General features: G+C 65.3%; 39 protein-coding genes (1 of these 39 running past the window's edge). 6 read left to right on the plus strand and 33 right to left on the minus strand.

The genetic code is table 11. The features are described 5' to 3' along the window. The 14 genes from gltB to ACPDIX_RS07455 form a co-directional block, all read right to left on the minus strand. On the minus strand, positions 1 to 3,284 hold the 5' portion of the coding sequence (gene gltB, locus ACPDIX_RS07390) for a glutamate synthase large subunit (protein ID WP_423431179.1). 1,342 nt of this gene lie to the left of the window's left edge; 3,284 of the gene's 4,626 nt are visible here — the first part of the coding sequence; it begins with the start codon at positions 3,282 to 3,284; its stop codon lies off the left edge, out of view. A 345-nt stretch (positions 3,285 to 3,629) separates the two neighbouring features. Continuing rightward, on the minus strand, positions 3,630 to 4,556 hold the full coding sequence (locus ACPDIX_RS07395; RefSeq protein ID WP_423431140.1) for a hypothetical protein: 927 nt from the start codon (positions 4,554 to 4,556) through the stop codon (positions 3,630 to 3,632). Positions 4,557 to 4,756: 200 nt separating this feature from the next. After that, a complete protein-coding gene (locus ACPDIX_RS07400; protein WP_423431141.1) occupies positions 4,757 to 5,257 on the minus strand; it encodes a hypothetical protein in 501 nt (166 codons plus the stop codon). A 47-nt stretch (positions 5,258 to 5,304) separates the two neighbouring features. After that, positions 5,305 to 6,204: an LpxI family protein gene (locus ACPDIX_RS07405; RefSeq protein WP_423431142.1), complete on the minus strand. Its 900-nt coding sequence runs from the start codon at positions 6,202 to 6,204 to the stop codon at positions 5,305 to 5,307. Between the two features lie 51 nt (positions 6,205 to 6,255). Continuing rightward, a complete protein-coding gene (gene upp / locus ACPDIX_RS07410) occupies positions 6,256 to 6,879 on the minus strand; it encodes a uracil phosphoribosyltransferase (protein WP_423431143.1) in 624 nt (207 codons plus the stop codon). 14 nt (positions 6,880 to 6,893) lie between these two features. Next, on the minus strand, positions 6,894 to 7,970 hold the full coding sequence (gene sppA / locus ACPDIX_RS07415; protein WP_423431144.1) for a signal peptide peptidase SppA: 1,077 nt from the start codon (positions 7,968 to 7,970) through the stop codon (positions 6,894 to 6,896). Positions 7,971 to 9,142: 1,172 nt separating this feature from the next. Then, on the minus strand, positions 9,143 to 9,682 hold the full coding sequence (locus tag ACPDIX_RS07420; RefSeq protein ID WP_423431145.1) for a hypothetical protein: 540 nt from the start codon (positions 9,680 to 9,682) through the stop codon (positions 9,143 to 9,145). After that, positions 9,669 to 10,325, minus strand: a complete 657-nt coding sequence (locus ACPDIX_RS07425) for a hypothetical protein (protein ID WP_423431146.1) — start codon at positions 10,323 to 10,325, stop codon at positions 9,669 to 9,671. The genes ACPDIX_RS07420 and ACPDIX_RS07425 overlap by 14 nt, the downstream gene beginning before the upstream one ends. A gap of 28 nt (positions 10,326 to 10,353) precedes the next feature. Further along, positions 10,354 to 12,723 carry a molybdopterin-dependent oxidoreductase gene (locus ACPDIX_RS07430; RefSeq protein ID WP_423431147.1) on the minus strand — a complete coding sequence of 790 codons (2,370 nt, stop codon included), beginning with the start codon at positions 12,721 to 12,723 and terminating at the stop codon, positions 10,354 to 10,356. Next, on the minus strand, positions 12,720 to 12,983 hold the full coding sequence (locus ACPDIX_RS07435) for a chaperone NapD (RefSeq protein ID WP_423431148.1): 264 nt from the start codon (positions 12,981 to 12,983) through the stop codon (positions 12,720 to 12,722). The genes ACPDIX_RS07430 and ACPDIX_RS07435 overlap by 4 nt, the downstream gene beginning before the upstream one ends. 13 nt (positions 12,984 to 12,996) lie before the next feature. Further along, positions 12,997 to 14,439: a multiheme c-type cytochrome gene (locus ACPDIX_RS07440; protein ID WP_423431149.1), complete on the minus strand. Its 1,443-nt coding sequence runs from the start codon at positions 14,437 to 14,439 to the stop codon at positions 12,997 to 12,999. Beyond that, positions 14,436 to 15,707 carry a sulfate reduction electron transfer complex DsrMKJOP subunit DsrP gene (dsrP, locus tag ACPDIX_RS07445; RefSeq protein WP_423431150.1) on the minus strand — a complete coding sequence of 424 codons (1,272 nt, stop codon included), beginning with the start codon at positions 15,705 to 15,707 and terminating at the stop codon, positions 14,436 to 14,438. Before dsrP ends, ACPDIX_RS07440 begins: the two co-directional genes overlap by 4 nt. Further along, positions 15,704 to 16,678, minus strand: coding sequence for a 4Fe-4S dicluster domain-containing protein (locus ACPDIX_RS07450; protein ID WP_423431151.1), 975 nt, complete (start codon positions 16,676 to 16,678; stop codon positions 15,704 to 15,706). Before ACPDIX_RS07450 ends, dsrP begins: the two co-directional genes overlap by 4 nt. Continuing rightward, positions 16,675 to 17,433, minus strand: coding sequence for a hypothetical protein (locus ACPDIX_RS07455; protein ID WP_423431152.1), 759 nt, complete (start codon positions 17,431 to 17,433; stop codon positions 16,675 to 16,677). Before ACPDIX_RS07455 ends, ACPDIX_RS07450 begins: the two co-directional genes overlap by 4 nt. Positions 17,434 to 17,640: 207 nt before the next feature. Here ACPDIX_RS07455 and ACPDIX_RS07460 point away from each other — a divergent pair, with 207 nt between their 5' ends. After that, positions 17,641 to 18,045 carry a DUF4870 domain-containing protein gene (locus tag ACPDIX_RS07460; RefSeq protein ID WP_423431153.1) on the plus strand — a complete coding sequence of 135 codons (405 nt, stop codon included), beginning with the start codon at positions 17,641 to 17,643 and terminating at the stop codon, positions 18,043 to 18,045. A 153-nt stretch (positions 18,046 to 18,198) separates the two neighbouring features. On the opposite strand, the gene ACPDIX_RS07465 is transcribed toward ACPDIX_RS07460, so the two are convergent. The 11 genes from ACPDIX_RS07465 to ACPDIX_RS07515 all read right to left on the minus strand — a co-directional run bounded on the left by ACPDIX_RS07465 (position 18,199) and on the right by ACPDIX_RS07515 (position 32,216). Continuing rightward, positions 18,199 to 19,170 (minus strand): ABC transporter permease, encoded by a 972-nt coding sequence (locus tag ACPDIX_RS07465; RefSeq protein ID WP_423431154.1) that lies wholly within the window; start codon positions 19,168 to 19,170, stop codon positions 18,199 to 18,201. A 94-nt stretch (positions 19,171 to 19,264) separates the two neighbouring features. After that, positions 19,265 to 20,854, minus strand: a complete 1,590-nt coding sequence (locus tag ACPDIX_RS07470; RefSeq protein WP_423431155.1) for a sugar ABC transporter ATP-binding protein — start codon at positions 20,852 to 20,854, stop codon at positions 19,265 to 19,267. Then, positions 20,851 to 21,522 carry a DUF2291 family protein gene (locus ACPDIX_RS07475; protein ID WP_423431156.1) on the minus strand — a complete coding sequence of 224 codons (672 nt, stop codon included), beginning with the start codon at positions 21,520 to 21,522 and terminating at the stop codon, positions 20,851 to 20,853. The genes ACPDIX_RS07470 and ACPDIX_RS07475 overlap by 4 nt, the downstream gene beginning before the upstream one ends. Positions 21,523 to 21,644: 122 nt before the next feature. Beyond that, positions 21,645 to 22,625 carry a D-ribose ABC transporter substrate-binding protein gene (locus ACPDIX_RS07480; protein WP_423431157.1) on the minus strand — a complete coding sequence of 327 codons (981 nt, stop codon included), beginning with the start codon at positions 22,623 to 22,625 and terminating at the stop codon, positions 21,645 to 21,647. Between the two features lie 119 nt (positions 22,626 to 22,744). Further along, the gene (locus ACPDIX_RS07485) at positions 22,745 to 24,226 is read right to left on the minus strand and encodes an FGGY family carbohydrate kinase (RefSeq protein WP_423431158.1); all 1,482 of its coding nucleotides are present in this window, start codon (positions 24,224 to 24,226) and stop codon (positions 22,745 to 22,747) included. Between the two features lie 13 nt (positions 24,227 to 24,239). After that, entirely contained in the window at positions 24,240 to 25,268 is a 1,029-nt protein-coding gene (locus ACPDIX_RS07490) for a transketolase family protein (protein ID WP_423431159.1), read from the minus strand. Positions 25,269 to 25,299: 31 nt separating this feature from the next. Continuing rightward, positions 25,300 to 26,139: a transketolase gene (locus ACPDIX_RS07495; protein WP_423431160.1), complete on the minus strand. Its 840-nt coding sequence runs from the start codon at positions 26,137 to 26,139 to the stop codon at positions 25,300 to 25,302. A gap of 100 nt (positions 26,140 to 26,239) precedes the next feature. Then, positions 26,240 to 27,619, minus strand: a complete 1,380-nt coding sequence (locus ACPDIX_RS07500) for a pectate lyase (protein ID WP_423431161.1) — start codon at positions 27,617 to 27,619, stop codon at positions 26,240 to 26,242. A gap of 61 nt (positions 27,620 to 27,680) precedes the next feature. Then, positions 27,681 to 29,114: an L-fucose/L-arabinose isomerase family protein gene (locus tag ACPDIX_RS07505; protein WP_423431162.1), complete on the minus strand. Its 1,434-nt coding sequence runs from the start codon at positions 29,112 to 29,114 to the stop codon at positions 27,681 to 27,683. Positions 29,115 to 29,187: 73 nt separating this feature from the next. Beyond that, positions 29,188 to 30,594 carry a nucleoside hydrolase-like domain-containing protein gene (locus ACPDIX_RS07510; RefSeq protein WP_423431180.1) on the minus strand — a complete coding sequence of 469 codons (1,407 nt, stop codon included), beginning with the start codon at positions 30,592 to 30,594 and terminating at the stop codon, positions 29,188 to 29,190. Positions 30,595 to 30,620: 26 nt separating this feature from the next. After that, positions 30,621 to 32,216 carry a nucleoside hydrolase-like domain-containing protein gene (locus ACPDIX_RS07515; protein WP_423431163.1) on the minus strand — a complete coding sequence of 532 codons (1,596 nt, stop codon included), beginning with the start codon at positions 32,214 to 32,216 and terminating at the stop codon, positions 30,621 to 30,623. Positions 32,217 to 32,335: 119 nt separating this feature from the next. Between ACPDIX_RS07515 and ACPDIX_RS07520 the strand changes: the two genes are divergently transcribed. Further along, the gene (locus ACPDIX_RS07520; protein WP_423431164.1) at positions 32,336 to 33,253 is read left to right on the plus strand and encodes a helix-turn-helix domain-containing protein; all 918 of its coding nucleotides are present in this window, start codon (positions 32,336 to 32,338) and stop codon (positions 33,251 to 33,253) included. A gap of 79 nt (positions 33,254 to 33,332) precedes the next feature. Here the strand turns inward: ACPDIX_RS07520 and ACPDIX_RS07525 are convergent, their stop codons facing one another. The 6 genes from ACPDIX_RS07525 to ACPDIX_RS07550 form a co-directional block, all read right to left on the minus strand. After that, positions 33,333 to 34,595, minus strand: a complete 1,263-nt coding sequence (locus tag ACPDIX_RS07525) for a mannosyltransferase family protein (protein ID WP_423431165.1) — start codon at positions 34,593 to 34,595, stop codon at positions 33,333 to 33,335. Next, positions 34,585 to 35,376 (minus strand): GtrA family protein, encoded by a 792-nt coding sequence (locus tag ACPDIX_RS07530; protein ID WP_423431166.1) that lies wholly within the window; start codon positions 35,374 to 35,376, stop codon positions 34,585 to 34,587. The genes ACPDIX_RS07525 and ACPDIX_RS07530 overlap by 11 nt, the downstream gene beginning before the upstream one ends. Next, positions 35,346 to 36,167, minus strand: a complete 822-nt coding sequence (locus ACPDIX_RS07535) for a prepilin-type N-terminal cleavage/methylation domain-containing protein (protein ID WP_423431167.1) — start codon at positions 36,165 to 36,167, stop codon at positions 35,346 to 35,348. Before ACPDIX_RS07535 ends, ACPDIX_RS07530 begins: the two co-directional genes overlap by 31 nt. Positions 36,168 to 37,194: 1,027 nt before the next feature. Next, the gene (locus ACPDIX_RS07540) at positions 37,195 to 38,025 is read right to left on the minus strand and encodes a glucosamine-6-phosphate deaminase (RefSeq protein ID WP_423431168.1); all 831 of its coding nucleotides are present in this window, start codon (positions 38,023 to 38,025) and stop codon (positions 37,195 to 37,197) included. Positions 38,026 to 39,269: 1,244 nt separating this feature from the next. Next, positions 39,270 to 39,632, minus strand: a complete 363-nt coding sequence (locus ACPDIX_RS07545; RefSeq protein ID WP_423431169.1) for a tetratricopeptide repeat protein — start codon at positions 39,630 to 39,632, stop codon at positions 39,270 to 39,272. Positions 39,633 to 39,642: 10 nt separating this feature from the next. Then, positions 39,643 to 40,419 carry a tetratricopeptide repeat protein gene (locus tag ACPDIX_RS07550; protein WP_423431170.1) on the minus strand — a complete coding sequence of 259 codons (777 nt, stop codon included), beginning with the start codon at positions 40,417 to 40,419 and terminating at the stop codon, positions 39,643 to 39,645. A gap of 1,870 nt (positions 40,420 to 42,289) precedes the next feature. Here ACPDIX_RS07550 and ACPDIX_RS07555 point away from each other — a divergent pair. The 4 genes from ACPDIX_RS07555 (at position 42,290) to ACPDIX_RS07570 (ending at position 47,608) form a co-directional block, all read left to right on the plus strand. Next, on the plus strand, positions 42,290 to 43,948 hold the full coding sequence (locus ACPDIX_RS07555; RefSeq protein ID WP_423431171.1) for a hypothetical protein: 1,659 nt from the start codon (positions 42,290 to 42,292) through the stop codon (positions 43,946 to 43,948). Continuing rightward, on the plus strand, positions 43,945 to 44,379 hold the full coding sequence (locus ACPDIX_RS07560) for a hypothetical protein (RefSeq protein ID WP_423431172.1): 435 nt from the start codon (positions 43,945 to 43,947) through the stop codon (positions 44,377 to 44,379). The genes ACPDIX_RS07555 and ACPDIX_RS07560 overlap by 4 nt, the downstream gene beginning before the upstream one ends. A gap of 336 nt (positions 44,380 to 44,715) precedes the next feature. After that, positions 44,716 to 45,363, plus strand: a complete 648-nt coding sequence (locus ACPDIX_RS07565) for a glycosyltransferase family 2 protein (protein ID WP_423431173.1) — start codon at positions 44,716 to 44,718, stop codon at positions 45,361 to 45,363. Between the two features lie 217 nt (positions 45,364 to 45,580). Then, a complete protein-coding gene (locus ACPDIX_RS07570; protein WP_423431174.1) occupies positions 45,581 to 47,608 on the plus strand; it encodes a hypothetical protein in 2,028 nt (675 codons plus the stop codon). 146 nt (positions 47,609 to 47,754) lie between these two features. Here the strand turns inward: ACPDIX_RS07570 and ribH are convergent, their stop codons facing one another. Together ribH and ACPDIX_RS07580 are read right to left on the minus strand one after the other, a co-directional pair. Next, entirely contained in the window at positions 47,755 to 48,246 is a 492-nt protein-coding gene (ribH, locus tag ACPDIX_RS07575) for a 6,7-dimethyl-8-ribityllumazine synthase (protein WP_423431175.1), read from the minus strand. Positions 48,247 to 48,279: 33 nt separating this feature from the next. After that, positions 48,280 to 49,479 carry a bifunctional 3,4-dihydroxy-2-butanone-4-phosphate synthase/GTP cyclohydrolase II gene (locus tag ACPDIX_RS07580; protein ID WP_423431176.1) on the minus strand — a complete coding sequence of 400 codons (1,200 nt, stop codon included), beginning with the start codon at positions 49,477 to 49,479 and terminating at the stop codon, positions 48,280 to 48,282. Positions 49,480 to 49,599: the final 120 nt, after the last annotated feature.

The raw sequence follows: 49,599 nt of genomic DNA on the forward strand, positions 1-49,599 counted from the left end.
AGAAGCGTTTGATGCGTCTCTGCCAACCCCAGTTCCCACGGGATGCCGGCGTGTTTGATCGAGGTCAGCGGGGAGGCGCCGGTGCCGCCGTCGTGTCCACTGATCAACACCACGTCGGCATGGGCCTTGGCCACGCCGGCCGCGATGGTGCCCACGCCCACCTCGGCCACCAGCTTGACACTGATCCGGGCCTCGTGGTTGGCATTCTTCAGGTCGTGGATGAGCTGCGCCAGGTCCTCGATCGAGTAGATGTCATGGTGCGGGGGTGGCGAGATCAGGCCCACCCCGGGCGTCGAGTGCCGGGTCTTGGCGATCCACGGGTACACCTTGTGACCGGGCAATTGGCCGCCCTCGCCGGGCTTGGCGCCCTGGGCCATCTTGATCTGGATTTCCTGGGCATTGACCAGGTAAAGGCTGGTCACGCCGAACCGGCCTGAGGCGACCTGCTTGATGGCGCTGTTCTTGGAGTCGCCGTTGGGGAGCGGCTTGTAGCGTTCGGGGTCCTCGCCGCCCTCGCCGGTGTTGCTCTTGCCACCGATCCGGTTCATGGCGATGGCCAGGGTTTCGTGCGCCTCCTTGCTGATGGAGCCGTAGCTCATCGCCCCGGACTTGAACCGGCGCATGATGCTCTCGATGGGTTCGACCTCCTCCAGCGGGATCGGCTTGGGCGCGAACTTGAGCTCGAACAGCCCGCGAAGGGTGCAGAGGTTGCGGGCCTGCTCGTCCACCGCGCGTGAGTACTCCTTGAAGGCCTGGTAATCGTTGTTCCGCACGGCCTGTTGGAGTTTGTGGATGGTCGTGGGATTGAAGAGGTGGAACTCGCCATCCGCACGCCACTGATACTGGCCGCCGGAGTCCAGCGCCCGCGAGCCATCCGCACGGTCCACAAAGGCCGCCTGATGACGTTCGATCGTCTCCCGGGCGATCTCCTCCAGACCAACCCCTTCGATCCGCGACGGCGTCCAGGTGAAGTACTTGTCCACGAAGTCGCGTCGCAGACCGATGGCTTCGAAGATCTGGGCTCCCCGGTAGCTCTGCAGGGTGGAGATCCCCATCTTCGAGGCGACCTTGAGGATCCCCTTCACCGCGGCCTTGATGTAATTCTTGCGCGCCTTTTCGCGGTCGACCTGCAGCAGCCCGGCATCGATCAACTTGTCCAGCGTGTCCAGCGCCAGATACGGGTTGATGGCACTGGCCCCGTAACCGACCAGGAGGGCGAAGTGGTGCACCTCGCGGGGTTCGCCCGATTCCAAGACCAGACTGCACAGGGTGCGGCTGCCCTGCCGGATGAGGTGGTGATGGAGGCCGGAGATGGCCAGCAACGCCGGGATGGGCGCCATCTCGGCGCTCAACCCGCGGTCGGACAGGATGAGGATGTTCGCACCGTCCCGGATGGCCTCGTCGGCCTTGCGATACAGTTCCTCCAGAGCCTGTTCCAGTCCGCGGGCGCCTTGGGCCACGGGGAACAGGATGGGAAAGGTGACGGCCTTGAACCCGGGTCGCTGGATGTTCTTGATCTGTGCCAGTTCCTCGTTGGCGATGATGGGCCCTTCCAACTTGATGAACCGGCAGCTCTCGGGCGTGGGCTCCAACAGGTTGCCCTCCCGGCCGAGGGCGGTCTCGGTGGAGGTGACGATGGCCTCCCGCAGATAATCAATCGGCGGGTTGGTCACCTGGGCGAACAACTGCTTGAAATAGTTGTACAGCAGCTGAGGCCGGTTGGACAGGACCGCCAACGGGGTGTCGTTGCCCATGGAACCCACGGGTTCCACCCCATCCGTGGCCATGGGCGCCAGAATCATCCGCTCGTCCTCGAAGGTGTACCCGAAGGCGCGCTGCAGCCGCACCAGTTCCGGCTCGGGCGGGCGCGCGGGTGCGGGGGCCTCCGGGAGGTCGTCCAATTGAAGCACGTAGCGATCCAGCCACTCGCGGTAGGGATGCTCGGTGGCGATGGAGTGCTTCAGTTCCTCGTCGGCCACGATCCGTCCCTGCTCGGTGTCCACCAGCAGCATCCGGCCCGGCTGCAGCCGGCCCTTGTACTCCACGCGATCGGCGGGCACGTCCAGCACACCGACCTCGGAAGCCAGGATGAGCAGGTCGTCCTTGGTGACGTAGTAGCGCGAGGGCCGCAGCCCGTTACGGTCCAGAACGGCTCCGATACGGATGCCGTCGGTGAAGGAGACCGAGGCCGGGCCGTCCCACGGTTCCATGAGGAATCGGTGGAACTCGTAGAACGCCCGCTTCTCCGGGCTCATGAAGGGGTTGTGCTGCCAGGGCTCCGGGATCATCATCATGACCGCGTGCGGCAGGCTGCGGCCGGCCAACACCAACAGCTCGAGGCAGTTGTCGAACATGGCCGAGTCACTTCCGTCCGGAGCAATCACCGGCAGGATCTTGGGCAGGTCGTCTCCAAAGGCCCGTGACCGGAAGAGCGCCTCGCGGGCGTGCAACCAGTTGATATTCCCGCGCAGCGTGTTGATCTCGCCGTTGTGCGCAATGTACCGGTAGGGATGCGCACGGTCCCAGCTCGGGAACGTGTTGGTGCTGAAACGGGAGTGCACCAGTGCGAGCGCGCTGGTCATCAGCGGGTCGCTCAACTCCGGGTAATAGGTCCGAAGCTGCTCGGCCGTGAGCATGCCCTTGTACACCAGCGTCCGGTGGGAAAGCGAGCAGGCGTAAAACCACCGGCCCCACGGTTCACCGCTGTACCGGATCTTTTTCTCGGCCATGCGGCGCACAACGTAAAGCTTGCGCTCGAAGGCCTGGTCGTCCCTCAGGGCGGCGGGCCGGCCGATGAAGGCCTGGCGCATGTAGGGCTCGCAAGAGCGGGCGGTGGCGCCCAGGTTGCCGTTGTTGGTCGGGACATCGCGCCAGCCCAGGAACTCCAGCCCTTCCTCCTCCACCACCCGCACGAAGGCGGCCTCGCACCGCTGGCGGTCCTCCCGGTTGGGGGGCAGGAAGATCAACCCGCAGCCGTATTGTTTCTCCCCCGGCAGACGCAGGCCGATCTCGTCACAGGCCTGTTGCAGGAACTCGTGCGGCATCTGCAGCAAAATGCCCGCACCATCGCCGGTGTTGCTCTCGCATCCGCAGGCACCCCGGTGACGCAGGTTCTCCAAAATGGTCAGCGCGTCCGTGACGATGTTGTGGGATTTCTTGCCCTTGACATGGACGACGAAGCCCACCCCACAGGCCTCGTGCTCGAATCGTGGATCGTAAAGCCCCTGTGCCTGCGGATAGCCCGGTGGGCAAACCGCCTGCGAACCGTTCCGTTCCTGCGACATGTCTTCAGCGCTCATTCGGTACACTTCTCGCCTGTCCCGACACCGTCGTCGGCAGGTCGAGCGTATTTAATATGAAAAGCCCCCCGCTGCAACCGGTTTGTTGCAAAAGGGGCACCGCCGGGCACCGCGTCCGATCCCACACGTGAGGAAGTCAGCCAAACCCTCCGACTGCCCTCGCCGGGGCGCGTCGCGCGGATCGCAGCCCCCAGCTTCCGCGGATGCCCCGTCTGCATCTCCCCGGCGCCCCAAATGACGGGCATCGAGCTCGAGCCGCGGCAGTCACCGGCTCCGATCCGGCATCCGGATGGGAGAGGGAAGAACGCCCGCCCGGGTTTCTCGGCCTTTTCATTGCCCGGCGGGACGCAGCTCCACCTCCACGATCTCCGTGAAAGAAAGGGGTATCTCCTCCACGCCGGCGCCCTTCTGCACCTCGACGTGCATGTCCGTCGCAGTGATCCGTGTGATGCGATTGACGACGTACTGTTGCTTGGCCGTCTTGAGGATTAGCACCTTGCTCTTGTCGCGGCGGACCATGCCGAAAAACGAGCTGAACCGCGTTTCGAAGAACCGCCGGTTGAAAGCGTACTCGCCTTTCTTGAAAACCGTGGGTTCGGCCGGTTTGGCCGCCGCCGGGGCCGGGGTTTCTCGGGCCAGTTGCAACCCGGCGCCAATGGTGGGCGGGGCCGCCGCCGCCGCGGCGGCCTCCGCCCCGGCCCCGACCGGTTCTTCCTGCTTCGGAATCCGCGTCGGCAGGGCCAGGAAGATGATCTGGGGAATCACCGGACAAATGGCCGCCAATCCCATGACCAGGGCCAAAGGCTGTGCCCGATAGATCGCAATTTCGTACGCCGAATAGAGGTTGGCTGCGTACAACGCCAGCAGGATGACCAGTCCCACCGACGACCCCCACAGACCGGCCCAGAAAGCGGGATCTTCCGGCCGCGTAAGCTTGCCTTCCACGGGCCGCGGTTTGGGCAACGGGGGCCGGGCTTGCTCGGGCTCCTCCTCCTCGATGACGAACACCTCCGCGAACTGCGCCATCTTCGGGTCCTTGGCCAATTCCCGCAGTGTTTCTTGATCGAAGCGGTCCCAGGGGATCCGGTTGGAGTATCGCCCGCTGGGCAGGCGGAAGACCACACCTCGTTCGTTCGGTGAAACCGGTTCGCCCTCCACCGTGCTGCCGTCGGTCAACCGGTAAACCGCAGCCGGGAGCGTGGCTGCCCCACCCAGCACCAGCAGCGCCACCAGAATCGTGATCCCTAGCTTTCGCACGGCCTCATCCGATACCCCAAAAACCGACCCTTGCGCAAAGGAAAACCGGCCGGCAACGGTCCCTCCTTCGGCTGCCCGGTCTTTTTTACAGCGGAACCTCGCCCTCCGTCACGCTCCCCGGGCCGAAGCCGGGCTCACCCCGCCCCCACGCCAGGCTCGTCAGGAGCCCCGGGAGTCCACGCCCGCGAGGGGTTCAAGGTTCAGCCACCGACCTGCAGGCGGGCGTCTTCGTTGAGCAACCGGGTCAGGTTCTCCCAGTTCACCTCGTTCATTTCGTTGAATGCGTGGAGGTAAACGGCCACCACCTCGGCGGGATACTTGCCCAGCAGGGTCTCCACGGCGTTGCGGAGTTTGTCATCCTCCACCTTCTCCGGCAGGGTTTCCACCACGCCGTCCTGGTGCGGAATGCCAAGCGCGTCCAGGAAATCAGCGAGCATGGCCTTGTGCTTTTTCAACAGCCAGGCGCGGATCAACGTGGCGGCGGCGGCGTCCAGCGAAGGTCGTGTGAGGGTGTTGAGAATCAGGGGGTCCCGCTGCGCACGCGGTTGCCGCAACAGATAGACCGGCCGGACCCGCCGCGCTTCGGCCACCGCAGCCAGGGCGGCCTTGTAGGTCGGCTTGTCCTCGGCAAAGGCAAAATTCAAGATATCCGCCGCCAACGAGGGCGACATGAACCCGATCAGTTCGTGTGACTTCAGCATGAACCTTCCACCCGCTTGATGATCCGGCCCGGACCTGCGCCGGTGCGTCAGGCCGGGCCGACCGTCAGGAAGCTAATCTTGTGCCGCCGGGCCAGCTCGCCGCAAGTCTCCTCTTCAAGGACCAGACTGCGACCGGCCTCGAAGGCGAAAACGGCAACCCCCGCCCGGGCGCAGGTCTCCAGCGTGGCCGGTCCCACGCACGGGATGTCGAACCGCATGTCGTGTCCTTCCTTGGCCACCTTCACCGCCACGGCCCCGCCATCGGGCCCGGCCAGTTCGCCCCCTCGCAACAGGCAACGGTCGGTCCCCTCGAAGGCCTCCACCGCCAGGACCGTGCCCTGCTTCACCACCACGAGCTGACCAATGTCCAGTCGCGCGATTTCCCGGGCCATCCGGTAGCCGAAAGAGACGTCCTCCCACTGCTCCGGGGTGGGTTCGGGGCCCAACCGGTACCCCGCCCCCTTCATCAGCGGGCGCAACCAAGGGGTGGCCGCCAGGACTTCGATACCCTCCTGGCGCAGTTCCTCGACCACCGCGCCGAAGATCGTGTGAGCATTGCGCTCTTTCAGGCGCATGAGCAGGGCCAGCGCACGGAGGTCCGGGCGCACCTCGTAAAGCCGTTTGGGTGCAATCTGTCCCGCCATCACACAGTGGCGCACCCCCCGTTCGCGCAGCGCGCGGATCAAGCGTTCCAACTGGCCCACCCGGACCCATGCCATCTCGTCCACCCACCGGGCCAGGGCGGGATCGGTCTCCCCTTCGAACCCCACCGCGACGAGTCGCTTCACACCGGCGGCCTTCGCCTGCCGCGCCAGAAGGATCGGCAACGAACGGTTCCCGGCGATCAAACCCAGCGTGTCGAGTCGCGGGGGAGCGTCCTGGTTGGCGGAAACCTGGAGGTCGGGTGCCCGACCCTCCCCACCGTGCTGTGGACCCGGAGGCGACATGCCCGTTGCCACACGTTTCCTGCGGAAAATGCCCATCACCGATCCCCACCCTCAGGTCCCGAACAAGCGGTCGCCGGCATCCCCCAGTCCGGGCAGGATGAACCCGCGGTCATTCAGTTCCCGATCAATCGCCGCCGTGAACACCGGGACCCGTGGATGCCGCGCGCGCACGGCCCGTATGCCCTCCGGCGCCGCCACCAAATGGATCATCCGCAACCGCCGGGCCCCGGCAGAGGTCAAACGGTCCAAGGCCTTCAACGCACTCCCGCCCGTGGCCAGCATGGGATCCATGACCAGCACCTCGAACCGGTGCAACCCTTCGGGGAGACTCTCGTGATAAAAGGCGGCTTCCAAGGTGGACTCCTCCCGGCGCAACCCAAGGAAGCCCACCCGCGCATGGGGAATGAGCCGCAGGATCCCTTCCAACATGCCCAATCCGGCCCGCAACACGGGCACCAACAGCACCTCCCGTTCAAGCTCGCACCCCTCCGTCCGTTCCAGCGGGGTTTCCACCTGGCACCGCCGCACCCGGAGGGATCGAGTGGCCTCGTACACCATCAAACCGGCCACCTCGGCCAGAAGCCTGCGAAACTCCTGGGGCGGCGTCCGCCGGTCCCGCAACCGCGTCAGGTTGTGCCGGATCAGCGGATGACGGATGACGGTCACCCCGGTCAAGCCATCTTCCTCCCTCAGGGAACCAGCGCCGGTGGCAGGAAGTACAGGTGGCCGGTCCGCAGTTTCGGCAGTTCCACCCCCAGGTCCACCCGCACAGGCTCGACCCGCGCCCTGCCGAACAGCGGGAACAGATCGGCGAACGTCAAACGCCGCTGATAACGCACCACGTTGGCGTCCTCGATCCCGGCCAATGCAAGGGCCCGTTCCCTGGCGGTCTCAAAGTTGCCCAGCTCATCCACAAAACCCAGTCGGTAGGCCTCCGCCCCGGAGAACACGCGGCCATCGGCGTAATCTTCCCAGTTCTCCACCAGCCGGCGGCCCTCCGGATCGTTGGCCTCCGCAGCGGCGTTTCGCCCCTCGGCCACCACCTCCTTGAACCGGTCAAACACTTCGTCAATCAGCGCCTGCAACATTTCCCGTTCCTCGGGCGGAATTTCGGAAGGATCCCGCGCCCCGCTGAGCATGTCCTTGAACCGGCCACTCTTGTACGTGTAGGGACGGATGCCCACCTTGTCCATCAACCCCCGGTAGTTCCATGTGGACAGAATCACGCCGATGCTGCCCGTCAATGTCATCTCATTGGCGACAATCCACCGGCTGCCCACCGCAACGTAATACCCGCCCGAGGCCGCCACATTCTCCATCACCGCCACCACCGGCTTGTCATGCTCCTCCTGAAAGCGCCGGATGGCCCGGTAAAGCTCGTCCGATGCAATCACCTCGCCGCCCGGGGAGTTGATCCGCAGGATCACCGCACGGACCCGATGATCCTCACCCGCCCGCTTGAGCTGGGCTCGAATGAGGTCCACCAGATCGTAACCCATCGGATCCATGAAGTCGCTGCTGATGATCCCCTCCAGGTCCACCACGGCGACCTTCCACGCCGCGTCGTGATCCTCCAACAGCACCTCCTCCAATCGCGGACCTCCTCCCCGTGCCGCTGCCATCGACACGCTCTCCAGATGCAGCAGCCCGGAAACAAGCGTCCATGTCGCCCAGAGCCCGAAGCCGACGAACGCCAGCACGATCAACCACACCCAGCCGCGGCGACGGCGGCCGCCGGAGGCCGGAGTACCGGTGGGGCGAATCACGGGCGGAACCCCCGCTCCCGTGGACGCGCCTCCCGCACCCCATCCACCCGACGCAGAAGCCCCAGGTTGGTCGGAAGGGTCGTATGTCATGCCCTGACGCTAGTCAAAGGCCCGCCCGGCTGCAAGAGCCCGACCAAGGTCGTCAACCCGCCCCGTTCGGCCGCGGCGCCGCGCGGCGGCGTTCCGGCGCCCGGTCTCCTTCCGCCCACCCGGCGGCCCCCCCAGCCCCGGCCCTGAACACGACCTGGCCGTTGTCCCCAGAAATGGGGATACCGGAAGCCGTCCGCTTGTGGCACGTTGGCGTCAGCTGGAGCGAGAAAAAGGCAGTTCGAACTACCGTGTGCGATCCAGAAAGTGGGAACTGCCACACTGCGCCAGGCGAGACAATTTCGGTGCTTGGAGTCTCGAGCAAACGGGCCGGACAAACGTCCGGCCCGAATGCTTGAGACGCCCCTAGCCCGGAGACCCGCCGTGACCCAGCCGGCCACGTACGTTTCCTGACCGCACTTCACACCGGACGATTCCGACGGCCCCGCCTCGCATCACCCATCCACCAAGCGACGCACACCCAGGGTGACCAGGAAACCGCCGCACAATCCGAGCACAATTCCTCAGGGTGGCAACTCCCAGGACTTCCACCGGACCGGGGACGTCCCCACCTCCGCGACACCTCCGCCAAAAATCCCCAAACACCGAACAACACCGTCCCGCCAGGAAAGCCGGGCCCCGCATCCCAAAAGATGGCACTCAGACAAAACCAAGGCATATCGTGCAGCTCTGCGCCGCAGACCGGGAAGGTGAAGCATGCTGCCCAGGCCCGGGGCACCCGTCTCCGCAGAGGGGCGTACACATGGTGCCAGAGTGCGTATCGGTACAACGGGTTCCATCCACGCCAGAAGGCGGCAAAAGACGGAGCAAAAAACGGACCGATCAACAACCGCGTCACCGCCGACACCAGTCCGGTTGCCCCCGCGTGACTTCGCCGGAGGAACCGCTCGAACGGGGAGCCCTCAACTTCCGGGACCGCGTGTGCAACATTGATTTCGATCGCGCATCCGGACGGACGGGAACGCCGGTGGCGCAAGCCGACACTCCCGGCCGGACGCTCCCGAATGAGCAGACGCCGGGAAGACCCAAACCCGGCCAGCCACACAACCACTGCCCGACCCCGCTCAGCCTTCGCAGCCACCGGCCCAGCGTGCTTCGGCCCCGCACCAATCGGCCAGCTCGCACAGTCGCTGGTAATACTCCTCCTCCATCAGGCCGAGCAGCGTGGCCCCGTAGAGCAGACAGTGCTCGTCGCGGATGACCGGACCGTAATTGATCACCGGCACCATGTAGGCCACGGCCGCCACCACATCGTGGGGCCGCTGGCGCAGACACGGCCGCACGTAGAGCACGCGTCCCTGACCGGTGGAATCGCGAAAGTCCAACCCCGGCTCGGCAAACTGGTGGGCTGCCATCTCACCGAATTCAAAGACCAACCGGACCGGGTGACGAAGACAATCCGGATCCTGCAGAAACCGCGGTAATTTCTCGAAAGTCAGGGGCGCATACTTCGCGTGAGCCACCACCGCCTGCGCGTGGAGGTGCTCCCGCAGGGCTGCCTGGCCGAGGGCTTCCCACTCTTCAGACGAGAGCCGGCGCAGCCGGGCCGGATCGCGCAGCTCCGGCCCGGCCGGGCAGCAGACTTTTTGTTCACTCTCCTGCATGGTGCACAAACGGTCCCGAGGCCAGCACCGGCCCGGCCGGGGCCTTGCCCGCGTCGGGCACGTGACATTGCAGACACTGTGACCGCCACGGGTGTGCCGTGGCGATTCTCTGCCGGCCGGTCGGCCCGTGACAAGCCAGACAGTTCTCCCTCATGCCGATCGGGTGAGGCACCGTGGGCGGGGCGAACGGGTGCGCCCGGTCACCCTTGCCCCAGCCCTCCAGACCCGTGAACTCGTTGGTGCGAAACACCGGCACGTCCCGCAGGCTGCCATTGACGTGACACTGCTGGCACTGGGTGAACTCCGCATGCGGCACCGGCGCGATGGCCCGCTGCCTTTTTTCGATGCGGTCCTCGCGGGCGTGGCATTCGAGGCAGTAACGGCCGTCCCGGTCCCCGGCAAAGGAATGCGGCATGACCGGCGGGGCCCCCGCGAAGGCGCGCCGGCCGGCGGCACCCGGTCGGGGTTCCAACCACGCAGCGGCATCGCTTGCGGACCTCCCCGCCCCCGCGGCCGGCGGCACATCCCCTGTGGCGGGACCCACCGTTTCATCCTGCGCCAGAGTGCCCGGCCCGGCCGCGCCCCACGCCGCCAGGCCCAGCCCGATCCAGACCGCCCATCGTTTTCGGTTCGTGCATTTCATCGTGGCGCACCCCCGCTGCTCCGCCGGTTCAAACCTTCTCCACTGCCACCGCGCACTTCTTGTAGTCAGGCTCCTTGGAAAGCGGGCAGAAGGCATCCAGGGTCAGCCGGTTGATCAGTGCCTCCTCCGCAAAGAACGGCACGAACACCGAACCGCGAGCCGGCGTGCTGCGACCACCCACCCAGGCCGGCAACACCAGTTGGCCCCGTCGCGTCCGCAGCCGCACACGGTCGCCCGTGCGAATGCCCAGACGTGCCGCATCCTCCGGATGCAATTCCACATAGGCACCGGGCATGGCCCGGTGCAGTTGGGGCACCCGGCGGGTCATCGTGCCGGTGTGCCAGTGTTCGAGCACCCGCCCCGTGCACAACCAGAACGGGTACTGGTCGTCCGGCACCTCCGGCGGCGGCTCGTATGGACGCGCCCAGATGAAGGCCTTTCCATCCTTCAGCTTGCCCCAGTAAAACTCCACGCCACGGCCCGGCTGCACAAAAGGATCCTCCCCTTCGACGAACCGACGGGCCGTCTCCCGCCACCGGCCGGTGGCGTCCTTCACCACCGGCCAGCGCATGCCCCGGGCCTTCACCAGTTCCTCGTAAGGCGCCAGGCAGTAGCGCTTCATCTCGGTGAACGGCCGGTACTCCTCATACATCAGCCGGCTCACGTTCACCTGGCGGAACACCTCCCACTTCCAGATTTCCAGAGGCCGACCCTGCTCGTCCTTGTAGGTGAAGAGGAACTCGCCGTCCCGGTCTTTCATCCCCGGATGGCCGAGCTCGTACAGACGCCGCGCCACTGCGATCACCTGCCACAAATCGTCCCTGGCCTGACCCGGTGGGTCCACCATCCGAAACCATTGCTGGGTCCGCCGCTCGCTGTTGCCGTACAGCCCGTTTTTTTCCACCCACATGGCGGAGGGCAGCACCACCGTGGCCAGCTCGGTCGTCGCCGTCGGATACACGTCCGAAACAACCACAAACCGCTCCCGCAGGCGGTCGGCCAGCTTGTGCAGATTCGGAAGCGACTGCGCCGGGTTGGTCACCTGGATCCAGACCCCCGTCAGTTCACCCCGGGCCAACGCATCGAACATCGCCACCGCATGGTAACCGGGCTTGGCAGAAATCCGACCCGGCGGCAGCTTCCAGAGCTCTTCACACTGCCGGCGATGTTCCTCGTTGGCCACCAGCCGGCCTCCCGGCAACGCATGGGCCAGGGTGCCCACCTCGCGGCAGGTGCCGCACGCACTGGGCTGTCCGGTCAGCGAAAAGGCGGTGCTGCCCGGTTTGCCGAACTTGCCGCTCAGGAAGTGCACATTGTACAGCAGGTTGTTCATCCACGTGCCGCGGGTGTGCTGGTTCACGCCCATGCACCAGAGCGACAACACCCGCCGGGTCGGATCGGCAAACCGGTCGGCCAGCAACTGCAACTGGTCGGGGCGCACACCCGCCACCCTGGCCACATACTCCGGCGTGTAGGTTTCCAGCCACCGCGCGAACTCCTCGAAAGTCATCGGCTCGCCTTCGGCATCCGGGCCCTTGCGGAAATGGCAGTGCCGTTCCACCCAGGAGCGATCGTACCGGCCCGAGCGGATCAACAGGTGGCAGATGCCGTTGACAATGGCCAGGTCACCCTGCGGCCGAAACTCGATGTAATGATCCGCCTCTTCCGTGGAACGGGTTCGGCGCGTGGCCACGTCAAGGATCTCCACCCGTTCCCCCCGCGTGCGGCGGTCCACGATGCGCGACCACAGCACCGGATGCATTTCAGCCATGTTGTTGCCCCACAGGATCACCGTGTCGGCCGCGTCGAAGTCGTCGTAGCAACCGCCGGGCTCGTCCACGCCGTAGGTGGTCAGCATGCCCACCACCGCGCTGGCCATGCAGAGGCGCGCGTTGGGGTCCACATGGTTGTTCCCCAACCCGCCCTTCATGAACTTCATCACCGCGAAACCTTCGCAGATCGTCCACTGACCCGAACCGTAGAAGGCGAAGGTGGACGGACTGCGCAGGATCTCCCGCGCGATCCGGTCAATGGCCTCCTCCCAGGTGGCCGGCTCCAGCCGGCCGTTGCGCCGGATGAGCGGAGTCCTCAGCCGATCCCGGCCGTAAAGGGCCAGCCCGGCGTGATATCCCTTGGCACAAAGCAGGCCGCGGTTGACCGGGTTCTCCGGGTCGCCCTGCACGGCGACCACGCGGCCGTTGCGCACCCCCACCAGCACGCCACAACCGGTGCCGCAAAACCGGCAGGGGGCCTTGTGCCAGGCCAGGCCCGCTTCCGCCGGTTCCGCCCCCCGGACCCAGTGGCCGCTGAGGACCCCGCCGGCGAACGCCAGCGCCATCTGTTTGAGAAACTCGCGGCGACTGGCCGCGGTCCATGTTGCAGGTTGGGTTTCCTTCATCGTTGCACTCCGTTCGTCGCCGGGTCGTCCCAGCCCTCCTCGGTGTAGTGCCCCACCGGCACGACCTCCCGCACCCCGGGCAGGCCGGCCAGGCGCTCGCGCATCGCGTCCGCCGCCGCCTCGTCCGGCGTCACCGCCACCACCGCCAGCCCCTGCACATGGGCCGCGCCGACCTCGACCCCTTCCCAACCGGCCAACGCCCGTCGCACGCGCTGCTGGTCGGCACTCCGACACAACAGGATGTAGGCCGTCACCGGCATGGCACCCCGCGCGTCATTTCGAATAACGTTTCAGAAACTCGCGGCGCTGCGCCTCGCGGCGCGCCTTTTCCTCCGGATCCATCTTGCCCAGATACCACTTGTGATTGTCGTGGTTGAGGGTCTCCTCGATCAGCTTCTTGAGTTTCTCAGCCGCGGCGCGCCGGGCCGGATCGTCCGAGTGCAGGTTTTCCTCGGCCAGTTTCTGCAGCTCGGGGATGTACTCGGAATAGAAGTGCTTGGCCACCTCGTACATCCCGTGCCAATGCGTGTAATCCGGGCCCATCATGGAGGCGCCATGCCGCGCGCGGCGGCCCTCGTGATGCCAGAGTTCGTACCAGATGAAATCAATCTTGTGCGAGAACTGCGGCCCGGTCAGAAGCTCGCGCGCGGCCTGATACAGGGCCAGCCCCGGTTTGGCAAACTTCTCATGATACAGGTCGATCAGCGCATCGTACTGCTGGAAGAACGCGTCCACGTAGTTGGCATTGTGACAGTTCATGCAGACGTTCATCATGTTGGCCCGGCGTCTCTCCCAGGGCACGTCCTTGCCCGGCAGCCCGAGCTTGGCATCGGCCACCTCGGGCCGGATGGAGATCTCGGGCCGGTTGTTCCAGGAAATCCGCATGCCCACGTCGTGGGTGACGGGCTGATCCCGCGTCGCGCTCATGTGACAGGTGGCACAGGTGGGTGCCGCCGAATAATCCTCGCCCACCACCCACTTCGGATTGTCCAACGCCATCTTGTCCACGTTGGCCCGGTAGGCGATGCCGTGCTTCGACTCGTTGTAGATCTCCATCTGCGGATGATCCGGTCCCATGTGACACTTGCCGCAGGTGTCCGGTGTGCGGGCCTGCGCAGCGCTGAAGGCGTGCCGGGAATGACAGGCCGTGCAGGCACCCTCCGACCCGTCCGGATTGATCCGTCCGATCCCCGTGTTCGGCCACGTGGCCGGATCCGGCCGCCGATTCGGCAGCAGCTTCACCTCCGCCCCGTGGCACTGCCAGCAGCCCAGCACCGCCGCGGCGCTGTTGCCGTGCGGAAAGGCCGGCGTCTTGAAGGCGTTGTTGCCCTCCACCACCTCGGCCAGCGTGTTGTCGAGCGACCCCAGGATCCGCCCGCCCTTGGCATGATGCGAATCGCTGAATTCCTGCACCTCCTTTTCATGGCAGCGGGCGCAGTCCTTGGGCGTCACGATGGTGGCAATCAGCTGCCCGTAATGTTCGTAGGCGTCCGGATCGGTTTCCATGGCCATGTGGCACTCGTAACACCCCACGTTGGCCCGGAAATGTTTCGAGCTGCCCCACTGCTCGTAGATGACCGGACTTTCCTTCTTGTGACAGGCCACGCAGGCCGCGCTCTGCGGCGAGAGTTCCTTCAGCGTGAAACCCGCGTGTGCCGGCGTGCACAGGCCGAGGCTTGCCGCCCCGGCCAGAATGACTGCGATTCGCATCTTCATGTTCCCGTATCCCCTTGATTGCCCGTTGACGTTGTGCTTGTTAGGGAAAGCTCCCCCGGAGCGGCCGGACGCGCCCGCAGCGCGCCGCTCATGATCGGCACGGCCACGTGCAACATCCACGAATACAGCAGCGCACCCAGCGCCCAGATGCCGAGACAGACCAGCGTCTCGTTCCACGTGGGCAGGTACTCGACCACCTGCCCCAGCGGCGTGGGTACGAACCCCGGGACGATCAGGCCCATGCCCTTCTCGATCCAAATCCCCACAAAACACGTGATGCAGGCGAGGTTGAGCCACGCGATCCGCCTGGCCGCCGGCGTGATCAACAACAACAGACCCGCCGTGTCCAGTGCGATGGCCGTCCAGATCCACGGCACCAGGCCGTGATGACCGTGCAGACCGAAATAGAGATAGTGCGCCGCGGCCGCGTGCTGGGTGGGGAAGTAGAATTCGGTGAACAGCTCACATCCCAGCAGGAACATGTTGATGATCATGGCCACGGTCATGATCATGCGCAGGGTGTGCAGCGGCCGGTCACCGATGTGATAGTCGGTGAGCCGGCGTATGATCTGGAAGGTCAGGATCATCAGCGCCGGTCCCGCCACGAAGGCCGAGGCCAGGAACCGGGATGGTACCAGCGGATGGTGCCAGTAGCTGCGGCCCGCCAGACCCACGTACAGGAATGCCGTCACCGTGTGGATGCTGATGGCCCACACGATCGAGATGAACACGAACGGTACGTAAAAGGGCCTGGCCGGTTTCCGCCCGCGGTACCGGCAGTACAACAGATAACCGGAAATGTGCAGGTTCAGGAGCAGGTACCCGTTCAGGACGATCACGTCCCAGGAAAGGATGGAGCCCGGGAAGTTGAAGATCCCGAACGGCGGGATCATGTGATGGAATCGTTCGGGATGGCCCAGGTCCACCATCACGAAAGACAGACACATGATGATGACCGCGATGGCCATCAGCTCCCCGAACACCACGACCTCGTGCATGTGTTCCTGGCGGTAGATGTAGGCCGGGATCACCAGCATCACGGCTGCCGCCGCCACACCCACCAGGAAGGTGAAATTGGCAATGTAGGCCCCCCAGCTCACCTGGTTCGTCATCCCCGTCGTTTGCAGGCCCTCGACGAACTGGCGCGCCCACGCGTGCAGCCCCACCAGGACCAGCACCGTCAGGAAGCTCATCCAGGCGTAGAACTTCCATCCACCGGAGAAGGACAGCCGGGCCACGCGCAGCAGGAATGTCAGGTATTCCTTCATTTTTCGAAGAAATAGTAGAAACGCGGCAGGGTGCCGACCTCCTCCTTGAGGATGTACACGCGCTTGTTCCGCAGGATGTAACTGATCTCGCTGTCAGGATCGAGGAGGTTACCGAACACCCTCGCCCCCGTGGGGCAGACCTCCAGACAGGCCGGATATTTGCCCTCCCGGGTCCGGTGCAGGCAGAAGGTGCACTTCTCGACCACGCCTTTCGGCCGGATGCGGTTGCTGAGGTAACTCTGGTTCGGATTGATGGCCTCGGGCGGGATCGTCGGTTTCTTGTAGTTGAACCGGCGTGCGTCGTACGGACAGGCGGCCATGCAATAGCGACAGCCGATGCACCAATTGTAGTCCACCACCACGATGCCGTCGGGTTCCTGCCAGGTGGCCTGCACGGGACAGACCTTGGTGCAGGGGGACTGCCGGCACTGCTGGCATTGGACCGGCATGTAATACTTGTCCGGTTGCGGAACCCGCTCGGGATTGTAGTACACGTTGGAGGTTTCCAGGTTGATGGCGCCTTTCTGAAGTTCCAGCACCCGGATGTAGGACATCTCGATGTCGTCCGCGTCCTCGCGCGACTGGTTGTTTTCGCGCAGGCAGGCGTGGGCGCACTTGCGGCAGCCGATACACCGCGTGAGATTGAGCGCGTAGGCAAATTCCACACCGGGCATCGGCCGAATGTCGCGGATGTGCGGCCGCACGCCGTACTGGCGCTCGGTCTCCTCCTCCAGGCGCCGGAGAATGCGGTTCAGCTCCTCCGGAGTGAGTTCGCGATAATGCTTCTGCAACAGCTGCTCCAGCGTGATCTCGCCCCGTTCCAGCTCCAGCAACGGCCGCAACGCGGCCATCAGACCGGCCATCCCGACCAACGACGCCGCCGCGCCCTTGAGGAAGGTCCGCCTCGAGATCGGCTTGTACACCTCCTCGAGCGAACGCGAGGGTCCGGGTGTGGCTGCAGGGTCGTTCATGGTCGATGCAGGTTCCGGGCGGTTCGGGTGCGCTCGGGCGAGCCGGCCGCCCGCGGCGGATACCGCAGGGGCGGCAGAGGTTTCATGGGCGCAAAAGCCGGCCGATGCGGATCATGACACTGGATGCAGCGCAGTTGCGTCTGCGGTCCGCGTCGGGTGTCCCAGTAGCCGTTGCGACGGCCGTGCACGCCCGCTTTCCAGTCGCGGTAGATCGTTCCGTGGCACTTGGCGCAGAGCAGGACCACGTCCGGCTCCGGGATTTCCGAGCCATCATAGTCCACGAAGGCATTCCGGTTGGTGGGGTGATGACAGTTGAGACAGAACCGGTTGTTGCCGTGCTCGAGCCGGATGTCCTGGTGTTCTACCATCGGCCGGTCGTAATGCCACCGGGCCGGCAGCAGCTTGTGACATTCCATGCAGTTGTAGGTCCAGCCCAGCTTCACCAGATCCAGTCCCCTGGTGGCACGGGGCGGGGTTTTGTCCAGATGCGCGTCCCCGGGCAGTCCCACCGGCGGCTGCTGTGCCGGGGGCTTTTCCACCACGGGAAGTTCGACCGGAAAGGCGGCCACCGTGGTGTTCTGGCCACCGGCGGCAGTGCCCGGCGCAACCGGGGCAGACCCGCCCGACGCCCCGCCGCGCAAACCCAGGACCGGGACCATCACCACTGCCAACACGACGCTGCACCACTGCAGCACCGCCCGCACAGGCACTCCCGGCAACCGGTTCTCCCGGCTCGTCTGTGACCCTGTTGTCACGCTTCCTTGTATGCATCAGGCCCCACGGCGTGTCCTTGACGCAGGTCAAGCTAGCCGGCAGGTGGCCCGGTGCGGCCGGATCAGGTGTCCCCAATGTGAGAGAATCATTGAAGCCGCGGGCGGCCCTGAGTAGGATTGTCACGTGTCAGCGAAGATCGGCGAACCAGCGGAAGCACCAGATCGTCCTCATTCCCGGCACCTGTGGCCATGAACACGCAAGCATCTCATACGTCCGGCCCCTACCCGTCCGAACCGGTGCAGCCTGCGGATCCGTTGGAGCAGCAAACCCGCCTGTGGGGGTTGATCCTGCACCTGTCGTTGTTTGCGGGTTATGTGGTGCCCCTGGCGGGGCTGGTGGCACCGGTGATCATCTGGCAGTTGAAAAAGGGTCAACTGCCGGGTTTGGACGCCCACGGGAAGGTGGTGGTGAACTGGATTCTCTCGGCCATTCTCTACACCGTGGCGGGCCTCATCCTCACGTTTGTGGGGATCGGATTGCTGGTGCTGCTCGCACTGGCGATCTGTTCGGTGGTGTTTCCCATCGTGGGGGCGATCAAAGCCCACAACGGCGAGCTTTGGCGCTATCCATTGAGCATCCGGTTCCTCCACTGAGGGAGGAGGGGACGTAACGTTCCCGGGGCTGCGGGGCGCAAAAGCACCCGGATCGGTTCGCGGCGCCGCGCGCGACGAGCGCGATCGCAAACGGACACGCCCTTGTGATGGTTCCGCGGCGGGCCTTGCGGATCCCCGCAACGGTCGCGTCGGTCAGTCGTTGCGGGGGTTCATCCGATCCAACGCCACGGCCGCCAGGATCACCATGCCCTTGATCACCTGCTGCCAGAAGGGCGAGACGTTCAACAGGAACAGTCCGTTGTTCAGAACTCCGATGATGAGGCAGCCGAGCACCGTGCCCGTCACCGAGCCCCGGCCGCCGGAAAGGGAGGTGCCGCCGATCACCACCGCTGCGATGGAGTCCAACTCGTATCCGAGGCCGGCGTTGGGTTGAGCGGAATCGAGGCGGGCGGTTACCAGCAGACCCGCCACGCCCGCCAGTCCGCCGCCGAGCGTGTAGACCCAGAGTTTCACCCGGTCCACGGGCAGGCCGGTCAGCAGCGCGGCCCGCTCGTTGCCTCCCACGGCGTAGAGGTAGCGTCCGAACCGGGTCCGCCGCGTGACCATCATGAAGACAACCACCCAAAAGGCACAAATCCATACCGGCATGGGCACGCCCCACCAGAAACCCGTGCCCAGGAAACCGAATGTCTGGCCCAGGCCCGTGATCGGGTAACCGCCGGTCCACAACATGGTCAACCCCCGCGCGATGCTCAACGTCCCGAGCGTCGCCACGAACGGGGGCAACCGGAAACGGGTGATGACCAGGCCGTTGAACCAACCCATGGCCAGCCCCACCAGAATGCCCGCCAGGATCGCCCCACCGACGGTGAACTGCAGCATCACGCCAAACATCGGAAGGGGCAGACCCTCCTTCAACAACCCGGCCGCCACCGCGCCGGCAAGGGCCAGGACCGCGCCCACGGAAAGGTCAATCCCTCCCGAGAGAATGATGAGGGTCATGCCCACCGACAGACACAGGTTGACCGAAATCTGGCGGAGGATGTTGAGGCCGTTTTCCACCGTGAGAAAGCGGTCGGACAAGATGCTCATCAGGAGCACCATCAGCACCAAGCCCAGCAGCGATTGTCCACGCGCCCACCAGTCTCGAGTGTCTCGTATCATTCGTCGTTTTCGCCACTACTGCTCGGGTTTTCGTCCGGGCCCGCGTGCGACCCCCGTGCCGGGGGCCGACCGTCCGGCGGGTCAAGGGGAAGGCTCATCCGGCTGCGGATCCGGGTCCGCCCGGCCGCGGTTGCGGGCCGGACATTCCATGGTCGGACCGGGGCAACGCCGCCGCCATCAGGCGTTCTTCCGTCGCCTCGGCACGGGAGAACTCGGCGGTTTTCCGTCCCTCACAAAGCACCACGATCCGGTCCGAGACGGTCAGGATCTCGGGCATTTCCGATGAAACCACGACGATTGCCAGCCCCGCCCGGGCCAGTTCGTCCATCAGCTCGTAGATCTCCCGCTTGGCGTGGACGTCAATGCCGCGCGTGGGTTCGTCCAGGAGCAGCACGCGTGGGTGGGTCGCCAGCCACTTGGCCAGGATGATTTTCTGCTGATTGCCCCCGCTGAGGTTGCGGACCCGCTGTTCCAGGGAGGGCGTCTTCACCCTGAGCTGCTTGAGGTACTGCTCCACCAGCTGGCGCTCGGCTGCCGACCGGACGAAACCGAGTCGGGTCAACCGCCCCAGACAGGCCAGGCTCGTGTTCTCCCGCACACTCATTTCCAGGATCAACCCCTCGGCCTTCCGATCTTCCGGTGCCAGGGCCAGTCCGTGTGCGATGGCCTCGATGGGCGACCGGATCCGGACCGGCCGGCCCTCCAGGTACACGGAGCCGCTGAGCCCGTCCGGATGCAGGCCGAACAAACTCTCCAGCAGCTCTGTCCGGCCGGCCCCCATCAGCCCGAAGATGCCGAGCACCTCGCCCCGGCGCACCTCCAGCGTGATGTCTTTCAGAAGGTGGTCCCCTGCCCGGGTCGGATGCCGCAGGCCCAGTCCCTCCACCCGCAGCACCACCTCGCCCATGGGCCGCCCCCGTCCACCCACCTGCCGCGGGATCTCCCGCCCCACCATCATCCGGATCATCTCGTCCGGGGTGAGTTCCGACAGCGGCGCCACGCCGATCATCCGCCCGTCCCGCATCACGGCGACGTCATCGGCCACGTGTGGAAGTTCCTCCAGCTTGTGCGTGATGTATGCAAGGGCCACGCCGTGGCGCTTCAAATCTGCAATGATGCGATAGAGCACCTCCACTTCATGCCGGGTCAGGGCCGAGGTGGGCTCGTCCATGATGATCACCCGGGCGCGGGTCGAGAGTGCCTTGGCAATCTCCACCACCTGTTGCTGGCCCACCCGCAGGCGTCCCACCGGCGTGGTGGGGTCCACGTTCAGATCGAGTCGGGCCAGAAGCTCCGCCGCCTGCGCGTTCATCCGGCGATAATCCACCAGGCCGGGCCCGCGACACGGCTCACGTCCCAGGAAAATGTTCTCGGCCACGGTGAGTTGCGGCACCAGGTTGAGTTCCTGGAAGATCATGGCAATGCCGGCTTCGCGGGCCTCCCGCGGGTTGGCGAATCGCACCGGACGCCCCTCCAACCGGATCTCACCCTCGTCCGGCAGGAACACCCCGGCCAGGATGTTCATGAGTGTGGATTTGCCCGCCCCGTTCTCGCCCAGCAGGGCGGTCAACCGGCCCCGCCTGAGCACCAGGTCCACACGGTCGAGGGCCTTCACACCGGGGAAGCTCTTGCTGATCCCTCGCGCCTCCACCACCACGGTTGACACTGCGGCCGACGTGTTCATGGAAAGGCCACCTTGAAGGGCACCACGCGCAGGGGCGCCACATCCCGCGACGGGTCGGTGATGTCCACGCACCCGGCGAATTCAACCGCCGTACCGGGTTTGGCCCGTGCCCGCAGCTCCGGCAGAACTTGTTCCTCCACCCGGCGATTCAGCGCGGCGGAGATTGCGTTGAAATCGCGGGAATCCGGAAACTCGTTGACGTCCAGCAGGCCGCAACCGTCCCGGATCGTGTTGCCGAAGACCGGCCCCAGCTCAATCAGGATCGCCACAGGCCCGCCCGGCCCCAGCGCCAGCCCCACCTGGTCTGCATCAACGGACACAACCACCCCGCGGCCGCGCACCAGGAAACCCACGGTACGGCTCACCCCGAGCCGGTGCCCGTGGCGCTGGATCGTCTGCTCGGGATCCTCCCGCAATCCGGCCAGCAGGGCCGCAACCTCCACCGCCCGCGATTCCGCGGGCAACAATTGTTCCCGCCAGAAGCTCTCCACGAACGCCTCGGCATCGAACCGGTCACCCTGCAGCCGTTGCCGACCCTGCTCCAGCGGCACCACGTGAAACAGCGGGAACTTCAACGTGAGGACCCCGGCCAACGCGGCGCCACCCAGCCACGGCCACAGGCGCCTCCACCATTGCCCGGCGGTCGACAGGGGACATTTCTCATCCATGGCCCGCATTCACCCCGAATGACACGCATGCCGGACAGACGTTGCGCCGGGCGCGGTCCGGCCGGGCCCGCACCCGTCCGGTCCGGGTACCACGGTCGCCCTGCCCGGTGTTGCCGCGTGCGTCATTCTTTCCGGCCGTATCCCTGGTACAGGTGCACGTTCTCGGGCGTGACCAGTTCGACCGCCACCGGGACCTTTTGGGGAAAGTCGCGCCTGCCCTTGAGGTACTGGTCGGCGTACTCGGCCGCCGTGCGGGCCATGACCTTGGGGAATTGCATGCCCGTGGCGGCGATCCTGCCCTCGGCGATCAGGCGCACCACATCTTCCGCGCCGTCGAATCCGAACACCTTGACCTTGTCAGCCTTGCCCGCCGCGGCCAGCGCCTGATAGGCGCCCATGGCCATGGCGTCGTTGCCGCAGAACACGGCGTCAATGTCCGGATGCGCCTGCAGGATCGCCTCCATCACCTCCAGGGCGCGGGCGCGGTCGAAATCCGCGCTTTGTTGAGCCACCATCTTCAACCCCGGATACCGGTCCACCACACTGTGGAATCCCTTCGACCGGTTCCACGTGTTGTTGTCACCCACCAGCCCGAGCAGCTCCACATATTTCCCTTCCTTGCCGACGACCTTGACGAAGTACTGCCCGATGGCGACCGCGCCGGAATAGTTGTCGGACAGGATCTGGCAGACCGCCGCGTCCGTGGCGTTGATCTCGCGGTCCATGCAGAACACCGGTATGCCGGCATCCTTTGCCTTGCGTACGTTGGCGATGGAACCGTCGGCGTCGGTGGGGTTGAACAGGATGGCCGCGTAGCCGGAGGCGATGATGTTCTCGAAATGAGCCGCCTCCTTGGCGGGGTCGTTCTGGGAATCGAAAATCGTGGCCTCATAACCCCGCTCGCGGAGGCGGTCGCGTGCCGTCTCCGCCAGCACGACAAACCAGGGATTGTTCAACGTCGAAATCACGACGGCCACCCGTTTGGGTCCGGTGGCGGTCTCACCCGAAGGTGCCGAGCCCGGTTTGCAGGCCGTCAGCCCACAGGCCAGCAAGCCGAACAACCATGCCCACAGGATGGCCCGAGGAACGGGGTTGCGTTTCATAGATCGTCTCACGCCAGGTTCACCGTTGGGTTCAACTGGAAACACCCGGCCCACCGGCAGGGGCGCGGCCGTGATCCCGCGCGTGCCGGTCTCCGGGCTGTTTGGATCCGTCCAAAGCCTCATGTCAGTACGCGGCGCACCGCATCTTTCCAACCCGCCACCAGACGTTCCACCGCCTCCGCAGGCATCTGCGGAACAAAACGACCGGTCTCCAAGGACAGGCGCGCCAGTTGAGAAAGGTCGTTGTACACCCCCATGCCCAACAGCCCGGCCATCGCGGCCCCCAGGGCCGAGCCGTCCGCCACGGGCGAAACCTCGATCTCCGTGCCCAGCATGTCAGCGATGAACTGCATGAGAAACCGGTCGCGCGTGGGCCCGCCGTCGGCCCGCACACACCGCAACGGCACGCCCGATTCGGATCGCATCATCTCCAGCACGTCCCTCAACTGGTAGGCGATGGATTCCTCCGCCGCCCGAACCACGCGCTGACGGGTCGCATGGGCCGTCAACCCCACGATGGCCGCCCGCGCCTCCGGGCGCCAGTACGGAGCACTCAGCCCGGCAAAGGCCGGCACCAAATAAACACCGCCGTTGTCAGGCACGCTCGCAGCCAGGGTTTCAGCCTCACGGGCGTCCCGGATCAGCCCGAGCTGGTCGCGCAGCCAGGCGATGGTGGCGGCCGAAAAGTTGATGATCCCCTCCAGGCAGTACGTCGGCCGCCCCTCCAGCACCCACGCCAGTGTGGTCACCGATCCCCCGGAAATCAGGCGCAACTGCCGGCCGATGTTCAGCAGCACGGACGAACCGCTGCCCAGGGTGATCTTCGCCATGCCGGGCTCGTAACACCGCTGCGCAAACAGCGAGGCCTGCGAATCGCCCATCACGCCGCAGATCGGGACCGACCGCGGCAACAGCCCTTCGCAGGTGGTCTCGCCAAACCGGTCCCGGCTTTCCCGAACCTCGGGTAATGCGCCCGGCGGCACCTCGAACAATGCACACAGTTCCTCATCCCAACCCAGCCGCCCGATGTCGTACAGCAACGTCCGGCACGCATTGGTCGGGTCCGTGGCGAACACCCGTCCGCCCGTGAGCCGGTGGATCAGGAAGGCGTCCACCGTACCCACGACCGCATCGCCGCTGCGCAGTCTGGCGGCAAGATCCGGCCGGTCGTGAACCAGCCACTTCAGTTTCGGGGCCGAGAAATACGTGTCCAGCCGCAGGCCGGTCCGCTCCGTTACGAGCGACCCGTGGCCCGCCGCCTCCAGTTCCCGGCAAATCGGACTGCCCCGACGACACTGCCACACAATAGCCGGATACAGCGGCCGACCGGTCCGCCGCTCGAACACCAACACCGTCTCCCGCTGGTTGGCGAGACTCAGGCAGACCACCTCCCCAAACCGTTCGCCCTGTCGCGTCACCAGTTCCCGCACCACCTCGAGGACGTTCTGCCAGATCTCCTCCGGATCGTGCTCCACCCAGCCGGGTCGCGGGTAGTGCTGGCGGTGTTCCCGCGACGCCTTGTCCAGACAGCGACCCTGCTCGTCGTAAAGCAGTGCCTTGGTGGCCGAGGTGCTCTGATCAATTGCCAGTACGTATGCCATGATCCGTTCCGGTTCAGACCCCAACCGCCGCGGCGGGTCGCGCCACGCCCAGCAGTTCCCGGGCGGTTTGTGCCAGTCCTTCCATGCTGATCCCGTAATGCCGGAAAATGTCGGCCTGTGATCCGGTGACCGTCTCCTCATCAGGGATGCCCACCACGCGGAACGGTTTGGCCACACCGGCCTGCAGCAGCACCGCCGCACAAGCCTCGGCCAGCCCGCCGTGAACCATGTGTTCCTCCACGGTGATCAAGCAGCCGCATTCCCGTCCCGCCCGCAACACCGACTCCACATCCAGCGGCTTGACCGTGTGCAGGGACAGCACCCGCGCTTGAATCCCCTCCTCTTCCAACAACGCGGCGGCCAACAGGGCATGGACCACCGTCTCGCCGGTGGCCAGGAAGGCCATGTCCCTCCCTTCCCGCAGGCAGATCGCCCGGCCCACTTCGAAACGTGTCCCCGCCGGATGCAAATCGTACATCGGCGCCTTGCCGAAACGCAGAAAGAAAGGCTTCTCCGCTCGCGCAGCCGCCCGGACGGCCTCGCGCGTCTCGAAATTGTCCGCAGGGACCACGATCGTCACGTTGTGAATGGCCCGCAAAGCGGCCAGATCGTGCAACGAGTGATGCGTGGACCCCAACGCCCCGTAACTCACCCCGGCGCTGATCCCCACCAACACCACCGGCACATCGGAGTAACACACGTCGTTCTTGATCTGCTCCAACGCCCGCGCGGTCAAAAAGCAGCTCGGTGACACGGCGAAGGGTTTCATCCCGCAGGCGGCCAGTCCGGCGGCGATCCCCACCAGGTTCTGCTCGGCAATGCCCACTTCGATCAACTGCCGGGGCAGCGCCTTGCCGAACGGCCCCAGTTTCCCCGAACCACGCGAGTCGCTCGTCAACGCCACGATGCGCGGATTGGCCCGCGCCAGTTCCTCCAGCGTCGCGGCGAACTCCTCCAGGTTCGGCCGGCCCGGCCGCAGGCCGAGCCGTGCGGCCCTGGCCCGGGCCGCCTCGCTCAACATCGGAGTTGCAGGTGCGCTCATGCGACTTCCCGAGAACCCTTGCCGTTTTTTCTCATGCGGGCACTTCCCCCCGCAGGCGCTGCTCCGCCGCGTCCAGTTCCGCCAATGCCCGCGCCAGTTCCTCGTCCGATGGCACGCCGTGATGCCAGCGCGCCACGTCTTCCATGAAACTGACGCCCTTCCCCTTCACGGTGTCCGCCAGCACAAAGGTGGGCCGCCCGGTCACGGGCGGGTCCGTCAGCGCACGGGTCAGCGCGGCGTAGTCGTGTCCGTCCACGCGCCGGACCGTCCAACCAAACGCCCGCCATTTGTCCTCCAACGGCTCGTTGCACATGACCTCCCGGGTGGGCCCGGTGATCTGCAGGCGGTTGTGGTCGAGGATGGCCACCAGATTGTCCAGGCGGTAATGCGCCGCCGCCATGGCCGCCTCCCAGACCGAGCCTTCGGCCAGTTCGCCGTCACCCAACAACGTGAACACGCGATACGGCGCCTCCTGCAGCCGGGCGGCCAGGGCCATACCCACGCATATGGACAATCCGTGGCCCAGCGCCCCCGTGTTCATCTCGATCCCCCGGACGTGCCGCGTGGGATGCCCCACGTACGGCGAACGATACCGGCACAGCGTCCCGAGGTCCGACTCGGGAAAGAACCCCCGATCCGCCAGCACACAGTAAAGCGCCTCCACCGAATGTCCCTTGCTCTGGACATACCGGTCGCGATTCGGATCGTCCACCGCCTCCGGACGGACATTCAGGACGCGATGATACAGCACAATCAGGATGTCCAGGCAGGAAAGCCCTCCGCCGGTGTGCCCCGCCCCGGCGTCATGGATCACCTGCAGCAGTTTCCGCCGCAGCGCAATCCCCTTCAAAGCCAGTTCGCGATCGGTCATCTCCCCTCGGCAACTCCGGTCGTCCGGGCCGGATCCGCACCCGGCACCGCCGCCCGACCCGGCCCCTTGACCGCCGTCGCCGGCCTCGGTCGGCTTCCTGTCAATCCCACACGTCTCCATGATTCTCCGGTCTGGTGTAATCCACGTACTCTGTGGGGTCCGTGCCGTTGAGGTACTCTTCCACGTTGGTGTAACCGTCCCCGTCGCGGTCGGCCGGACCGTCGGAGGAATCGTGCGGATTCAGTCCGTGCCGGACCTCCCACTCGTCGGGCATCCCGTCGCCGTCCGCATCGGCCGGCGCGCGCGCACTCCGGAGGTCCGGCCAGCCGCCCGCCGCGCCCGGATCGTCAATGATACCCAGGCCGGCCCCGTAAGCACCGCCGAAACGGGCCGTGCCGGTCCGCACCTCCCCAACGATGCGCGCATCCACGGCGTCCCGTAGCGGCAGGCTGGCACCTGCATGCCGCAGGACCCGCTCGAACGCCTCCTCGGCAGAATGGGTCGTCACCGACGCAACCGCGAACGGTCGGAAAGCCTTCAACTGTACCGCCGACACACCCGGTTCGGGATGAACCCCGAGCCAGTTGTCCTCCGAAACTTCCGGCGCACCGATCACCCGGTTGCCGGCGATCCACCAGTTGTGCGACCGGTGGCCCAACGAGGGCTGGGCCACCCGGGCCCGCACGCTAGGTCGCGTGGCGGGTCCCGGTTTGTACAAACAGTTGACCAGATTGACCTGCACATCGCCGTCGCCGCCGTAACAACTGTTGTAACCCCAGTTGTAAATCACATTGTTCCGCAAATCCACCAACTGTGGACCGTTCGCCCGGCCGACCACCCGGGGGTTCCGACTCGAATGGTGGGCCAGCAGATTGTGATGCCAGGAGGCACCCTGACCACCCCAGATCCCGCCGAAACCGTGGTGTCCTTTCGCGTGCACGGAGGCGTACAAGCTCTCGCTGATGATGCACCATTGCACCGTCAGACCGCCGATCGCGCTGTAGATCGAGACACACTCGTCCACGCTCCAACTCATCGAACAGTGGTCCACGATCACGTCCCATCCCCTGCGTCCACCCAGGGCGTCCACCCCACGCCCCGAAGCCGCACCGGGTCGGAACCGCAAATAGCGAATGATCACGTTCGTCGCCCCCGCCAGTTCCATCGGATAATTCTTGAGACAAATCCCATCTCCGGGCGCCGTCTGTCCCGCCAGCGTGAGGTTTCCGTTCCTCACCACCAACGGGGACCGCAACTCGATCGTGCCCGAAACTCGAAACACCACGATCCGCGGACCTTCGGCTTCGATCGCGGCGCGCAGACTGCCCGGACCCGAGTCCTCCAGATTCGTCACTGCAAGGACGCGGCCACCCCGGCCGCCGGTTGCCCGGGCACCAAACCCTTCGGCACCGGGAAAGGCAGGGACCACCGCCCCAAGAGACAGGGCCCCGAACACGAAACCCAACCCCAGTGCCAGCATCGTTCCGGGGCGGCGCCGTCCCTCCGCACGCAAACCCGGTGCCGGCTTTCGATCTGCTCGCTTACGGCATGCCATCGGCTTGGAAAACGGTCACGTCCCAGCCCAGGTAGTTGCCCCAGGCCTCAGCCAGGACCGAGGCGGTGCGGGAACAGGTCATCACCACATGATGTTCGAACCCGTTCCGACAGACGAAACGGAGCACCTCCTGCAACCGCGGCACCCGCGCCACCGCCCGATTGCCGAAGGTCTGCAGTTCATCGTTGGTCAGCTCGCCCTCGCCCACGTAACAACGCAGCCGGCCCTCCGCGTCTGCCGAGGTGATCCGGCCGTAGGTCAGCGGACCGGCCGGCGTCCGGCCCTCCAGCGCACCGTAGGTGTTCTCCACACCAAGGATGCTGCCCAGAATCGGTGCGTTCGCGATGCGGATGTCCGGCAGGAAGCTCTTGGCCCAGTTGCCGCAGTGGAACAACACGCACTTTTCCGGGTCATCGCCGTAGTTGTTGTTCCAGTCCACCAGTGCGGCCGGCGTGCCGCTGGCCAGTTGCATGGCATACATGGTCAGCGCCCCTGTGATGTCCACCTCGCAGGCACTGGGCAGGAACCGCTCGCTCATCATGCTCATGAGCGTGCAGACATTGCACCCGTAATGCCGTTGCAGCGAGGTCCAGCATTGAATCGCCGTGGCCTGCAGGTGATGAGTGTTCATCCAGTCGGCCAGGACCACACCCAGCTTCGCCATCTGGACCAACTTCTCCTCCGGCACACCGGGCGCGGGTGCGTAGGACCGGATTTCGTCCAGCTTGGCCACCACCGCCGGATGCCGGGCGTCCAGTTTCCCGGCGGCCCCCAGCACCTCCGACAGGTCCACCGTGGTCACCGAGATGCCGTGTCGTTCGAGGATCTTTTCAGAATACCGCACGGTGTTGAACGCACCCGGCCGCGCGCCCACGGCCCCCAGCCGCAGCCCGCGCAGCCCGTTCACCACCCGGCACACAGCCAGAAAAACCTGGAGATCCCGGCGGAACCCGGCCGAGAGCGGATGCACCACGTGGGAGCGTGTGAGACTGAAGCGGATGCCGGCCTGCACGAGGTTGTTGCAGACGGAGATCTTGCCGCAAAATGCGTCGCGGCGCCGGGCCGGCGACAGTTCGTCCGGACGATCCGGATACGCCTGGATCAACACCGGAACGTCCAGTCCGGACAGTCGCAGTGCGTCCAGAACGCCCTTTTCATCGCCGAAATTCGGCAGGCAAACCAGCACGCCGTCGATCTCGTCGCGGTGCCTTCGAAACAATTCCGCACATTTGCGCGCATCCGCATGCGTCTCCACGCCGCCCAGTTTGGTGTCCTGGTCGCCCAACTGAACGGCCCGGATCCCCATCTCTTCAAACAGCCGGGCCAGGTCGGCCCGCGCCTCGGTCACCAACTGATCCGGGAAAAAATCCCGGTTTCCATAGATCACGCCCAACACCGGCGTCTTCTGGATCCCTTTCATGTTTCCTTTCTCATGTCTTGTGGAAACCGTCGGAGGAACCATCGTCCGGGCACCCCGCCCGATCCCGTTCCGTTCACTCCCGCACCTCCACGATCACCCGTTTGTAGCGCGTCAGCCTCGGTTCACCATGATCCGTCACCGCCAGGATGATGTGCATGGTGCCCGTGCCCGGCGGCATCACCCGCCGCGTGGGCACCACAAACCAGGCGCGTGGCTGATCAAAATTGCGAATCTCCACGGGCTGCCCGCTCACCGCACTGGAGACCGTGAACGTCCCCGGTTCGGGATAGTAAAACCACTCGTACGACACCGCGTCGCCGTCCGGGTCCGTCGTCCCTTCGGCACTCAGATCCACCCGCTCGCCCCGACGTGCCACCAGGCGATCCGGATGGCCCAGGCGCGGCACCGGCGGATGGTTCGCCTCCTTGTACGATCGGACCGTCCAGTCCATGCGGGCGGCGAAATCGTTCTGATACGCCGAGCGCCACCGCCAGATCGTGGCGTGGTTGCTGGTGTGCCAGTTGCCGTCCACGCCCTTGACCTCATCCATGGCATCGGTCCAGATCGGACGGGTCTCGGCCTCCAGGTGCCATTTCTGCTTGCGCGGCGTGTAGAGCTCGTAGCGGCCGCCCCAGCCGCCCCAGTCGGGTCGCTCCGGCACGTTGAGTCCGTTCCGGATCAGCCCCAAAAAACTCGGTGTGTCACCCTCCATGAGGTACTCCGTGCGCGGATACTTCGCCCCCAGCGGGCCCTTGCTGCGGATGTTCCGGTCCAGCCACGGATTGTCCACCAGCGAAAAGTCCGCACCGGTGAAACGGCCGTGAAACTTGTCGCCGCTGATGCCGCTCCAGGTGGCATAATGATAAGCACCACCGGGATGAAATCCCGGGCTCACGATGTAAAACAGATCCGGAAAGTTCCGCCGGATCCACGGACCCGAATCGTCCTGATCGGAGATGGTGTAAACCCGCAGCTTGAACACGAACCGCGCCACCTCCCCGGGCGAACGGGTCGCCCGCACCTTCCACAGCGCCTGTGCCAGCACATTGGGTCCGCCCCAGACCGTCACCCACAACGGACGCGGATCCGGCCTGTCCACCGCGGCAATCAACAGTTCGGATCCGGGCGAGTCTTTGCCCTCTCCCACGCCCTGCATGCCGTACACCGGCAGACCTTCACGCACCACACTGAGCAACTGTTCCTTCGTCGGCCAACCCGGCTCGTGCTGCATCAGGTTGTCCCGGACCTGGCCGTATGCCTCGATGATTTCCCGGATCCGCCAGGCCGCCGTCCGATTCCGCTGGTGCACGGAAGTCGTCGCCACCAACCCTTCGATGTCGAACTGATTCGCATAGACCATCAGCCGCACCATGGACTGGGCGTCGTCCGGCTCGTTCTCGATGTCTGTCAGGACAAACAGACGCACCTTCTCTTCCGACCCGGCAGCCCGCGCGCAGACCACCGCGCCCAGGCAGACCATCACCCACAGGCAGACCCTGTGCATCCTCATTGCCGTTTCTCCCTGTTCCGTTTCTCCCTGTTCATGCTGTTTGGCAAGGAACCGGTCGCCGGACCGGCCCGTTCTCGCCCCGAAATCGCCCGTGTCGTCAACGGACGGCCGGGCCGGCAGTTGCCAGGAGCGACCGTCCCCGCTCCGCACGGATCCGGCCCACGCCGCCTTCCGCGCGGGCTCGAACGCTGCGCCCGGCCCCTGGCCCGGGGCGCCCGCATCCGACAGCGCCGCATCCGGTCGGCAAAATCCCGCAGGTAATCCTCCCGCCACCGGCTCACCGTTCGAGCGCCCGCGTGACCCCCCTCGGCCCATTCGGGCGCGGGATCGTCCGTCCACCAATGGGGCAGCCGCGGGTCCGGCTGGCGAGCCGCATCCGGCCCGGCCGGCACCACGGTGAGCGCGCCGGTGCGCCCGTCCCAATTGCGCGAACGACTCTCCACCACGAACCGGTAGACCCCAACCGCCTTCGGTGAAAACCGCACCCGCAACGTCCCGTCGTCCAGCAGCGTGAACCTCAGCGCCTGGTTCTCCACATGAAGGGTCGTCTCCGCCGCGGCCTTGTCCCCCTCGTCCACCTTCAGTGCCAGCTCCAGAATACCGAAGACCTCCAATCGATCCGCCTCCGTCGGCAACCGGTCCAGCTGCAAATGGGGCCGCCGCCAGGCACGAACAAACCGGCCGCCCCACCCGGGCCGCCACGGTTCCTCCGGGTTCCCCCGCAACAACCAACCCACCGAGGGCGCATCGCCCATCTTCAACGTCGGCAACTTCCGCATGAACAACTCCCCCAGCGCACCGTGTCCGGCCACGTACCGACGCGGAAATGAGTCGTTCCCCCACGGGTCCGACTGGTTTCCACCGGTGAACCAGCCGCGATACGTCGCGTTGGCCTCGATGAACCAAAGCTCCGGATGGTGGCTCACCAGATACTGATAAGCGTCCGGACTCCACTTCTTGTTCGGTCCGCCGATGAAGTACACCCGCAGCCGCGGCAGGATGTCCGGTGCATCGTGGAGCGCCTGGGCCAGATCTTCCAATCCTCCCCACACCAGCACGTGGAGCGGCCGCGGATCGGCACGCCGCGCGCAATGCACAATCCATTCGGATCCCTCGGTGGACGACCGGTACCTGGTGTACGGCGCCGGTTCGGTCGCCCCCTGCTTCGCCAGCGCCCGCAGCGCCTCCGGCGCAGGGTAACGCTCCGACCAACTCCGCAAACGCGGATAGTCCCGTTCGTAGGCTTCGATCACCTCCAACAGGTGGTCCTTCCGCCCCGGACCGTAGGGCGACGAGATCAACCCCTCCAGATCCAGCACGTCCAGGTATACCAGCAAGTACACCAGCGACTGGAAATCGTCCGGATCCGTTCCCCCGACGTCCGTGCTCACCACCACACGGTGCCGGACACCATCCAGGGCACCGCCGCCGGCCGGCCGTTGCTCCCCCGCCACCAAACACCCCGCCGCCAGCATGGTCCACGCGACCACACCCAACACGGCCGCCCGCAGGCAAACACCACCCCCGCGCCGGTCCTCCAACCGACCGCCACCATCCCTCGGGTAGATTCGAACTCGGGCCAGGGTTCCCATGCTCACCCCTGTTCGCCTCCGGCGCCCTCGCAGGGCCCGTGCTTCCCTCTTCACGCTAGCCGAATGACGTCGAGGCTTCTCCCTTGAAAGCGCGCGGTTCTCCCGGAATCCTAAGGTCCGTGAAACAGTTCGACACCCGGCGGCCCGAGTTCCTCCCGTACGGTTTTACCTGCGAACTCTGGATGCCAGCCTGCATGCCGCGACCAGACAAACACAGCGAGGTGGAACTCAACTGGTTGCGATCGGGTTCGCTCACCTACCTGCTGGGCGGCCGGCGCGTCACCATTCCGGCGGGTCGTCTGGCCATCTTCTGGGCGGCCATTCCCCATCAGATCGTCGCCTTCGAAGGGCATCACCCCTATTTCGTGGTCACGGTGCCCCTGGGTGAATTCCTTGCCATGGGCCTCCCGCCCGAGTTCATCCACCGGCTCCTCGAGGGCGAATTGATGCTCGAGCCGGGCTCGGAACCCACCGACCCCTTGAAATTCCAACAGTGGGAGCGTGAATGCCGGCAACCGGATCCCCCGGTCGAACGCGCCGTTCGACTCGAAATCCAGGCCCGCCTGCTCCGTCTGGCCCGAAGGATTTCACAACGCCCTCCGGCCTCCTGTCCCGACCCGGCCCTCTCTCGCGCCGACCAGCTCGCCTGCTACATCGCGCGGCACTACCAGGAACCCCTCACCGCCTCACGCATCGCCTCCGCCCACGGACTCCACCCCAACTACGCCATGACTCTCTTCCGCCGCGCCTTCGGCACCACCATGACCGAATTCATCACGCGCCACCGCCTCTGCCACGCCCAGCGCCTGCTCGTCACCACGGACCTTCCCATCCTGGAAGTGGCCCTCGCCGCCGGGTTCCAGAGCCTCAGCCGTTTCAACGAGGTCTTCAAAAAACTCTGCGGCTGCACACCGCGCGAATATCGAAAAGCCCATCAACCCCCACGCGAAGCCCGCGGCCGGAGCACCCGCAGTTCAACTGCCCGACTGGCGCAGCCCCATCGAGCCTCCGCCGCCCAACCCCGGGCAGGCCGCTGACCGGCGTCGTCCACCGGCCGCGCTCCTCCGCTCACCGCTCTCCTCGGAGACACCAAATCTCGGCCGCAACCCTCCGCTCTCACCCCGCCCACCGATAGTTCAGAAACCTCCACAGCAAATGGAGGTGCACCGCCAGGTTCAGCATCACCCAAACGACCGCCGGCCACGAACGCCTGAACAAACACAAAACCCCGCCCAAAGCCACGAACAACGGAAACGTACAGGATTCGAATCGGATGTAGGACACGAATCGTCCGCTCAGCGCCGGCACCACGCCCAGCATCGCCGTCCAGGCCCACAGGTCCCGGCCCATGAACCACTGTACGGGCAAACTGTACACCAGCAGCAGGAATCCCACGCGGTCCAGCAGTGAACTGTGGAACTCGTGCCACGACCGCACATCGAACAGGCTTTCCCAAAAGCCCCGCAGATCCCACAAGTGCCAGATGGCATGAACCCCCCAGTATTTCTGCGCTTCCACGCCGGCAAAGGCGTTGCCGGTCCACAACTTCATCAGGCCCAGGTACGTCCCCCACCCCAGCACCGGTGCCAACACCAACCCCCAGGCCTTCCCACCCCACCCACTGCCGCCGGCGGTCACCCGTTCCTGCTCCTCCCGCCACCAGCGCCACCGGGGCAGCCATCGGCCCCGCATGTGAAACACCGCCTGCCACGCCAGCGGAACGACTCCAAACACCCCCACCCCGCGCGCCAAAGGCGCCAGATACGCCGCCACCCATGCCGCCCCGAAGCGATGCCGCTCCAAACCCCACCAAAGCACCATGAGCAGCAGAAAAAACAACGACTCGCTGTAAATGAACTGGAAAAACAACGACCCCGGAAACGCCACCAGCGTCGCCAACGCCACGTCGGCCACCCGTTCCCCCCAGCGCCGGGCCGCCACACGATGAAACAGACACCAAGCCCCCGCCGAGAAGAGGTTGGCCAACGCCAGCCCCACCACCACATGGTTCCACCCCGTCAGCGCGCCCGTCAGCCGCACCAGCAACGGCCACAGCGGATAAAACGCAATGGATCGCGCGTCCGGGTTGTAACCCTCCGCGCTCAGATAGAGGTAATGTTCCGCGTCCCAGGTCGCAAAATGCCGTTCCCACCGACCCCGTCCTTCCTCCTGCCAACCCCGGGGAAACCAACCCCGCAAAATCGCCCGCGCCGTCTCCCGCTCGAAACTCGCTTCCCCCTCGAACACCATGAACGCCACCACCGCCGCGTACGCCAGCTTGACCAGCAAGACCGTCCGCACCACCCGCATCCATCGCCCCGGTTCATAAGACCGGTCCCCGCCGGCGGCGGAGGGTCGCGTCGTCTGCTCACGCCTCATGTTGCACAGGAGGATCGTCTTCCCTTTTCTCCGTGTGGACCGCCACCCGCAACGGGTCCATGGGCCGCAACGTCCCCATTCCACCACCCCAGCCGAATCTCAGGTTCATCCAGAAGTTCCAGACGCTCACCAACACGATCGCGTTGAAATTCGAGAGATACACATTCCATCCCAGACCGTGCACCTGCAGGTTCAGCAAAAGCACGCTCAGCCCGATCCCCGCAAGGCAAATCACGTTGAACCGGATCAGCCGCCGCAGCCTGCCCCTCCAAACACGCCACGCGGCCGCACCACCCTCCGCCCCTGCCCGAACCGCAGTTCCGTTCGCCCGCCGATCCCCCCGCTCGGCAAGGTCGCGGAAGGTCCACACTTCGTTCCAAACAAAATTGTTCAACAACGCCGCCTCTGCAGCCAGGGTCTTGCTCAGGCTCAGGTTCCAGCCCAGGCACGACGGCGAGGCCATCACATGCAGAAGCGACATGTCCAGCGCCATCCCGGTCATCCCCACCGCGCAGAATCGGACATACCGGCCGAACAGCCTGGCCCATGCCCGGTTGGTGCATGCACGGCAAAGCGCCGGCCCGCCAGCGCTTCCCGGCTCCACGTGCCAGCCTCCCCTCTTCCCGGAGCCACCCGCACCCGCTCCGATCGCAGTCCCCTGGCCGGCACGGCCTGAATGGACGCCCTCCCGGCAGACGCCCTCCCGGCTTGCCGGGCCGTCGGCACAGGAATTCGTGCCCGCTTTCCTGTTCACCGGCCCGTCCCCTGCCGGGGCCGCCATGTGGCCCGTTCCTGCATCCACAGAATGTCCGGATTTCCCGGCATCGGCGCGTCATCCCGCGGCGGATTCAACGTCCGTTGATCCTGCCAGACATGCCGCTCCACATGCCCGTCCAAAAACACCAGGTTCGCCCCCCGCCGATGCCGCACACCCGGCTTGTCCCGCAAAACCCATCCGCCCGGCCGATCCCGCACAAAATCCCATTGCAGGGCAAAACTCCCGTCGTTGATCGTCTCCACCCGTTCATCCACGAAGGTCAGGAACTGCGAAGGCGGCGGCAGAGTCATCTCGCTGATCTTGCGGTACGTCGTGGCCGCAGGACTGACGATCGAACTGCCCACAAAACAGTTCAACGATACCGTCCGGACTCGCGGCAGCGGCACCGGCCCCAACGGCACCGGGTCACGCGCCTCCGGACATTGCCAGATCGCCACCTCCCCGCCCAGGTATGGCGCCAGCAAACTTTGTCGGAGATAGGCCGTGTTGGTGCAGTCCGGCCCGGGCAAACCCAGCCAACCTTTCACCCACTTCTCGCCCGGCGTATCCCAGTCCCCGTCGGCGTTCGGCGGAACCCGGTCATTGTGATCCTGTGCATAAAGAAGCAGCGCCATGCCGAACTGCCGGAGATTCGACGCGCATTGCGCCGTCCGAGCCCGTGCCCGCGCGGCCGACAAGGCGGGAAACAACAACGCAGCCAGGATCCCGATGATCCCGATCACCACCAGCAGCTCCATGAGCGTGAAGCCACCGGTCCGATACCCCTCAGGACGACCTTGGCTGCCCGGGATCATCACCAAATGTTTAGCCCCACCGCCCACACCGGTCAACCCAGCCCGGGCCGGCCACCTGCCCGCGGTCCCAACCGCACCCGGCGGCGACGCAGCCCTCAGTAAGAGCGCCAGGCACCCCAAGCCACGAGCGTCTCGAACCGGCAGATTCCCATCGAAGCCCACCGGCACGAACCTGGAGCACTTGACCGGCCGAACCCCACCTTCGAATGCGTCTATCACAGCCACCATGGCCTGCCCCTTCAACCATTCCGCCAACCCGCCCGCCACAAGTGGAACGCACATCCCGCTCCGAAGGTTCACGCGTTTCGTCGTCCACCCACTTGACCCGGCCAAATCTCCAACCCTCGCCACGCAGGTCAACCGTCATGACAGCAACCACTCTCACCAAGTGCACATCACCATCTGCCCTGGGTGGGCACACCGCGACGGAGCATCAGCACGGTCAGGCACCCCACTCAACCCGGGCGGCCGACGCGGCAACCCGCCTGCCCCGTGTCACGCGCCTGCCGGGATCACGACCAGCGGCACCTGACCGCGCTTCCCACGTCGCGCGGTGAACCTCCTTTCATGCCCCGGCATGTAACACTGTACAACTCAACGGCTGTCACCCGTTTCTACTCCGACGAATGGCACTCGCCCAGCAGACCGGGCCGCGCGTGCGAGATGCCGTGCCTGTTCTCGCAGATCGTTCATTCTTCCAACAACCGTCGCAGGTTTGGGCGAAATGTCCCAAGACCCTTTTCCGCCCGCTCTGCTGTGCGGTTCGGAACACCACTCCTTGCACCTGCACTTCGTTCCCGCGCAAAACATCCTGCCACTTTGACCAACAGTGATTTTTTTTGCGTGGGACGATCCCGCGGTCTTTCGGTGCCGCGGCATCACATGCCCGGCCCGGCGATCATCGGGTGACAGACGCCCACCGCCGCAACTTCAACTGCCGCTGACGCGCGGGCATGCCTGGCAACCGCCGCCCTGACCGTCGGCCGGGGCGTGCCAGCTACGCCCGGGCTCTGGAGTTTGCCCGCGCTCAGTCCGACACCACGAGGGCCGCCGACTCCAGGTCCAGAAAGAGCGTGGCACCTCCATGCCGCCGCAGGATCGAAGCCGGACACGCGGGGTGGATCGGGCCCGTTAATGCCCGGGCCACAGCCTCCGCCTTACGCCGCTCCGGGACCACCGCCAGCAACCGGCGCGCACTGCACAAGGCCGGAATCGTCAACGTGTACGCATACCGCGGCACAGCCTCCACGTGGGGAAACCACCCCTCGCCCACCTGCTGTCGCCGACTCGACTCCTCCAGCGCCACCAGCTTCACCAGGTCCGGATCCTCGAAATCCGCCACGCCGGGATCGTTGAAGGCCAGGTGACCATTCTCACCTATGCCCAGACAGCACAGGTCCACCGGCGCCTCCTTCAACAGCGCCTCGTACCGCCGAACCTCCTTCAACGGCTCCGGCGCATCCCCACGCAGCTCCTGCACCCGACCCGGCCGCACCTTCTCCACCAACCGCTCCCGCAAAAATCGCCGGAAACTCGCCGGGTGCGCCGCGCTCAACCCGAGGTATTCGTCCATGTGAAATACCTCCACCCGGGACCAGTCCACCTCCCCACGCCCGCTCAAAGCCTCCAAAAACCGGATCTGCGAGGCAGCACAGGCAAAGATCACGCGGGCCCATCCCCGGGCTTCCACCGCCTGCCTCAAGACCGACGCAGCCTCAACGGCCGCACCCGCAGCCAACGCACCCGGGTCCCCGTATACACGCACCTCCAGCGCGTCCACACGAAAACACCGTACCGGCCGGGGCACCGATCCCGGTTCACAACCCGGCTGGATGGCATCCGTCTCTCCCTCTTTCATGGCTTCATCCTCCCGATCCACGCTTCATCCGGCCGCGCACGCCATGGGAAGGGTACACCCCAACCCAGAAAGCGTGGTAGCGCCGACTGACCGCGAACCATGCAGTGGTGTGAAACGGTCCGGGTGCACGGTCAGGTCGGTGCGGATACACATACCCCGGGATCTTCAACGCCGATCACGGGCGCCAACCCGCCTCCCGCCAAGCGCCGGCCGCGGCCGGGATCTCCCGACTCTTGAAAACCGGCGCCAGATGAAACGCTCTGCCGCGAAAGTCCGGTTCGAAAAGTGCCCTTCACCGCCTCTTCCACTGCCTGGCCCGGAAAGGAGTTCTCAAGCCTCTTTTCACAAGGCCGGCCGGCTCCTCGGGTAGCGCCGTCAGGATTGGCTCTGCACGAGCTTCCCGGCTGCGGGGTTCTGTCCAGCCCGGGGCGGCGCGGATGGCTTCGGAACCACGAGGCCGGGCAAAGGGCGCCCGCTCGCGATGATGCCGGATTCACCGGGGGCTGCCCATTCCCGGCCGGAATTGCCCGGCCAGACCGGGCGAGCCCACCCGGGCACACAGATCGGTTGGTTCCCCTCTGCCGCACAAAGCTCCGCAACAGTCGGCGGGAGACCCATACATGGTGATGTGCGGGATCGGACGTTTGCGGTGCGAGGCAGGGAGCGGATTGTGCCCCAGTGGCCCTGTCTCCGGCTGAAGAACCGGACGCAAAACGGGCGGTTGACCACGGTATCGCCGGGCTTGTGTGGTGGAACGAATGGCGGCCCGGATGCAGCAGTCCGGGAAGTTGTGGAGTGGAGGGGCTTGTGCCCGACGGGCGTTTCCCGCGTGCCAGCAGATGGTTTGTGCCTTTTTGCTGCTCCGTCAGGCATGCGGCTGAGGCCGCACCGGAGGGGTTCCCAGCCTCGCATGGCTGACCCGCGGCTCTCCGGCCCAAGCGCAAGCGGATGCATGCTGCAAATTCCGGCAGCCGCAAGTTCAGACAGCCGCCTTCGCCTCTTCCTGTTGCCACTCTGAGTGCGGGCCCGGCAACCTCAGCATCGCGCAGACATTCCGGAATCCGAACGCAGTGACTTACAGGGCAAGGCTCGGAGACAGATTCCGGGTCCCGAACCTTTCGCGCCGTCCAACACTCGGTGCGGCCTCCTCATTGCCCGCCGAGGGGCGCAGGAAGACTGCCAACAGCGTTTGTCGAGCCTTGCCATCAAGCGTGAGCTCTCGCTCGTTTGTTTGACCGGCCGAATCACCGTTTCCTGCCGCGAGCGGCCGCAAAACGCCTTTCGATCTGCTCGGCCTCGGCGATTCGGTTCGACGCACGATACATGGCTGCCAGACTCTCCAAAACCCTGGCCACCGATGGATGGCCCGGGCCCAGCGTCTTCTCCCGGACCGCCAGCGCGCGCCTGTAAAGTGGCTCGGCTTGGGCGTAGCGTCCCTGCGCGCAGTACAGATCGGCCAGGTTTTGCTGAGCCATGGCCACGTTGGGATGCCGGGAACCGAGTGCCTGTTCCATGATCGCCACCACGCGCTTCAACAGCGGTTCAGCCTCGGTGTACCGGCCCAAGGTCTTGTAGAGGATCGCCAGGTTGTTCAGGCTCGTGGCCACGTCAGGATGATCAGGCCCCCCACGCCTTTTCCCCGATCGCCACCGCGCGCTTGCAGAGGTGCTCGGCCTGGTCAAACTGGCGTTGAGCCTGGTGGAGCAGGGCCAGGTTGTGCAGGATTGCGACGACCTCGGGCTGGTCAGGACCCAGCTTGCTTTCTGTGATGGCCAATGCCCGCTTGAACACCGCCTCCGCCTTGTTGTAGGCGCCCTGGGTCTGGTAGAGCCCCCCCAGGTTCACGAGGATTGCGGCCACCCGGGGATGGTCGAACCCGAACACCTTCTCCGCGATCGCCAGTGCTCGCTGCAGCAGCGACTCGGCTTTGCCGTTCTCCCGCTCCATGAAGTACAGCGTGCCGAGACTGATCAGGAGCGACATCACCTCGGGATGGTCCGCACCTCGTCTCCTCTCCAGGATCTCCAGTGCCTGTTTGAAAAACGGCTCGGCCCGGGCATTCTGGCCCAGATCCTGGTAGACTTCGCCAAGGCTCCTCAGGACCTCCCCCACTTCTGGATGGTCAGGCCCCAACGCCCTCTTCAGAATGGCCAGCGCGCGCTCGAGCAGCGGCGCGGCTTTGTCCCGTTCCCCCACCTCCTGGTAGAGCACGGCCAGATTCTGCAGGCTCGTGGCCACGTCGGGGTGGTCAGGCCCGGCGTTTCTTTCGGCAATCTTCAGGGCCCTGCGGGCCAGCTCGATCGCCATGTCATAATTGCCGGCCTGCTGCGCTGAAATGATCAGCTCGTTCAGGTCGTCCCACTCGATACCCGCGTCGGATGAACGGTGCTGCATCGTGTTCCCTTCTGCTTCCGTGTTCGCGCCCAACCGATGAAAAGCCCGCCTCTCCGGGCGGCCTCCGCCACCCGTGCTTGCAAGCAGGCAACCCCTCCGCACCCCGGACAACCGCCTGGACCCCATCTCATGTCTTTTCCCTCTCCGTGCCTTAGCTCACGCACCGGGCAATCCGGCAGGTGTGGGCCGTTGGTTCCCGCCTGGGTTCTGCCACTGAGGTTGCTCAGCGGCGCGAGGAGGCGCAGCCATCACAATACCGCTCCGCCCATCCTCCGGAGGCGCCGGCCGCCGCGTGCACAGCTTGAAAAGCCTCCCGCCTTGGTGTTGCTCCCGCCCTCATGTTGCTCCCGCCCTCATGTGGTCGAGCAACAACGGTCGTTTCGAAGGAATCCGGGTGAAACCGATCGTTTCAACAGCAGGCGGAGCAAAAGCCTTGCTGCCTGTCCCACCCCTGCGAGGAGCGGCCGACTTCAAGACTGTCGCCGAACGAACCGATCTCACTTTCCGGCCGATGTCGCCTGTCTGGCGAACCACGTCCTCAGGCGTCTCCACCTGTGCATGGAACACACGACTGGCACACACTGCACTCATCAGAACGACCTGTCGTCCCCTGTCAAGCGGGAGCCTGGCCGCCCGCACATGGAGAAACCGCGTGGCGATGGCGCCGGGGAGCATCCGTTGACAGGGAGAGAGACGATCCAAACGAATGCCACGCAGCACCGACCGCTCCGTCCCGGGCCAAACAGTTGCCGCTCCGTCCGCCGTTCCGGGACCGCCGCCAGCAACCGGCGCACTCTGCCCAAGACCGGGACCGTTGAAAGCCGGATGACCATTCTCACCGATACCCAGACAGCACAGGTCCACCGGCACCTCCTTCAACAGCGCCTCGTACCGCCCAACCTCTTTCAGCCGCTGCCGCGCATCCCCACAGAGCTCGTGCACCCGACCCGGCCGCACCTTCTCCACCAGCCGCTCCCGCAAAAAACGCCGAAAACCCACCGGATGTTCCGGGCTCAATCCAAGGCATTGGTCCACGTCACACGCCACGACCTGTGACGAGCCAACGCCGGACCATCTCGCCCGCGTTCACGGGAACCGTACTTGAGGCGTTGTGCGGGCGGAAGGCCCCCGCGCCCCTTCCAAACACTGCCGTTCCCGCTGCAATGTCATCGCGGCCTCCTGAGCCGCCGCAGATGCCGGGCCCGCGCCATCCCCCGGACTCGAACTACCAGTGAGAGCGCGCGCCTGAGGAACCCATACCACAGGGCCGGACAGCCCTGCCATGCACGGTTCCATCAAGGACCGTGCGTTCCCTGAACCCTTTATCGGTCAACCCGCCCACCGCACTTGCGCCACGTCGGGTGCTCCGGCCATAAAGCCACCCCTCTGACTCAGGTCGTCACGGCCACCATCTGCCGGGCCCGCCCGAAGCAAGGCCTGCCAAGTGCGCCGGGATTCGGCGGGGGTTTTCATCAAAGCGCAAAGGCGCTCTCGACCCCTTCGGCCCTACGCAGATGAAACAGCCCGGAAAACTGACGTCCGATGCGAAAAAGGGGCTTGACACTCTGCAGAGAGAGAGAGAGAGATTGGGGTCCGGAAGTGGGACTATGCACCGCGCCAGTGTCCAAGGCAGCAACGTCCCCATCGGGCAGTCCACCGCTCCCCTCGGAGCCGTCTCCCCGACGCGAGCCCCCGTATCCCACGGCGTTCAACTCAGAGGACAGCCCTGCAGCAGTGCCACGGCCCGCCACGGCTCGGCCCAAATCCGCATTCAAGCAAACCCTTTCCCATTTCAGCATGCAACGACCTCCTGCAGCAGCCAGGAGCTGGCCGCACGCTTTGCACTACCTGATGAAGCATCGTCCACACCATGCGCGGTACAGATCCAGAACTTTCCCGTGAATCGGCACCCGCCCTTTCGCGGCTGACCTCGTCATGTCTCCCCCCTTGGACGGCGTGGTTCCTGGGCTCCTCGGGCGTGCTCCTCGGGACGCTGGGTCTGGCGAAGCTGGCCGCGTTGTGGACCACCCGGACCGGCCCTCTGTCCGACCCACCCGACCCTGTGTTTCCCATCCTCACCTCCCGAACGATCGAGGCATGTGCAGCAGCCGTTGAGCTTTCGCTGGGGGTCCTGCTGTCCTGTGGTCGCCGACGTTCGTGGGCCCCCTGGCTGCTCGCATGGTGGGTGGCGATGGTGCTGTTGTACCGGGCCTCCCGTTGGCTGCTGGGCACTGCTTGGAAAGTCGGTTGCGGCTGTCTGGGGCCCCTGCCCGCTTGGCTGGGTCTTACCAACACCTTCTCCACGCACCTTGTGTGGGCCATCCTGCTGTACTGGTGCGCGGGCTTGGCAGCCCTCTTCCTCGGCTTCCGGCGGCGATCGTGTCCATCCTTGGCCCTGTCGGCGGCGCTTCTTCTGCCTCGAGCGTTGCACGCCGCCGACAGCGAGCACCTCCACCTCCAAGGCACCATCGTCACCACCTGTTACTTCGAAAACGGCCGTGAACAGAGCCACGCGGTCTCGGCATTCGAGGTTCGAGTGGCGACGGACGCATGGTGGATTCGTAATGGCAACAATCACGCATTTGGAGTGGGCTCCAACAACTTCGGACTCCTCTGGGTGCCCAGCGAGCAGGTGGCTGTCGCGGACGCCCATTTTGGGTATTACCCACTCTTCGAGAGTCAGCCCACCATCTATCCCTGGATAGCCTATTGTAGCGGCATTTTCTTTCGTCATCATGCGGATGACATCCATCACCTTCCACTTCCCGGTTATGTTGCCCTTACCCAACCTGAAGCCCACACCTGCGAGGCTCGTATCACCTTCCTTGACCCTGTTCTTCTCCTTCCCGCGCAGATCGAATGGGTCACAACCCTCGAAAGCCTGAAAAACGCTGCCAATAGCCGATTCCTTCGCCCGCCCCTCCATCCACGCGAGTTCCTTTATTATTACATGGATTACACAACCCTCTACCCGACCGGGATGGTTCGCCAGACGTACAGGGTCCTGGCCACAACCAACCTCGGGCCAAGGATGCTGCCTCTCTCCGCTGAATTCGTCGCGTACCTCCAGCGTGGCCTGTACCCGGACCTCAGCGGCGAACCCACCCCCAAGACGGGCAACGTGCCACACACCGCAAACCTCAAGGAGACGTTCGTGTCGGAACGCTCCCTTTTGACCTTGACCCACGCGGCCGTTGTATCCGGCCCGGTTCCCTTCGACCGGCTCCTCCCCGTCCCGGCGGACGTGACGGACATGCGGCTGCGCTCGCACCGCTGGGGGGTCTATTCCGTTCGCTACAGAGTCCTTTCTCCACCCGGCTGGAAGTTCACCCCGGACGCTGAGCTGACCAACCTTTTCGAAGCAGCATTGCGCAGCGGTCAGACACAAGTGTTGCTCCGGTACGGACTGCGCGCCATGCTGTATCTGGCTTTTGGCCTGCTCGTCGCGCTGCCCCTCTGGTGGATCGGGCGGCACATGCGCCGGGCACGGCCATCTCCGCAGACCATCCCACGACCACGACAACCATGAAAACCATCCGCACATACCAGGCTGTTATTTGTCTGACCGCACGTCCACGTCGCTGGCTGTTGGCAGCAGGCGCTGTGCTCCTGCCTTTCTCCCTTTGTGCCGCCATCCTCTGGCAATACACTTGCCAACCGCTGCCAAAAGAAGAGATTCCACCCGGCTACGATACAGCCGGACTGACGTGCTCCGAGGACCTTGCCTGCGATGACGCCTGTGATGTCTATGAATACCCCGACAATCCCGGGGCAGGAAACTGCGTGTACACAGGCAATTATTGGCAGTACTGCAACCAACGAGATTCCTTCCGGGTCAGGCGGCTCGCGTACCGTGGAAGTTGCAAGCACGGCATCATAGCCAGCGGCCCAGGCTGCTACTGCAGCTACCAAAAGCGCGATCCCGTCATCAGCTATGTGACCGCCAACTGCGGAAGTTGAGCGGCCGTCACTCTCCGTACGTGACGGTCACCGTAAAAGGGTCGTGTTGGCCCGGGGCACGCCGCACGTTCGCATTCCACAGCCTGATTTGAAGCACAACGCAATTAGGCGAAGCCCGTGAGGTCCGTTGGCAGGGCGGCAGACGCAATACATGGTGCCGGGTTCCCCGCTCGGACCCCGAAAAGGACCATGGCCAATCTGACAAGAACAACGTCGACCGGACGTTTTTTTCGCGGCATCCGCCCGAGCTCCCGGTGGCGCGTCCCCGGCGGTCGGGCAGTTGCCCGAAAGAACCTTGCTGAGTAAACCGTGTAAGGATTGGGTCAACGCAGAAGTTTGCCATTCCCTCACTCATCAGCGCCTGTCAACGAGGAGACGGCACGGCCCGGCCTGGCCGTCATCGTCCCGTGTTACAATGAAGGGCCCACGGTGGGGCGGCTTCTCCAGCAGGTCCTCCTCCAGCCCCTGGTCACCCAGGTCATTGCCGTGGACGACGGCTCGACCGATGACACCGCGGTGCGGTTGGCCGCATGGGCAGCCCGGGATCCGCGCGTGCTTATCCTGCGCCATCCGTGCAACCGCGGCAAAGGGGCGGCCATTCGAACCGCTTTGGCGTACGTGCAGGCGCCTTTCGTCCTTATCCAGGACGCCGACCTCGAATACGATCCGGCGGATTACGCGCGGCTGTTGCAACCGCTGCTGTCAGGCAGCGCCGATGTGGTCTACGGGACGCGTTTCGGCCGGGGAGCCGCAGCCCAGACGCCGGGATGGCATCGCCTGGGCAATGGCCTTCTGACGGTCTTGACGAACACCATTATCCGGGCTGCAACCAACGGACGAAGCCACCTGTTACAAGGTTTTCCGTACGTCGCTTTTGGAAAGGCTCGATCTTGCAGAGGATGGCTTTGGTTTCTGTCCCGAAGTCACGGCCAAGTTGGCGCGGCTCGGGGCGCGCATCGTCGAGGTCCTCATCCGTCACCGTAGTCGCTCGATGGCCGAAGGCAAAAAGATCCGGTTACGCGACGGATTCCACGCCCTGGCTCGCCTGTGGAAGCACTCCCGCTCCTCCCGGGCGCGTCCGGCGTCTGCCACTGGAAGCAAGGAAGGCCTGACACGCGCCGGCGCCTTCGCGGGCCCATGGTCCCGCGCTTGCGCCGGCCTGATCGTGACCTTGTGCTCCCTTCTTTATGCTGCGGGGGTAGTGGTTCTGACGGGGTTGATTCCCGGGCCCGGTCGCTGGTACTCCGCAAGTCCCTGGTACCGCATGCAGGTGGCGGCCATCCTTCGCGGGGATCTGGCCCTGAGCCGTAACCCGGCCGACCTGGCGCATGACCTTTGCTGGTCCGAAGGCGGCGTCCACCAGGTCTGGGGTCTGGGGATACCGCTATGGCGACTGCCCCTGGAATGTTTGGCGCGGCTCGCGAATCGGGCTCCGTTCCCTGACATGCTGGCCTTCGGGCTGGCTCTGGCCCTCAGCACTGGGCTGCTGTTGCCTGCACTGGCCAGCCTCTTCGGAAGCAACATGGATTCGACCGTCGGGGTGGCTCCGTGTCGCGAAGACAGAAATCCGGGACCACCGGAAACGGCCGGCCGACCCGGCCAGGCGGGCGACCCGCCGCACGTCTCGGCGCTTCTGGCTCTGGCAGGCGCGGTGCTGGTGCTGCTCCTGTTCCCGCCGCTTTTTCGGCTCCTGCGGAGTCGCTTTTGGGTCTATGAAGAGGCAATTGCCTATGAGTATCTGGCCGGCTTGTGCATGATGGCCCTGCTGATCCGCCTGGCGGTGCGGCCGCGGCCGGCCACGTTCTGGCTTTTGTGCGGGGTGGCCGGATATTCCATGTGGATTCGGCCCACGCTGGTCTTTCACGGTGCAGCCGCCCTGGTGGCCGGGGCATGGACGTTGTTTTACGCGGGCGAAACCGGTGGTTTGACGCCGGTACCATCGGGGCACAGCGCCGGCACCCGGTGGCGATGGTTTGCCCGGCAAGTCGCGCCGGGCACCATCCTCTACGTCTGCCTGGGTCTGGGCCTCTACTGGACCAATCTCCTTCGGTTCGGCAACGGTTTCGAGTTCGGCCACCGCCTCAATATCCAGCCCGGGTTGCACGGATCCATGTATTGCACGCGGTTCGATCACCCGTTCCGGAACGAACCGCTTTGGCGGGCGGCACGGGAATTGTTCGGTTTCCTTTTCCTGCCGCGACATCCCAATCCGGCGTTCTGGTCGGATCCCACAGCCGTAACGGGAATCTCCCCCACCCCGCGATGGCGGGAGGTCGCCCATCTTGCCTACGACCCGTTCTACCTCGTCTGGGCGGCTGCAGGATGGGTTTCGGCAGGGTTTATGATCCGGCGTCTGATGCGTCGGACGTGCGGGGCTTACACGGAGTCGGCCCGAAACCAGGACACGATCGAACGTCACCCGATGGAGGTCACGGGTACCGATCGCACCCTGATGCCGGCCGTGGCCTCGCTGGGTCTGCAATCGTTTTTGGCAACGATGGCCCTGGGCGGCTTTTATCTCCGAAACTGCGTGATCAGCACCCGCTACATGTTCGATTTCATGCCCGCGTTCGCAGCCGGCATGCTGGCGGCCTGGCTTGCTTGGACGCGGTTCTGCAGAAGGAGACGCCGCCCGGTGCGATGGTTGGCCATGTCCCTGGTGGCCATGTCGGCCTGGCTGAGCTGGCAAATGGATCAGAGGCTCGGCAACGAGCGCCAGCCCCGGGCGCTCTCTTGGAACGAGGTCCTCCAGAGTACGCGCCCGGAAAGGCAGCAGCAGGTCCGGATCCCGGCCGATGGTTCCTACGAAGGTCCGGAGGAAGCCGCGCAAGCGGGCATGCTCCAAGACGCCTGCGGCTGGAGTCCGAACACAGGCCATCTCATGGCCTCGGCGTACTTTTTTGTTCGAGACCCGGAGTTCATCGAACTGGATCTGGCGATGGATCCGAACATCCCGCTGTGCGCCGACCCGCGTCATGTCCGGGCGAAGATCGGCCTGGAGACGCTTCGGATCGAAAGGGCCGAGCAAACACCCGATGGATGGCGTCTCCGATTCGCCGGCCCCACGCAGTCCCGATACCGGCGCGGCGTTCAGCCACTCTTCGTCGCAACCGTTCTGCCCGAACAGGTCGCGGAAGCGAATCCTTCCCCCTGGCGCCTTCTGCAGTTGCGCTGGCGGGCGGGTCCGCATCAGCCGCAACAGCAGGACGAACACCCGCAGACACGGTGACCCGGCCGGCAGAAGCATCGGCCCTGACGGGGTGCGTTCGGAAGGCCGGACGCCCCGGACCACGCCGCTCTCCTTTACAAGTCCGGACCCGGACGACACCGGAGCAGCGCCGTTCTGCAGGCCGTTGACCTCCAAAAGCAGCGGAGTCAGGATCCGCCCGATCGGAGTCGTTGCACCAGTCGGGCCATTTCGAGGGCCGTGTGGGCGGCCTCGAGCCCCCGGTTGTGACGCGGGTCCAGGCATCGCTTGACCGCCTGTTCCCGGTTTTCCAACAGCAACACCTCGTGGATCACGGGGATCCCGTGCCGAAGCTGGATTTCCATGAGGGCCCGGCTCACCGCTTCACCGATGTGCGCCGCGTGAACAGTCTCGCCGCGCAGGATGACGCCCAGACAGAGGATCGCCACCGGCGCCGCACCGGTCTTGGCGAGCGCGCGCCGGGCCAGCAGTTCGGTCGCCAGCGGGATTTCATACGCCCCCGGCACACGGACCAGCTCGACCTGCGCTCCGGCCTCTTCGAGCGCCCGGCGGGCAGCCCGGACCATGGAGTTCACATAACGACCGTTGTAACGGGAGGCCACGATGGCGAAACGGCCGGCCAGGTCCCGCACATGGGAAGTTCGAACCTTTCGCAGCATAGGTGTGGAAGGTGGGTCGAAGCCCGACCCCGTTCAGAGGAGGTGCCCCATCTTTTCGCGTTTCGTCTTGAGGTACCTGCGGTTGTAGGGGTTGGGGGGGATCCGCAACGGGATTTGTTCGACGATCTTCAGTCCGTGCCCCGCAAGTCCGACGAGTTTCTTGGGGTTGTTGGTCAACAGCCGGATGGTGTGCAGGCCGAGATCGGCCAGGATCTGGGCCCCGAGGCCGTACTCGCGCAGGTCCATGGGGAACCCGAGCTTGTGATTGGCTTCCACGGTGTCGAGCCCTTCTTCCTGAAGCCTGTAAGCCCGGATCTTGGCGGGCAAACCAATACCCCGGCCCTCCTGACGCATGTACACAATGACACCCCGGCCTTCCCTGGCGATCCGCTCCATGGCGGCATGGAGCTGCGGCCCGCAGTCGCAGCGGAGCGAGCCAAACACATCGCCGGTGAGACATTCGCTGTGGACGCGGACCAGGACGTTCTCCTTCCCGGCGACCTCGCCCATGACCAGCGCCAGATGGTGCTGGCCGTCCACGCGGGACCGGTAAAGATGGAGCTGGAACATGCCGTACGGCGTGGGAAGTTTCACCGATTCCACCCGCTCGATCAGCTTCTCGCGGGCGCGACGGTACCGGATGAGGTCGGCGATGGTGCAGAGTTTGAGCTTATGTTTCCGGGCGAAGCGGCGGAGTTGCGGCAGCCGCATCATGGACCCGTCCTCGTTCATGATCTCGCAGATGACCGCAATGGGACGCAACCCGGCCAGTTTCACCAGGTCCACCGCGGCCTCGGTATGACCGGCCCGCTGCAACACCCCGCCAGGTTTGGCCCGCAGGGGAAAGACGTGCCCGGGCCGAACCAGATCGTCGGGCACGGCCGTCGGATCCGCCATCACCTGGATGGTGCGGGCCCGGTCCGCCGCGCTGATGCCCGTGGTGATCCCCTTGGCGGCGTCCACACTGACCTGAAAATCGGTCCGGAAAGTGTCGCGGTTGTCCTTGACCATGCTGTCGATGCCCAGTTGTTGGAGGCGTTCGGCCGTCGTCGGCACACAAATCAGGCCGCGGCCGTACTTGGCCATGAAATTGACCGCCCGGGGAGTGACGAACTGGGCAGCCATCACCAGATCGCCCTCGTTCTCCCGGTCGGCATCGTCCACCACAATGACCATGCGTCCCTTGCGCAGGTCGGCCAGGACGGACTCAATGGAGTCGAACGAAGCCCGCATAACCCACCCACAGGGTACGCGAACCCGGCCGGTTCGCCAGTGGCAAAACCGGTGGCCACGGCCCAACGCTCCCTGGATCCGGCCCGAAAAACCCTCCCCTCCCCGGCCCCGGCCGCACAA

Origin of the sequence: Limisphaera sp. 4302-co (assembly GCF_049537155.1) — a bacterium.
Lineage (GTDB): Bacteria > Verrucomicrobiota > Verrucomicrobiia > Limisphaerales > Limisphaeraceae > Limisphaera.

Bases quoted from the DNA above. Each gene is read 5' to 3' on its own strand.
- ACPDIX_RS07400 (WP_423431141.1), bottom strand. From the start codon at position 5,257: ATGCTGAAGTCACACGAACTGATCGGGTTCATGTCGCCCTCGTTGGCG.
- ACPDIX_RS07405 (WP_423431142.1), bottom strand. From the start codon at position 6,204: ATGTCGCCTCCGGGTCCACAGCACGGTGGGGAGGGTCGGGCACCCGAC.
- ACPDIX_RS07420 (WP_423431145.1), bottom strand. From the start codon at position 9,682: ATGCAGGAGAGTGAACAAAAAGTCTGCTGCCCGGCCGGGCCGGAGCTG.
- ACPDIX_RS07425 (WP_423431146.1), bottom strand. From the start codon at position 10,325: ATGAAATGCACGAACCGAAAACGATGGGCGGTCTGGATCGGGCTGGGC.
- ACPDIX_RS07430 (WP_423431147.1), bottom strand. From the start codon at position 12,723: ATGAAGGAAACCCAACCTGCAACATGGACCGCGGCCAGTCGCCGCGAG.
- ACPDIX_RS07435 (WP_423431148.1), bottom strand. From the start codon at position 12,983: ATGCCGGTGACGGCCTACATCCTGTTGTGTCGGAGTGCCGACCAGCAG.
- ACPDIX_RS07440 (WP_423431149.1), bottom strand. From the start codon at position 14,439: ATGAAGATGCGAATCGCAGTCATTCTGGCCGGGGCGGCAAGCCTCGGC.
- dsrP (WP_423431150.1), bottom strand. From the start codon at position 15,707: ATGAAGGAATACCTGACATTCCTGCTGCGCGTGGCCCGGCTGTCCTTC.
- ACPDIX_RS07450 (WP_423431151.1), bottom strand. From the start codon at position 16,678: ATGAACGACCCTGCAGCCACACCCGGACCCTCGCGTTCGCTCGAGGAG.
- ACPDIX_RS07460 (WP_423431153.1), top strand. From the start codon at position 17,641: ATGAACACGCAAGCATCTCATACGTCCGGCCCCTACCCGTCCGAACCG.
- ACPDIX_RS07465 (WP_423431154.1), bottom strand. From the start codon at position 19,170: ATGATACGAGACACTCGAGACTGGTGGGCGCGTGGACAATCGCTGCTG.
- ACPDIX_RS07470 (WP_423431155.1), bottom strand. From the start codon at position 20,854: ATGAACACGTCGGCCGCAGTGTCAACCGTGGTGGTGGAGGCGCGAGGG.
- ACPDIX_RS07475 (WP_423431156.1), bottom strand. From the start codon at position 21,522: ATGGATGAGAAATGTCCCCTGTCGACCGCCGGGCAATGGTGGAGGCGC.
- ACPDIX_RS07480 (WP_423431157.1), bottom strand. From the start codon at position 22,625: ATGAAACGCAACCCCGTTCCTCGGGCCATCCTGTGGGCATGGTTGTTC.
- ACPDIX_RS07485 (WP_423431158.1), bottom strand. From the start codon at position 24,226: ATGGCATACGTACTGGCAATTGATCAGAGCACCTCGGCCACCAAGGCA.
- ACPDIX_RS07490 (WP_423431159.1), bottom strand. From the start codon at position 25,268: ATGAGCGCACCTGCAACTCCGATGTTGAGCGAGGCGGCCCGGGCCAGG.
- ACPDIX_RS07495 (WP_423431160.1), bottom strand. From the start codon at position 26,139: ATGACCGATCGCGAACTGGCTTTGAAGGGGATTGCGCTGCGGCGGAAA.
- ACPDIX_RS07500 (WP_423431161.1), bottom strand. From the start codon at position 27,619: ATGCTGGCACTGGGGTTGGGTTTCGTGTTCGGGGCCCTGTCTCTTGGG.
- ACPDIX_RS07505 (WP_423431162.1), bottom strand. From the start codon at position 29,114: ATGAAAGGGATCCAGAAGACGCCGGTGTTGGGCGTGATCTATGGAAAC.
- ACPDIX_RS07510 (WP_423431180.1), bottom strand. From the start codon at position 30,594: ATGGTCTGCCTGGGCGCGGTGGTCTGCGCGCGGGCTGCCGGGTCGGAA.
- ACPDIX_RS07515 (WP_423431163.1), bottom strand. From the start codon at position 32,216: ATGGGAACCCTGGCCCGAGTTCGAATCTACCCGAGGGATGGTGGCGGT.
- ACPDIX_RS07525 (WP_423431165.1), bottom strand. From the start codon at position 34,595: ATGAGGCGTGAGCAGACGACGCGACCCTCCGCCGCCGGCGGGGACCGG.
- ACPDIX_RS07530 (WP_423431166.1), bottom strand. From the start codon at position 35,376: ATGGCGGCCCCGGCAGGGGACGGGCCGGTGAACAGGAAAGCGGGCACG.
- ACPDIX_RS07535 (WP_423431167.1), bottom strand. From the start codon at position 36,167: ATGATCCCGGGCAGCCAAGGTCGTCCTGAGGGGTATCGGACCGGTGGC.
- ACPDIX_RS07540 (WP_423431168.1), bottom strand. From the start codon at position 38,025: ATGAAAGAGGGAGAGACGGATGCCATCCAGCCGGGTTGTGAACCGGGA.
- ACPDIX_RS07550 (WP_423431170.1), bottom strand. From the start codon at position 40,419: ATGCAGCACCGTTCATCCGACGCGGGTATCGAGTGGGACGACCTGAAC.
- ACPDIX_RS07555 (WP_423431171.1), top strand. From the start codon at position 42,290: ATGCGCGGTACAGATCCAGAACTTTCCCGTGAATCGGCACCCGCCCTT.
- ACPDIX_RS07560 (WP_423431172.1), top strand. From the start codon at position 43,945: ATGAAAACCATCCGCACATACCAGGCTGTTATTTGTCTGACCGCACGT.
- ribH (WP_423431175.1), bottom strand. From the start codon at position 48,246: ATGCTGCGAAAGGTTCGAACTTCCCATGTGCGGGACCTGGCCGGCCGT.
- ACPDIX_RS07580 (WP_423431176.1), bottom strand. From the start codon at position 49,479: ATGCGGGCTTCGTTCGACTCCATTGAGTCCGTCCTGGCCGACCTGCGC.